The 55,907-nt window shown below is 51.5% G+C and carries 54 protein-coding genes, 1 tRNA gene and 2 pseudogenes; 26 read left to right on the top strand and 31 right to left on the bottom strand.

Features of this window, described 5'->3' with window-relative positions; genetic code table 11:
• Positions 1–6: 6 nt before the first annotated feature.
• Positions 7–333 carry a hypothetical protein gene (locus AC5JO6_RS10595; RefSeq protein ID WP_496081026.1) on the bottom strand — a complete coding sequence of 109 codons (327 nt, stop codon included), beginning with the start codon at positions 331–333 and terminating at the stop codon, positions 7–9.
• A gap of 383 nt (positions 334–716) precedes the next feature.
• Here AC5JO6_RS10595 and AC5JO6_RS10590 point away from each other — a divergent pair, with 383 nt between their 5' ends.
• From AC5JO6_RS10590 to AC5JO6_RS10575, 4 genes and pseudogenes are all read left to right on the top strand, one after another.
• Positions 717–1,232: an adenine phosphoribosyltransferase gene (locus tag AC5JO6_RS10590; protein WP_496081025.1), complete on the top strand. Its 516-nt coding sequence runs from the start codon at positions 717–719 to the stop codon at positions 1,230–1,232.
• Positions 1,233–1,406: 174 nt separating this feature from the next.
• Complete coding sequence (locus AC5JO6_RS10585; RefSeq protein WP_496081024.1) at positions 1,407–2,456, top strand: ABC transporter permease; 1,050 nt, start codon at positions 1,407–1,409, stop codon at positions 2,454–2,456.
• A gap of 136 nt (positions 2,457–2,592) precedes the next feature.
• A pseudogene (locus AC5JO6_RS10580) lies at positions 2,593–2,930 on the top strand (IS1 family transposase); the annotation flags it as partial.
• A 103-nt stretch (positions 2,931–3,033) separates the two neighbouring features.
• The gene (locus tag AC5JO6_RS10575; RefSeq protein WP_496081023.1) at positions 3,034–3,795 is read left to right on the top strand and encodes a hypothetical protein; all 762 of its coding nucleotides are present in this window, start codon (positions 3,034–3,036) and stop codon (positions 3,793–3,795) included.
• 282 nt (positions 3,796–4,077) lie between these two features.
• Here AC5JO6_RS10575 and AC5JO6_RS10570 read toward each other — a convergent pair whose 3' ends face one another.
• Entirely contained in the window at positions 4,078–5,151 is a 1,074-nt protein-coding gene (locus tag AC5JO6_RS10570; RefSeq protein WP_496081022.1) for a pentapeptide repeat-containing protein, read from the bottom strand.
• A 2-nt stretch (positions 5,152–5,153) separates the two neighbouring features.
• On the opposite strand from AC5JO6_RS10570, the gene AC5JO6_RS10565 reads away from it, so the two are divergent.
• The gene (locus tag AC5JO6_RS10565) at positions 5,154–5,447 is read left to right on the top strand and encodes a hypothetical protein (RefSeq protein WP_496081021.1); all 294 of its coding nucleotides are present in this window, start codon (positions 5,154–5,156) and stop codon (positions 5,445–5,447) included.
• Here the strand turns inward: AC5JO6_RS10565 and AC5JO6_RS10560 are convergent.
• From AC5JO6_RS10560 to AC5JO6_RS10530, 7 genes are all read right to left on the bottom strand, one after another.
• Entirely contained in the window at positions 5,421–5,999 is a 579-nt protein-coding gene (locus tag AC5JO6_RS10560; RefSeq protein ID WP_496081020.1) for a chemotaxis protein CheW, read from the bottom strand. The genes AC5JO6_RS10565 and AC5JO6_RS10560 overlap by 27 nt on opposite strands.
• A gap of 284 nt (positions 6,000–6,283) precedes the next feature.
• Positions 6,284–6,757: a hypothetical protein gene (locus tag AC5JO6_RS10555; RefSeq protein ID WP_496081019.1), complete on the bottom strand. Its 474-nt coding sequence runs from the start codon at positions 6,755–6,757 to the stop codon at positions 6,284–6,286.
• 47 nt (positions 6,758–6,804) lie between these two features.
• On the bottom strand, positions 6,805–9,873 hold the full coding sequence (locus AC5JO6_RS10550) for a hybrid sensor histidine kinase/response regulator (protein ID WP_496081046.1): 3,069 nt from the start codon (positions 9,871–9,873) through the stop codon (positions 6,805–6,807).
• A gap of 286 nt (positions 9,874–10,159) precedes the next feature.
• Entirely contained in the window at positions 10,160–14,698 is a 4,539-nt protein-coding gene (locus AC5JO6_RS10545) for a GAF domain-containing protein (protein WP_496081018.1), read from the bottom strand.
• Positions 14,699–14,766: 68 nt separating this feature from the next.
• A complete protein-coding gene (locus AC5JO6_RS10540; protein ID WP_496081017.1) occupies positions 14,767–15,270 on the bottom strand; it encodes a chemotaxis protein CheW in 504 nt (167 codons plus the stop codon).
• Between the two features lie 4 nt (positions 15,271–15,274).
• Positions 15,275–15,652 carry a response regulator transcription factor gene (locus tag AC5JO6_RS10535; RefSeq protein ID WP_496081016.1) on the bottom strand — a complete coding sequence of 126 codons (378 nt, stop codon included), beginning with the start codon at positions 15,650–15,652 and terminating at the stop codon, positions 15,275–15,277.
• A gap of 210 nt (positions 15,653–15,862) precedes the next feature.
• Entirely contained in the window at positions 15,863–16,930 is a 1,068-nt protein-coding gene (locus AC5JO6_RS10530; RefSeq protein ID WP_496081015.1) for a response regulator, read from the bottom strand.
• A 1,089-nt stretch (positions 16,931–18,019) separates the two neighbouring features.
• On the opposite strand from AC5JO6_RS10530, the gene AC5JO6_RS10525 reads away from it, so the two are divergent.
• Positions 18,020–18,190 carry an IS1/IS1595 family N-terminal zinc-binding domain-containing protein gene (locus AC5JO6_RS10525; protein WP_496081014.1) on the top strand — a complete coding sequence of 57 codons (171 nt, stop codon included), beginning with the start codon at positions 18,020–18,022 and terminating at the stop codon, positions 18,188–18,190.
• Between the two features lie 312 nt (positions 18,191–18,502).
• Here AC5JO6_RS10525 and AC5JO6_RS10520 read toward each other — a convergent pair whose 3' ends face one another.
• Positions 18,503–19,087: a hypothetical protein gene (locus tag AC5JO6_RS10520; protein ID WP_496081013.1), complete on the bottom strand. Its 585-nt coding sequence runs from the start codon at positions 19,085–19,087 to the stop codon at positions 18,503–18,505.
• Between the two features lie 239 nt (positions 19,088–19,326).
• A complete protein-coding gene (locus tag AC5JO6_RS10515) occupies positions 19,327–19,449 on the bottom strand; it encodes a hypothetical protein (protein WP_496081012.1) in 123 nt (40 codons plus the stop codon).
• 36 nt (positions 19,450–19,485) lie between these two features.
• Between AC5JO6_RS10515 and ypfJ the strand changes: the two genes are divergently transcribed.
• Positions 19,486–20,343 (top strand): KPN_02809 family neutral zinc metallopeptidase, encoded by an 858-nt coding sequence (gene ypfJ / locus AC5JO6_RS10510; RefSeq protein WP_496081011.1) that lies wholly within the window; start codon positions 19,486–19,488, stop codon positions 20,341–20,343.
• A gap of 56 nt (positions 20,344–20,399) precedes the next feature.
• Here the strand turns inward: ypfJ and AC5JO6_RS10505 are convergent, their stop codons facing one another.
• Complete coding sequence (locus AC5JO6_RS10505; RefSeq protein ID WP_496081010.1) at positions 20,400–22,214, bottom strand: response regulator; 1,815 nt, start codon at positions 22,212–22,214, stop codon at positions 20,400–20,402.
• On the opposite strand from AC5JO6_RS10505, the gene AC5JO6_RS10500 reads away from it, so the two are divergent.
• The gene (locus tag AC5JO6_RS10500; protein ID WP_496081009.1) at positions 22,213–22,359 is read left to right on the top strand and encodes a hypothetical protein; all 147 of its coding nucleotides are present in this window, start codon (positions 22,213–22,215) and stop codon (positions 22,357–22,359) included. The genes AC5JO6_RS10505 and AC5JO6_RS10500 overlap by 2 nt on opposite strands.
• 33 nt (positions 22,360–22,392) lie before the next feature.
• Positions 22,393–23,208 carry a serine O-acetyltransferase gene (gene cysE, locus AC5JO6_RS10495; RefSeq protein WP_496081008.1) on the top strand — a complete coding sequence of 272 codons (816 nt, stop codon included), beginning with the start codon at positions 22,393–22,395 and terminating at the stop codon, positions 23,206–23,208.
• 87 nt (positions 23,209–23,295) lie between these two features.
• On the opposite strand, the gene AC5JO6_RS10490 is transcribed toward cysE, so the two are convergent.
• Together AC5JO6_RS10490 and AC5JO6_RS10485 are read right to left on the bottom strand one after the other, a co-directional pair.
• Complete coding sequence (locus tag AC5JO6_RS10490; RefSeq protein ID WP_496081007.1) at positions 23,296–23,946, bottom strand: glutathione S-transferase family protein; 651 nt, start codon at positions 23,944–23,946, stop codon at positions 23,296–23,298.
• On the bottom strand, positions 23,943–24,236 hold the full coding sequence (locus tag AC5JO6_RS10485) for a hypothetical protein (protein ID WP_496081006.1): 294 nt from the start codon (positions 24,234–24,236) through the stop codon (positions 23,943–23,945). The genes AC5JO6_RS10490 and AC5JO6_RS10485 overlap by 4 nt, the downstream gene beginning before the upstream one ends.
• A 75-nt stretch (positions 24,237–24,311) precedes the next feature.
• Here AC5JO6_RS10485 and AC5JO6_RS10480 point away from each other — a divergent pair, with 75 nt between their 5' ends.
• Together AC5JO6_RS10480 and msrB are read left to right on the top strand one after the other, a co-directional pair.
• Positions 24,312–24,464 carry a hypothetical protein gene (locus AC5JO6_RS10480; protein WP_496081005.1) on the top strand — a complete coding sequence of 51 codons (153 nt, stop codon included), beginning with the start codon at positions 24,312–24,314 and terminating at the stop codon, positions 24,462–24,464.
• Between the two features lie 274 nt (positions 24,465–24,738).
• Complete coding sequence (msrB, locus tag AC5JO6_RS10475) at positions 24,739–25,146, top strand: peptide-methionine (R)-S-oxide reductase MsrB (RefSeq protein ID WP_496081004.1); 408 nt, start codon at positions 24,739–24,741, stop codon at positions 25,144–25,146.
• Between the two features lie 163 nt (positions 25,147–25,309).
• Here the strand turns inward: msrB and AC5JO6_RS10470 are convergent, their stop codons facing one another.
• Both AC5JO6_RS10470 and AC5JO6_RS10465 read right to left on the bottom strand, forming a co-directional pair.
• Positions 25,310–26,572, bottom strand: coding sequence for a DNA replication/repair protein RecF (locus AC5JO6_RS10470; protein WP_496081003.1), 1,263 nt, complete (start codon positions 26,570–26,572; stop codon positions 25,310–25,312).
• Between the two features lie 159 nt (positions 26,573–26,731).
• Positions 26,732–29,572 (bottom strand): cation-translocating P-type ATPase, encoded by a 2,841-nt coding sequence (locus AC5JO6_RS10465; RefSeq protein WP_496081002.1) that lies wholly within the window; start codon positions 29,570–29,572, stop codon positions 26,732–26,734.
• A gap of 132 nt (positions 29,573–29,704) precedes the next feature.
• Here AC5JO6_RS10465 and AC5JO6_RS10460 point away from each other — a divergent pair, with 132 nt between their 5' ends.
• The gene (locus AC5JO6_RS10460) at positions 29,705–30,889 is read left to right on the top strand and encodes an AAA family ATPase (protein ID WP_496081001.1); all 1,185 of its coding nucleotides are present in this window, start codon (positions 29,705–29,707) and stop codon (positions 30,887–30,889) included.
• Positions 30,890–31,507: 618 nt separating this feature from the next.
• Positions 31,508–32,050, top strand: coding sequence for an FHA domain-containing protein (locus tag AC5JO6_RS10455; RefSeq protein ID WP_496081000.1), 543 nt, complete (start codon positions 31,508–31,510; stop codon positions 32,048–32,050).
• Positions 32,051–32,148: 98 nt separating this feature from the next.
• On the opposite strand, the gene AC5JO6_RS10450 is transcribed toward AC5JO6_RS10455, so the two are convergent.
• From AC5JO6_RS10450 to AC5JO6_RS10425, 6 genes are all read right to left on the bottom strand, one after another.
• Complete coding sequence (locus tag AC5JO6_RS10450) at positions 32,149–34,161, bottom strand: ribonuclease catalytic domain-containing protein (RefSeq protein ID WP_496080999.1); 2,013 nt, start codon at positions 34,159–34,161, stop codon at positions 32,149–32,151.
• A 158-nt stretch (positions 34,162–34,319) separates the two neighbouring features.
• Entirely contained in the window at positions 34,320–34,535 is a 216-nt protein-coding gene (rpsR, locus tag AC5JO6_RS10445; RefSeq protein ID WP_496080998.1) for a 30S ribosomal protein S18, read from the bottom strand.
• A gap of 102 nt (positions 34,536–34,637) precedes the next feature.
• Entirely contained in the window at positions 34,638–34,832 is a 195-nt protein-coding gene (rpmG, locus tag AC5JO6_RS10440) for a 50S ribosomal protein L33 (protein WP_496080997.1), read from the bottom strand.
• A 47-nt stretch (positions 34,833–34,879) separates the two neighbouring features.
• Positions 34,880–35,407: an RDD family protein gene (locus AC5JO6_RS10435; RefSeq protein ID WP_496080996.1), complete on the bottom strand. Its 528-nt coding sequence runs from the start codon at positions 35,405–35,407 to the stop codon at positions 34,880–34,882.
• Between the two features lie 136 nt (positions 35,408–35,543).
• Positions 35,544–36,371: a low-complexity tail membrane protein gene (locus tag AC5JO6_RS10430; RefSeq protein ID WP_496080995.1), complete on the bottom strand. Its 828-nt coding sequence runs from the start codon at positions 36,369–36,371 to the stop codon at positions 35,544–35,546.
• Positions 36,372–36,548: 177 nt separating this feature from the next.
• Positions 36,549–36,812 (bottom strand): hypothetical protein, encoded by a 264-nt coding sequence (locus AC5JO6_RS10425; protein WP_496081050.1) that lies wholly within the window; start codon positions 36,810–36,812, stop codon positions 36,549–36,551.
• Positions 36,813–37,335: 523 nt separating this feature from the next.
• On the opposite strand from AC5JO6_RS10425, the gene thrC reads away from it, so the two are divergent.
• Positions 37,336–38,373 (top strand): threonine synthase, encoded by a 1,038-nt coding sequence (thrC, locus tag AC5JO6_RS10420; protein WP_496081045.1) that lies wholly within the window; start codon positions 37,336–37,338, stop codon positions 38,371–38,373.
• A 169-nt stretch (positions 38,374–38,542) separates the two neighbouring features.
• Here thrC and folB read toward each other — a convergent pair whose 3' ends face one another.
• A complete protein-coding gene (gene folB / locus AC5JO6_RS10415) occupies positions 38,543–38,917 on the bottom strand; it encodes a dihydroneopterin aldolase (protein ID WP_496080994.1) in 375 nt (124 codons plus the stop codon).
• Positions 38,918–39,125: 208 nt separating this feature from the next.
• On the opposite strand from folB, the gene AC5JO6_RS10410 reads away from it, so the two are divergent.
• A tRNA-Gly gene (locus AC5JO6_RS10410) sits at positions 39,126–39,197 on the top strand.
• Between the two features lie 289 nt (positions 39,198–39,486).
• Complete coding sequence (locus tag AC5JO6_RS10405) at positions 39,487–40,362, top strand: universal stress protein (RefSeq protein ID WP_496080993.1); 876 nt, start codon at positions 39,487–39,489, stop codon at positions 40,360–40,362.
• Between the two features lie 39 nt (positions 40,363–40,401).
• Here AC5JO6_RS10405 and AC5JO6_RS10400 read toward each other — a convergent pair whose 3' ends face one another.
• From AC5JO6_RS10400 to AC5JO6_RS10385, 4 genes are all read right to left on the bottom strand, one after another.
• Positions 40,402–41,988: a serine/threonine protein kinase gene (locus AC5JO6_RS10400; protein ID WP_496080992.1), complete on the bottom strand. Its 1,587-nt coding sequence runs from the start codon at positions 41,986–41,988 to the stop codon at positions 40,402–40,404.
• Positions 41,989–42,250: 262 nt separating this feature from the next.
• A complete protein-coding gene (locus AC5JO6_RS10395; RefSeq protein ID WP_496080991.1) occupies positions 42,251–42,697 on the bottom strand; it encodes a hypothetical protein in 447 nt (148 codons plus the stop codon).
• 60 nt (positions 42,698–42,757) lie between these two features.
• The gene (locus AC5JO6_RS10390) at positions 42,758–44,074 is read right to left on the bottom strand and encodes an anhydro-N-acetylmuramic acid kinase (protein WP_496080990.1); all 1,317 of its coding nucleotides are present in this window, start codon (positions 44,072–44,074) and stop codon (positions 42,758–42,760) included.
• 65 nt (positions 44,075–44,139) lie between these two features.
• Positions 44,140–45,276 (bottom strand): universal stress protein, encoded by a 1,137-nt coding sequence (locus tag AC5JO6_RS10385; protein ID WP_496080989.1) that lies wholly within the window; start codon positions 45,274–45,276, stop codon positions 44,140–44,142.
• Between the two features lie 317 nt (positions 45,277–45,593).
• Here AC5JO6_RS10385 and AC5JO6_RS10380 point away from each other — a divergent pair, with 317 nt between their 5' ends.
• From AC5JO6_RS10380 to AC5JO6_RS10370, 3 genes are all read left to right on the top strand, one after another.
• Positions 45,594–46,697: a sensor histidine kinase gene (locus tag AC5JO6_RS10380; RefSeq protein ID WP_496080988.1), complete on the top strand. Its 1,104-nt coding sequence runs from the start codon at positions 45,594–45,596 to the stop codon at positions 46,695–46,697.
• Positions 46,698–46,874: 177 nt separating this feature from the next.
• Positions 46,875–47,546 carry a response regulator transcription factor gene (locus tag AC5JO6_RS10375; RefSeq protein WP_496080987.1) on the top strand — a complete coding sequence of 224 codons (672 nt, stop codon included), beginning with the start codon at positions 46,875–46,877 and terminating at the stop codon, positions 47,544–47,546.
• A 124-nt stretch (positions 47,547–47,670) separates the two neighbouring features.
• Complete coding sequence (locus tag AC5JO6_RS10370) at positions 47,671–48,003, top strand: hypothetical protein (RefSeq protein WP_496080986.1); 333 nt, start codon at positions 47,671–47,673, stop codon at positions 48,001–48,003.
• Between the two features lie 261 nt (positions 48,004–48,264).
• On the opposite strand, the gene AC5JO6_RS10365 is transcribed toward AC5JO6_RS10370, so the two are convergent.
• Positions 48,265–49,701: a carotenoid oxygenase family protein gene (locus tag AC5JO6_RS10365; protein ID WP_496080985.1), complete on the bottom strand. Its 1,437-nt coding sequence runs from the start codon at positions 49,699–49,701 to the stop codon at positions 48,265–48,267.
• A 33-nt stretch (positions 49,702–49,734) separates the two neighbouring features.
• On the opposite strand from AC5JO6_RS10365, the gene AC5JO6_RS10360 reads away from it, so the two are divergent.
• Complete coding sequence (locus tag AC5JO6_RS10360) at positions 49,735–50,004, top strand: hypothetical protein (protein WP_496080984.1); 270 nt, start codon at positions 49,735–49,737, stop codon at positions 50,002–50,004.
• 23 nt (positions 50,005–50,027) lie between these two features.
• On the opposite strand, the gene AC5JO6_RS10355 is transcribed toward AC5JO6_RS10360, so the two are convergent.
• Positions 50,028–50,510, bottom strand: coding sequence for a DUF4188 domain-containing protein (locus AC5JO6_RS10355; RefSeq protein ID WP_496080983.1), 483 nt, complete (start codon positions 50,508–50,510; stop codon positions 50,028–50,030).
• Between the two features lie 163 nt (positions 50,511–50,673).
• Here AC5JO6_RS10355 and AC5JO6_RS10350 point away from each other — a divergent pair, with 163 nt between their 5' ends.
• Both AC5JO6_RS10350 and AC5JO6_RS10345 read left to right on the top strand, forming a co-directional pair.
• Positions 50,674–51,222 (top strand): PadR family transcriptional regulator, encoded by a 549-nt coding sequence (locus AC5JO6_RS10350; protein WP_496080982.1) that lies wholly within the window; start codon positions 50,674–50,676, stop codon positions 51,220–51,222.
• 183 nt (positions 51,223–51,405) lie between these two features.
• Positions 51,406–51,909 (top strand): DNA recombination-mediator protein A, encoded by a 504-nt coding sequence (locus AC5JO6_RS10345; protein ID WP_496080981.1) that lies wholly within the window; start codon positions 51,406–51,408, stop codon positions 51,907–51,909.
• A 78-nt stretch (positions 51,910–51,987) separates the two neighbouring features.
• On the opposite strand, the gene gloB is transcribed toward AC5JO6_RS10345, so the two are convergent.
• Complete coding sequence (gloB, locus tag AC5JO6_RS10340; RefSeq protein ID WP_496080980.1) at positions 51,988–52,761, bottom strand: hydroxyacylglutathione hydrolase; 774 nt, start codon at positions 52,759–52,761, stop codon at positions 51,988–51,990.
• 364 nt (positions 52,762–53,125) lie between these two features.
• Here gloB and AC5JO6_RS10335 point away from each other — a divergent pair, with 364 nt between their 5' ends.
• Complete coding sequence (locus tag AC5JO6_RS10335) at positions 53,126–53,329, top strand: hypothetical protein (protein WP_496080979.1); 204 nt, start codon at positions 53,126–53,128, stop codon at positions 53,327–53,329.
• Between the two features lie 41 nt (positions 53,330–53,370).
• On the opposite strand, the gene AC5JO6_RS10330 is transcribed toward AC5JO6_RS10335, so the two are convergent.
• Positions 53,371–54,162 carry an SAM hydrolase/SAM-dependent halogenase family protein gene (locus tag AC5JO6_RS10330; protein ID WP_496080978.1) on the bottom strand — a complete coding sequence of 264 codons (792 nt, stop codon included), beginning with the start codon at positions 54,160–54,162 and terminating at the stop codon, positions 53,371–53,373.
• A gap of 22 nt (positions 54,163–54,184) precedes the next feature.
• Here AC5JO6_RS10330 and AC5JO6_RS10325 point away from each other — a divergent pair, with 22 nt between their 5' ends.
• From AC5JO6_RS10325 to AC5JO6_RS10315, 3 genes and pseudogenes are all read left to right on the top strand, one after another.
• The gene (locus tag AC5JO6_RS10325; protein ID WP_496080977.1) at positions 54,185–54,322 is read left to right on the top strand and encodes a hypothetical protein; all 138 of its coding nucleotides are present in this window, start codon (positions 54,185–54,187) and stop codon (positions 54,320–54,322) included.
• Positions 54,323–55,016: 694 nt separating this feature from the next.
• The gene (locus AC5JO6_RS10320) at positions 55,017–55,772 is read left to right on the top strand and encodes a WecB/TagA/CpsF family glycosyltransferase (RefSeq protein WP_496081044.1); all 756 of its coding nucleotides are present in this window, start codon (positions 55,017–55,019) and stop codon (positions 55,770–55,772) included.
• Between the two features lie 56 nt (positions 55,773–55,828).
• Positions 55,829–55,907, top strand: a pseudogene (locus tag AC5JO6_RS10315) (GDP-mannose 4,6-dehydratase); the annotation flags it as partial.

Genomic DNA, 55,907 nt, shown 5'->3' with positions numbered 1-55,907 from the left:
TTTCTTTTAGCTAGCTGCTCGTGGCTCAGGTTGGTAAGTCTCTGCTGCACACATCCGTTCGATCGCCTGGTCAGCCGTGATCAGCCGTTTGAGGACAACCTGACCGATCGCTTGCGTTGCAGCACTCACTTGAGTAGACTCCGTAGGTTTCACCTCAACCATTAGCACGGCATCTTCAACACGATACAGCCACAATTTTTCACCCTGCTCCCAGACACAAAGCTCAATCTGGCTAATCTGTGGCTTGCGTCTCCAGGCGCTTTCGTTCCATAACCCGCCGAGTTCCCAGACTCTGCCAATTGTCCAGCCATCCGACAGAAAAAAGTACTTCACAACGGTATCCAGAATTGCTGCAACGTTTCACTGACCAAGCTATGAAACAAGGCTACTGAACAAACTAGCTATCTTAGCCGCTGCTAGACGTAACACACGTCACAATCAGCAAAACCAGCCATCAATTACATTACTGCAAGTACAGCGCTGCGATCGCGCTACCAGGAGTCACCCTTAATTGCCTGCTTTGCGATCATCCGCTTTGCGATCATCCAGTGCTGTAGATGGACGCGATCGCTTACACTCAGTCTCAGTCAAACTGATACGTTACTCTCGTTACCCTCCGACCAATTGGTTCTCCAGTGCAATCTACGCATCAAAATGGAAATAACCCGCATTAGTCGGCACAGCATCGCCTAAACATCACCACTTTATTACAGCACATGGATATTCAGGCTCTCATTCGCGAAATTCCAGACTTCCCCAAACCAGGGATTCTCTTCAAAGACATCACTACCCTTTTGCGCGATGCTGACGGTTTGCGTTTTACAGTGGATGCCTTGGCGGAAAAGTGTGAGGCATTTGCACCCGACTTCATCATCGGTATGGAGTCGCGCGGCTTCATCTTCGGGGCACCGCTGGCATATAAGTTAGGAGCGGGCTTTATTCCCGTCCGTAAACCTGGTAAGCTGCCTGCTGCCGTCCACTCCATTGAGTATGAGCTGGAGTACGGCATGGATCGACTGGAGGTGCATCAGGATGCGCTGCATCCACCTGATTGCCGGATCTTGATTGTGGATGATTTGATTGCGACGGGTGGTACGGCTGAGGCGACTGCTAAACTAGTGCAACAATCGGGCTGTCAGGTAGTGGGCTTTGCCTTCGTCATTGAGCTAAAAAACCTGCACGGACGCAAGCGCTTACCGGAAGCACCGATCGTCACGCTCGTTCAGTACTAGGATGATTCTCAGTTACTGTGGTCAGCAGTCAGCGGTCAGCCTTCTTTAGAACTGTATCGTGCTTCTGAGAGGCTTAGCTAGAGTACTCGAAGCTGAAAGCTGAAAGCTGAGCGCTGAAAGCTAACACAAACTAACTTCCGCAGATCAAATAGCATTGCTACATCAGCTTAAACCATGACTACATCCGATCGGGGCAGGCTCAATTCAGGTGTTGACACGCTGGCGACGTTCTTTACCAGCGACACGTTTATCTACATCGTTAAGCGAGTGCTGCAAGCGCTGTTGACTCTGCTCCTTGCGTCTGCCTTGAGCTTTATTGTGATCCAGCTTGCGCCTGGTGATTATCTCGACACACTGAAACAGAATCCTAAGATTTCGCCAGAACGGATCGAGCAGTTGCGGCAACAGTTTGGGCTGAATAAATCCTGGTTTGAGCAGTACTTTCTGTGGCTCTGGCAAATTGTGAGTAAGGGCAACTTTGGCACGAGCTTTGTTTATCAGCGATCGGTCGCATCCCTGCTGTGGGAAAGAGTGCCAGCCACACTCCTGTTAGCCATTTCGTCGTTAGTGGTGACGTGGGCGATCGCCATTCCGCTCGGCATTGTGGGTGCGGTGAATCAGAATCGCTGGAGCGATCGGCTGCTGCAAGTCATTAGCTACGCTGGGCAGGGCTTTCCTAGTTTCATCACGGCGCTGTTGCTGCTGATTTTGGCGCAGAATACGTCGCCGATTTTTCCAGTCGGCGATATGACCAGCATCGATCACGATGAGTTCACACCGCTCGGCAAGATCATTGATGTTGCGTGGCACATGATTCTGCCGACGATCGCGCTGAGCATTACCAGTTTTGCGGGACTCCAGCGCATTACTCGTGGCGAACTGCTGGATGTGCTGCGGCAGGACTATATCCAGACCGCCCGCGCCAAAGGTCTGCCCGAAAACAAAGTAATCTACGTTCACGCCCTGCGAAATGCGATCAACCCGTTGATTACGCTGCTGGGCTTTGAATTTGCCAGCTTGCTCAGCGGTGCCTTCATTGCCGAATTCTTCTTCAACTGGCCCGGTTTGGGTCGTCTGATCCTTCAGGCAGTGCAGGCGCAGGATCTCTATCTGGTAATGGCAAGCCTGATGATGGGTGCCGTGATGCTCATTGCGGGTAACCTGCTGGCAGATCTACTCCTCAAAACCGTCGATCCTCGCATCAAGCTGGAAGAAGCGAACTAGATTACAACTCTGCAAAAGCGGTTAAAGTCCGCCCCCTAGCCCTCTTTCTTGAATGCCCGATAGGGCTATAGTCTGGGGGAAGCGAAGGCTCAGTTCCCCCCTGTTGCAGTAAGACTGATACCGTTTCACTAAACTGTGGCTCCAGCAATACGTCAATGCCAACTACGAGCAGGTGCCCCGCCCAGTCATGGTGAGCGCCAAAACAAGGGGCGCTTGACCCTGGAATGCGCCGAAACCTGGTCGTTTGTCGGCAACAAAGGCAACAAACAGTGGCGCTGGTTGACGCTGAACCGTCGTACACGTGAGATTGTGGGCGTGCAGCTTGGTGACCGGAGCCAGGAGGGTGCTCAAGCCCTTTGGTCGTCTTTGCCAGCGGTCTGCCGTCAGTGTGCGCTTTGTTACACCGACTTTTGGCAGGCAGACCGGGCGGTCTTCCCACGCCAACGGCACCGCTCTGTCAGCCAAGAACGTGGGCATATGTGCTCATTTTGATAAGTTTTCGTTCTTTCACGACATTACGCCGGATCAGCTCTACCTTGCCTGAATACAGGAAAGGACAGATGCAACGCCGAGACTCATGTGGAACAGCGATCGCGTTTACTCAACTGCCGCTTGGTGCAAACGGTTGTTTAGTTTTGCTTTAGTACTTTCATTCAGTACGGGATGTTCGCGGTTGCTCCAATCGCAGCCTTTGCAGGACATCAAGCTAAACTTTACAGTAGAAAATCAGTTGCCTGGAGTCTATGCGATCGCAGGGAACACCAATCTGCCTGAGCGAAGCCAGGTTACAGTTGCCGCCATTCGGTATTTGTATCCAGCACAGCCAGCCTCTAAGAACTTCAACCCCAACCCAACCTACGCGGTGCTTGCGTATCAACCTACAGAGGTAAAAGATGGCAAGTGGCAGACCCATCTGAACCTGTGGGAGACTGCGCCAGATGGACGTTTCCAGGAAAACTGGCAGCTTGATCAGGTACAGCTAGGGCTTGCTCTCAAGCCAGCGGATACCGTTGTTTTTCTGGCAATGCTGACTCCTATAAATGGTAGCGATCAACTACAACAGCTCGAAAATCAGTTAGCGAAACGGCGCATTCAGTTGTCTCGAAGGCTGATTCATGGCACTGCCGATGGTCAACAATACGTGCAGGTGAGTCAAGCACTGTCGATCGCTCTGCCAACTGCCAGTACCGCACCTCTGTCAATGCGCCCGGAAGCGATGAATGGTGGTTGGGGAAACCGCTTCTTGATACCGTCTGAGCGACAAAATCCCATTCAATTGGAGCTGCCGAAAGAGCGACGCACCAATGCGCCTGCAACATCTGAGGAATTTCTTCGGTAGCCAACGCTGCGATCGTTGGTTCTGGTAGTTCAGACTGGCTCTCTGATGTGCTGAGTGCTTCTGCTTAATACCGATATTGAAAGGCTGATATAGCGATCCTATTTGAACAATGAGCATGACGCTGGTATGAACGATCAGCAAGCAGCCGCCAGAAAAAAGCTAATCGCTGACCGCTGACCGCTAACCGCTGACTGCTCAATGATTTAGTCTTGCTCACAAATGATTTAGCACTGCTGTACCTAACTTTGGAACAATCGTTGCGCTTCTAGAAAAGTTGTACAGTCAGGTGTCGATCAACCCGATTTCGTCGAGAACAGCATCGGTCAAATCAGCGGCTTGCAGGTTTGTGTCAGTCAAGGTTGCGCCACTCAGAGTTGTTTCGGTCAAGTTTGCGCCCCACAAATTTGTGCTGGTAAGGTTTGCGCCAGTGAGGTTTGCCTGCATCAGGTTTGCGCCCCAAAGGTCGGCTGACGTGAGATTCGCCTCTGTTAAGTCAGCTCCGGTGAGGTCTGCGCCAGAAAGCGTTACGCCACGCAAATCGGCGTGTTTTAGCGAAACATGAGGCGCGATGAGGTAAGCACCGTACTGTTCGGGATTGTAGTCGGCGGGGAACTGCGTGCGGCTGTCGTAAACGGCTCCTTGCAGGTTGGCAGCGGTCAGTGTAGCAGTGCGGAGGTCTGCACCAAACAGGTTGGCTTTCCACAAGTTTGCGCCTGTGAGGTCTGCATGGGCTAAAACGGTGCTGCTCAAATTGGCATATTGCAAGCTGGCATAGGTCAGCTTGGCATGAGTCAGGTTAGCGCCGCCGAGATTGGCTTTCAGCAGGTCGGCTTCGTGCAGGGCGGCGTTCTGCAAGGCGGCTGTGCTCAGGTTGGCATGGCTGAGGCTGACACCAAAAAGGGTGGCGTACTGCAAGTTGGCATGGCGCAAGTCTGCCTCGCTCAGATCGGCACCGCTGAGATCGGTTTGTGCCAGGATTGCTTTTTGTAGAAGGCTTTGAGGCGCGATAAGGTAGGCGCTGGCGATCGCCGGATCAAAGTTGACAGGAAAGCGGGTCGTCCGATCGTACAGAGCGCCTTGTAGATTAGCACCGTCTAGAGTTGCATCGCTCAAGTCGGTCGATCGCAGGTCTGCGGCGGTGAGGATTGTGGCGGTGAGGTTGGTGCGAGTCAAACTGGCAGCGTTAAAGCGTGTGCCTGCCAGGTTTGCCTGACTGAGATCTGCATCGCTCAAATCGGCTTCCCAAAAATCGGCGGCTGGCAAGTCTACCTGTTTGAGGTTTGCCCAGCTTAGATCGATGCCGCTAAAATTGCGTTCACCGATCGCATAGTTTGCTAACAGTTCTTGAGTATTCATAGGTGCTTAAGTTGTCTGTGCGGTTAGCAGAAGAGCGGTCAGCGGTTAGCGGTCAGCGGTCAGCGGTCAGCGGTCAGCGGTTAGCGGTTAGCAGAAGAGCGGTTAGCAGAAGAGCGGTCAGCGGTCAGCGGTCAGCGGTCAGCAGGAGAGCAAGAGAGCAAGAGAGCAAGAGAGCGGTCAGCGGTCAGCGGTCAGCGGTCAGCAGGGGAGCGGCGAAGCGGTACGAAGTGCGACTCAGAACTTTTTCCATTTCTAATCCCGCAGACTACTCAACCAGGAAGCGCTCTATGCCCTGATTCAGGCAACGCGGGTTGAGCTGGCAGCAATTGGTCGAGATGCAGCAGAAAAAAGGGCGGTTGGTCTGGCGCTGGAACGATTAAGCATTTGACGCAGCGCAGCCCTTCTGCCAAATAGGCATCAGAAAGCGGTACAAAAGCAGACGCTGGCACACGGCGCAGCATGGGTTGAGCGTCGAGCGGAAAGCCGATCGCTTCCCCAGTTGACGTTTCTACAAGCAAGAGAAAGCGCTGTGGCTGTGGCAGGCGTGATTCAGGCTGTAGCGCTGCACGATCGGGCGGCACAGAATCAGGTAGCAGTGGCTGACTGGCGGTACCAAAGATGCGCTGCTGAAGATTGAGTACGGGGATTTCGCGATCGTGATAAAGCGTCATGCCGATCGCTGCACCTGCCCCCGCACCATACACAGTGCCTAATGGAATTACTTTCTGAACCGCTTGAATGGGTAGTGCAAACCACTCTTGCTGCAAGCGAAACACGATGAGCTGATGAGAAAATTCTGCTTTGCGCGATCGAAGGCGTTGGGAGCGAGGGGAGAGTTGGAGGGACATGAGGTGGGAGGGGGAGTGGGGAGTGGGGAGTGGGGAGTGGGGAGTGGGGAGTAGGGAGTAGGGAGTGGGGAGTAGGGAGTGGGGAGTAGGGAATGGAGCTTAAAGTTTTAATTTTGGCGCTCTGAGAGGACGTTTTAAAAGTCCAGATGCTTGTAGCCTTGGCGACTGAAGTCGCGGCTACAGAGGCAAAACCTGCCGTTGCAGGTGATAAAACCCTTACTCTGCGGTCGTCCGCGCAGGCGGACTTTGTTGACGTAGTCGCGGTTTTAACCGCCAGACACTTTTCAAACAACCTCTGATGTGAGAGGTTCGTGATTCATGCTCGGAGGTTCAGCGGTCATGTTCGGAGGTTCGTCAGCCATGCTCGGAGGTTCAGCGGTGATGTTCGGAGGTTCGTCAGCCATGCTCGGAGGTTCGTCAGCCATGTTCGGAGGTTCGCGGTTGATGCTCGGAGGTTCGTCGTTGATGTTCGGAGAATCGTCAGCCATGTTCGGAGGTTCAGCGGTGATGTTCAGAGGTTCGCGGTTGATACTCAGAGCATCGTCAGCCATGCTCGGAGGTTCATCGTTGATGTTCAGAGATTCGTCAGCCATGCTCAGAGCATCGTCAGCCATGCTTGGAGATTCGTCAGCCATGCTTAGAAGAAGGCTAAAGTCACCTAAAGTCACCGATTGATCGTCTGAGCTTGCAACCACACACTTCCTTCTAACTCCTCTGAAGCCATCGGTCTCCTTCTCCCTGACTCCCCACCTCCCCACCTCCCCACCTCCTCACCCCTCACCCCTCACCCCTCACCCTTCACCCCTCACCCCCTCACCCCTGCCTCAATCACACGCCCCAGCGTTTGCAAGAGTTCGTGCTCGTTGTAGGGCTTGGAGAAGTAGGCAGTTGCGCCCAGGCTCATGGCAAGTTGACGATGTTTGTCACCGCTACGGGAGGTCAGCATGGTAATCGGCAGATGCTCCAGGGCAGGACTGGCTTTGACCTTGGTGAGAAAGCCGTAGCCGTCAAGACGAGGCATTTCGATGTCGCAAATGACTGCCTGGACGGACAGCCCTGCCTGAAGCTTTTCGATCGCGTCTTGACCGTCTTTTGCCTGTTCGACGCGGTAGCCTGCTTTTTCGAGCGTTAATGCCAGAAAGCGGCGCACGTTGATGGAATCATCGATGACCAGGATTTTGGTGATGGGGGCAGAGGGGAGAGATAGGGCAGGGGTACGATCGATCGCAGCGACTGGGGCAGGCACCTGACTGGGTGCTGTATGGAAACCGGAGCGTTCGCAGCTTGTAATCCAGTGCAGCAGTTCGGGTACGTTCACCAGGGGCACCACGCGACCATCGCCTGTAATCGTGCAGTTGGCAAAGCCAGAGGGCAATGACAGCGTGCCTTCAATGCGACGAATGGCAACTTCTTGTTCTCCCCAGCAGCGATCGACCTGCAACCCAAACAACTGTGTACCCTGACTGACGATTAAAACCGTCGCTTCGTTGATGCTGGGCGGCGCTTCCAGGGCGTAGGGTTGGCGCAGGCAGTTGAAGACGAGCCAGCGAGCCAGTCGAATGAGCTGTATGAGAGTGCCATCCCAGTTAAGGACTTCGCCGCCAGCAGTGGCAATTACCTGTTCTGATTGCAGGAGCACAAGTTCGCCAACGACATCAGCGGGGAGCGCCAGCAGCATCCCATTACTTTCGACGAGCAGGACGCGCACAACGGAGAGCGTGAAGGGCAGTGACAGGGTGAAGGTCGTGCCAACCCCTGCTTCGGTGGCGACGGTGATTTCACCCCGCACTTGCTTGAGGTTGTCGCGCACGACATCCATGCCAACGCCGCGACCAGAGAGGGCAGTCACCCGATCGCTCGTGCTAAAGCCGGGTTCAAAAATGAGGGACAGCAGCTCTTGATCACTGGCAGCGGCTAGAAGCGTCGGATCTAAGCCCATTTGCTCAGCTCTAGCGCGCACTTTATCAATGGGGATGCCTGCACCATCATCTCGGATGGTGATGAGTGTCCGATTGCCCCGATGGCTGGCTTGAATTTCGATCGTGCCGTCGGCTGGCTTATTGCGAGCAAGGCGCAATTCAGGGGCTTCAATGCCGTGGTCAAAGGCGTTCCGCAGCAGGTGCATCAGCGGGTCGTTCAGTGCTTCGAGGATGTTGCGATCGATGAGCGTGCTGCCACCGCTGAGTTGAAGTTTGACGTTCTTGCCGTACTGCAACGAGAGGTCACGAATGGCGCGGGGAAAGCGATCGACCACATCGGATAGGGGACGCATCCGCACCTGAGTCAGACCCGTTTGCAGTTGCTTCGCCGTTTTGTTGAGTTCACGGATGGTTTGCTCGGTGTCATCCAGGTTTAGCTCAATGTCAGTAGACACTTCCTGGATTTGGACAATGGATTCCGTCATTTCTTGAGACAGCAAGTGATGTTTCCCGTAGCGATCCATTTCCAGACTGTCAAAGCGGGTATCTGAGTGGGGAGTGGGGGGTGGGGAGTAGGGAGTAGAGGGTGAAAGATGCGCGCTCTGCGTTGCTTCTGGTAGGGCAGGACGCAAGGCGAGTAGCTTGAAGTCTCCGACGGTGCGCGGTGTTGCCTGATCGTAGAACGATCGCAGTCGAGCATTGGATTGCTCCAGGGTGCGAATACGCCGATTAAGAGTACGGGTGAGGCTACGCAGCCGATGGATGTAAATGTCCAGACCGTTGCGCTCGATCGCCAGTTCGCCTAACAAATCGTTGAGTTGATTGAGCTGCTTGATGGGTACTCGCACAGTGGCATTGGTATCTTCCTCTTCTGCCTCAGCGTCTGCATTAGCATCCAGCACTCGGAAGTCAGTCGCGCGCGAGGCATCGCCTGTGGGCTGGTGTCGTACTAGCGGTTGCAGCGGTTCGGGTGGCTGCTCTGAGGGTTGGCTAGACGGCTCTTCGTCAGGCGCTGCCTGGGTCGCCTGCAACTCGATCGGGAAAAAGTCAACGCTGTCGGGTGCTGTATGCCAGGTATCAAAAACTTCGATCGGCAAGTCGTCACTGTCTGGCTCATCGTGCCAGGTATCAGCGGCGGTCAGGTGGTCAGCATTGTCAGGCAGAATGGCAAGTGCGGCAAGGTCGAGTGCTTCAAGGTCGATCGTGGTGGGCAGGCGATCGCACTCATCCGCTAACACAACTGCCTGTGACTGCCGCCAAGCTTGCAGCGCCGCATGAGCGATTACTTCTGTGCGATCGGGCGCGGTGTCCAGGGCATACGTGACTGATTCGCACAGGCTAATGAGGGCAGTCAACTGAAGCATTTCGCCGAGTCCACCTAACTCTTGCGCCAGAATGGTCAGCTCTTCGCGCAGGCAAGGCTGATCAGGGTTTGACAACACGGCTTCCAGGCGCTGCAAACAGCCTTCGACTTCGGTTTCAAACAGCAGGGCAATCACTGCCTGTCCGTCGCTGTCGGGCGAGAGAACGGAAGCCGCATCTTCTGGCTGGGGTTCGCCAAGCTGCTCGTACAGTTGGTCAAAAATTGGGGCTGCCTGCGCGGTTAGCCAGTCAGCCTCGACGGGACGATGCTGGCGATCGCACGACACCACATGACGCAAGCAGTCGATCGCAGACAGCAGTAACCGCTCCAGATCTAAATCAATTTCGATTGATTTCTGAATTTTCAGGACTTTGAACGAATCTTCCAGACGGTGCGCTAGGTCGCTCAGCGCCATAAAGCCCATCATGCCTGCGCCACCCTTGATCGAGTGAGCCGCCCGCAGCGCTGCGTTGATTTGCTGAATATCAACACGGCTGCTTGACAAGCCCAGCACCGATGTTTCCAGGAGGTCGAGATAGTCCTGTGCCTCGTCTAGAAACTGCCGTCGGATTTCCAGTTCTTTATCCTGCATGGGGAAGGGGGAGGGGTGAGGAGTAAGGGGGGTGGGGTGTGGGGTGTGGGGTGTGGGGAGTAGGGTGTGGGGAGTGGGGAGTGGGGAGTAGGAAGTAATACCAAATCCCAAAGTCGGCACTACAGATCGACTCGACATCACCCTCAATCCCTCTCCCTGGGGAGAGGGACTTTCCTTAAACACCCTTCTCCCTAGGGAGAAGGGATGGGGATGAGGGTCAAGGATCTGTAGCCTTTGCAAACTGAATAACCTCACCTCTCACCTCTCACCTCTCACCTCACCTCCTTCACCCAACTTTGAAGGTGCCGACGGATGCCTGTAGCTCTTGAGCGACTTCAACGGTCTGACGAAGTGAGTCTGAAACCTGCCGAGATGAATCGGAGGTGCGTTCAGACACTTGCACCACGTCTCGCATGAGGGTGGCGATCGCCTCTGAGGTCTGCGTTTGCGAAACGGTGGCGTTGAAGATCGACTGCACCAACCGATCGATCTGACGGGAGACCTCCAGCAGTTGCACCAGACTTTGTTTCGCATCACCGACGAGCCGCGTTCCTTCGACCACCTGGGTTGTGCCCAGCGACATGGCTTCGACGACTTCGCTGGTTTCCCGCTGGATGGTGCTGACAATCTGCTCAATTTCTTGAGTGGCAACCGCCGATCGAGCCGCCAATTCACCGACTTCCTCAGCCACCACTGCAAAGCCTTGACCTTGTTCGCCAGCCCGTGCTGCCTCGATACCAGCGTTAATTGCCAGCAGGTTGGTTTGCAGTGCGATCTGGTTAATCAGCGACACCACTTTGGAGATCTGCTGCGACGATTCACCCAGGCGTTTGACCTTTTTGGCAGTTTCGCCGATCGTGTCTCGGAGCGCCAGAATGTTTTGCACGGTCAAATCCATTGCGTCTTCGCCTGCTTCGGCGGTGGTGGCAGCCGATCGGGTCACATCGGCTGCCTGTCGAGCACTGGTTGCCACTGTTTGAATCGAGCTTGCCATCTGCTCGACAGAATCTAGCGTACGCGTGGTTTCCGTCGCTTGTTTGGACGCGTCTGCGGCAAGCTGCTGCATGGCGTGTTCGTTTTGACCGAGCGAGGCGTTCACCTCCAGGGCAGAGACTTTGACCTGCGTCACAATCTGCCGCAGACTTTCTACGATCGAGTTAAAGAAGTCGGCAACCGTACCGATTTCGCCTGCCGTAACCTCAGCGCGTACCGTAAGATCGCCGCTGGCGGCTCCTTCGATGTCACCTAGCAGTTGTAGAAGCTGTAGCTGCAATGTTTCTGTCTGTTGCCGCCGCTCCTCAGACAGCGACTCGGTAATGGCTTGGGCGCGTTCTTTCTCTTCAAATAAACGTGCTTGCTCTAACGCAAAACCAAGCTGGGTAGAGGCTTGCTTGAAGAAGCTGGCTTCGATCGTCTTCCACTCACGCGGGGCGGAGCATTGATGCACACACAGTAAGCCCATAAGTCGGCTACCTTCCAAAATGGGTGCTGTGATGCTGGCTCTAATTTCAAAGTTCTTGAGAATCTCACGATGGCAGGCAGACAAGCCTTCCGCCTCGACATCGTTCATTGTCCGCACACGACCATCGCGGTATTGGTCAATCAGACCTTCACGGAAGGGGTCGTTGACCACAGCACCCAAGATGGACTCGTAGCCCTTCACGATCGACTCGGCGCACACTGTTCCGGTATGGTCGGGGTTAAATTCGTACACAACGACTCGATCAGCATTCAAAGCTACGCGCGTTTCGTGGGCAGCGGCAACGAGAATTTCGTCTCGTTTGATGCTTTGCCGAATCTTGAGCGTTACCTCAGTGAGCAAGCGATCGAATTTGGCTTCTTCTTCGCGTTGTTGCAACAGCGTCGCTTGCTCCAGTGCAAAGCTCAACTGGACAGCGACTTGCTGGAAGAAGCTGATTTCATCGTCTTGCCATTGACGCGGTGCCGAGCATTGATGGGCAATCAACAGCCCAAGGAGTGCGTCTTCGACCAGAATGGGCACCACCAGGTTTGCTTTGACCTGGAAGGGTTCAAGCTGTCCAAGGTAACAGTCAGTCAGCCCAGCCTCGTGGATATTAGCCGTTGCCTGAACGCGCCCTCGACGGTACTGCTCAACATAGGTTTGGGCAAAGCAAGGGTCAGCAATCTGGGCACCTAGCGCGATCGGAAACCCTGATGCCACGGATTCAGCCGTGACTGTACCCTTCCAGTGTTCATCAAAGAGGTAGACGATCGTGCGATCGACTCCCAGTGCGTCACGGGTGCCTTTAAGCGTTGCTTTGTAAATCTGCTGTGGATCGAGCGTCTCACGCATCCGTGAGGTAATTTCGTTGAGCAAGCGATCGAATTTGGCGGCGGTTTCACTCTTCTGCAACAGCGTCGCCTGCTCTAGCGCAAAGCTTAGCTGAATGGCAACTTGCTGCAGGAAATTGATTTCGCTTTCTTGCCACTGACGTGGTGCCGAGCATTGATGGGCAATCAGCAGACCAAGGAGCGTGTCTTCGACCAGAATGGGCACCACCAGGTTTGCCTTGACCTGGAAGGGTTCAAGCTGTCCGAGGTAACAGTCGGTTAGCCCAGCCTCGTGAATGTTGGCAGTTGCCTGCACACGCCCTTTGCGATACTTGTCGATATAGCTTTGAGCAAAGCAAGGATCGGCGATCTGAGCACCTAGCGCGATCGGAAACCCGGGTGCCACGGATTCAGCCGTGACTGTGCCCTTCCAGTGTTCATCAAAGAGGTAGACGATCGTGCGATCGACTCCCAGTGCGTCACGTGCGCCCTTGAGTGTGGCTTGATAAATCTGCTGTGGATCGAGCGTCTCGCGCATCCGCGAGGTAATTTCGTTGAGCTGGCGGGCTTGTTTCGCAGCAAGTTCTTGCCGCTTGAGCAAGTCTGCTTGATCCAGGGCGTAGCTAATCTGGGTCGAAAGCTGCACAAAAAAGTCTAGATCGGATAATTGCCATTCACGGGGATGAGAACATTGATGGGCACAAATTAACCCCATCAGTTCACCGTTCACTTTGATGGGGGCAACCACATTCGCTTTCACCTGAAGACGCTCTAAGACTTCGCAGTGACAGTGACTGAGATTACCTTTAGAAACGTCAGCGATAGACCAGACACGCCCATTCTTGTAGCGCTCGATCGCCCCTTCCACTAACGGATCGTGAATCGTCTGCCCCAATGCCCGAATCCAGCCAGCACCGACCGATTCGGCAGTAATCACACCGCTCTCATAGCCCTCGTTAAAGCGGTAGATCAAGACGCGATCGACTTTCAGAAACTCTCGAATTTCGTCTACACCCGTTTGCACAATGTCGTCAAAGTGAAGCGTCTGGCGGATTTTCACTACCACGTTACTGAGTAGCTCCGACTGTTGTGCCTGCAAGTCTCGCTGCCGTGCTTCGGTTGCCAGTGCCTTTTCCGAGCTGACAATGCTGTCTGCCATCGCGTTGAACGCAATCGTCAGTTGACCCACTTCGTCCAGTGAAGATACCTGAGCGCGCCGGGTGCGATCGCCATCGGCAAATGCCTGGGTTGTTTCCTCCAGCGTCTCTAAAGGCTTTAGGACTAACCGCCGGAAGGCAGCCGTCCAAAGGGAAACCACCAACAGCGTCAGAGCCAGTACCAGCGCTTCTTGCTGTAAGCTGCTGCCAAGCAACGCATTCAGCCTGTCTTCTGGTGTCCCTCTAACCAGAATCGCTGTGGGTTTGTCGCTATAGCTGGCTACAGCTCCATCCGGCGTTTCGACGATTTGATTGGGTATTGCCTTCGCCGCCACGGTGTAGCTGTGACCACCAATGTCGAGTCGCTGCGTTACGGCTTTTCCCTTTGCTGCTGCCGCTTCGTCTAGTAGCGCGGTGGTTGGTAGGGCAAGGTTATCTTTGGTATTAGCAGTGCCATCAGTTTTGGTTTTGTTTAAGGCAGTTGCCAGCACAAACTCACCGCTAGGCGGGCGCTCATATATGGCGCTGTAACCGCCGCCAAAGGCTTTGAGTGTTTCGTTAACGATCGGCAGCTTGGCGTTGACAACGTCCCCAAACACTAGCGCCCCAACCACTGCTTTAGTATCAGGATCTTTGATCGGTGTCACTACGTATCGGATCAGACTGTCTTGCTTGCTAAAGCCATTCGGTAACGGTGGCGCTTCTTTCGCCAGCTCAGACCACGACACAATGGCACTGGACTTGATTTGAGCAGGTGCTTTGAGTACCTTGCTGACCAAGCCGTTAGGATCAAAGGTTTCGCCCTGGCGATCGACATTTGCATTCACCACAATCCGCAAATCTCGATCAACCAGCGTCGCGTACTCCATCTTGCGGGCTTTCACCTCGTTTCGCAAAATCTGTCGTACCTGTGCATTCACGTCTGCATTAAGCCTGTTGCCCTGCGATTGGGCGCGTACAGCACTAATCAACGCTGTGTTGTCCGCTTGTCCCCGCGAACCATATCCCATCTGATCAAGCTTGGTGTTGTAGTTTGCCTCGGTAACGGCAACTTCTGATTTTGCTTGTTCCAGAAGTTGTGTCCGCAAACTGCCTGTCAGCGTAAGGGTAGACCAAACGCCTAAACCCAAAATGGGCACCAGTTCACAAACAATGAGGGCAAGCGCCTGCTTACGACCGATCGACAAATTGCAGAATAACTGAATCAAAAACGGACGACGTTTTACCAGTGGTGGTGTTGGTAGAAAATCATCGGTTGATTCTAATGAGCGTTCAGAGGGAGCTGGCAGTGTTTCCCAGCGATCGCCGAGTTGAGCCGCGTCACGCGAAGAGGTGCGATTGTTAAGAGCTTCGGCTGCATCAGTACGATTAACCATAACGGTATCTCAGGGTAATAGTGCAAGAAGGTTTAGCAAAACGGGTTGACCAAAACAGTTCAAAAAATTTACGGTACTGACGAATTGTGTAGAACAGGCGACTGTAAAAGGCTCAGCGCGTCCAACACAAACCAGATTTCTTGCTCTTGCAAAACGCACCCACGGAGATACGTCAGCAAACTTGATGCCACATGGCTAGGCGGTGGTTGAATTTGATCCGGTGTCATCCACACCATGCCCTCAACCTGTTGCACCACGACTCCCAGGGAAATCGTTCCTGGACGAACGATGACCAGGGTGTGCTGCTGTGTGTTTAAGTCCAGCGATGGTGTCCCTAGCAGTCGCGTCAGGTCAACCACCCATAGCACTCGGCTCCGGCGATTCATGAGTCCAATGATGCAAGCAGGCATATTTGGCATCGGTGTGAGACGATTTGCCGATAGCACTAACACTTCTTGTACCTGCTTCATTGGCAGTACAACAGGCGTTTGTGGATCAAGCAAAAACTTGAGATACGCCTCACCCAACGAATGTAGACGGCTAGTAGGTAGTGTTAGCGCTGATTGCGTCATTGGTTTAACCCACGATGGCTTTAACGGCGCGAACTAATTGCTCGCGGGTGAAGGGCTTCGTCAGGTAGGCATCGGCTCCCTGCTTCATCCCCCACAGACGATCGATTTCCTGATTCTTAGAAGTGCAAATAATAATGGGCACTTTTTCAGTAACTGGATGCTTTTTTAAGCTGCGACAGAGTTCAAACCCACTCATTCCTGGCATCACAACATCTGTAATGATGACATCTGGTTTTTGCTCGATCGCTTTGCTTAAAGCCTCTTGGGCACTCACGGCATTGATCACGGTATACCCACTTTCGCGCAGGTAATGACTCATTAATTCCCGCTCAGACGGCGTATCCTCAACCACCAAAATCGTGATCATCAGCGTTAAGCTCATACAGTTCCTCTTTATAGAATGCGGATGGGAAGTTATTGGTTTTTAGTTGTTGGTTGTTAGTTTTTAGTGGACGAGAATCAGGAGCCAAGAGTTGATAGGCTAAAGGCTAAAAAACATATGGCTGCCTAACTCAACACTTGAAGCTCCGAGCTTAGAACTCAACACTCAAAACTCTTTTCTTCTCCCTCGCTAACAACTAATAACCAACAACTAACAACTCAAGTGCTTGAACACAATCTTCAACAAATCTGATTGCGTAAACGGTTTAGTCAAGTAACCAGAAGCACCAACAAGTTTTGCTTTAGCGCGATCGATAAAGCCAGTGTTTCCTGTCACCATGATGATAGGCGTGTTTCTAAAGGTAGGATGTCGCCGCAGCAATGAGCACAACTCGTACCCATCGAGGTTTGGCATTTCCACATCCAACAAGACCAAATCAGGCTTGCTACGTACCACCTGCATTAAGGCTCGTACTGGGTCATTGACCATGACAATGGCAAAGCTTGTGTCGTCTAAAAAGCTATTAATCGCCTGCAAAACAGTCGGACTATCGTCAACACAAACGATCGTATAGGTTGCTTTAAGAGACACATTTTCTGGAGGTCTATCTTTCTTGTTAGCGGCTGCGACAGCAGCACTAGAATCTCCAGGTGACAAATTGATTACTGTAGACGCTTGAGTGCCTCTCTTTTGGGCTACAAAATCAGGACGATTGCTTGGTGATGGCACTAACGGTTTGGCAACTCGTTGCTGTCGCAAACGCTCTTGACAAAATTCGACTAGCGGACGTAAATCAAGTCGATAAAAGCTCGGAAATTCGTCGAATTTTTCTTTTTCAATCAACTCATAGCTACCCTCTTGCACTAAAAGGAAAGACTCTATCACTTCTTTTGCCAGCTCTTCAATTAACCCAGCCGCTTGAGCAGATGTAAGGTGTTGTTGCTCAACCAACCAGCAGAGTGCCCGATAATCAGAGCTAATTTTCGATCGCATCTCTGGCGCACTTTCAAAGAGCAGGCGCACTTGCACCCTTACTGGACTCACCAGGTTTATGACTTGACGACTAAGCTGGCGCAAATGACGATCCAGACGCTCAAAGCGATCGATGGAAGAAGACGCATAAATCAGTTCGCCCTGGTCAAGATAAATCGACCAAACACCCGCATTACTAGAGACATGCAAACATCCACTGATCTGACGGCTTTTTGCCTGTGCTAGTAGACTTAACGGGTGAAGTTTTTGAGAGGGCTTGTGGTCAACCATAGAGATGGTATTCATGATGGTCAGCTCTGATTCATTTAGGGAGAGTAGCTAAAAGAGTAAATCGTGCCAGAACGCGTTCGCTGTATCTCGCAGGTGATGGTAATTGTTAGCTGATACGGGAGAAATAGAGAGTTAATGTCATTTTTAGACAGAGTACTCTATGTATAAAACAACTACAGGTCTGAATGCTTTCTTCGACGCTGAAAATGCACTAAAGGCTTCAGTTAGCTTAGGCACTAAACGATTAACTGCAGGCAAGATTTTGACTTGTGAGCGTTTCACCAAGCAGCGATCGTGCAGCCTCTTTCGTTCAGACTGATATAGATTCGATAAATTTGAAATCTTTCTATTCACTAAATTGACTATATTTTTGAGCACCAATGGGTCGCTCAAAAATACACATCATCTAAAGTTGAAAGTAAGTAGGTAGCCACAATTAATTGTGAGGAAGAGGTTTGGGGGCGTTGCCCCAAGGCAGCTTTCGGCTTGAGCGCTCAAGCCGAAGGGGGTTCCACCCCCTCCATCCCCAAAATCATCTTTAGCTTTAATTACGCCCAGTAACTTATCGTTTTGCAAGCCGTGTTTCAAGAGGAATAGTCTGGGAGGTAAATGCAGTCGAAATGGATTGAAGTGGTAGAGCAGCAACCTCTTGTAACTGGTGATACTTGAAACTATTAATGCTTGCTTAAACTAGTTTTAAGATCGACAGTTTCCTAGTTAACACCGAGCATATACGAAAAAACAGGATAAGCATATAAAGTAGCGATGAAGAAGCATGTGAATCTATAAAGCTTAAATAATTTTAAGTAATACTTTAAAACTAAGAAGTAGGTATTCAAAAATATATCCTGTAAGCATAATTATTTTAGCTGTAGATTTTTTCAGTCAAGTAAATAAGCCCTTCTAAGAGGTTGTTGAACAGTCTGGCGCTAAAACCGCAGTCTTGTGAAGAAAGTTTGCTGCTACAGACTACGGAGCAACAGGGGTTTTGCAACCTGCGTTGGCAGGTGTTTTTCGTGTAGCCGCGACTTCAGTGTCTAAAGTAAGGAATATCTAAACTTGGTAGTCCTAAAGATGTAAGGATGAATCAGATCACGTTACCTCATGTGTTTGATGTCGATTGCTCTGACACCCTGTCCTACTGGTCAATCAACGCACACGGTCAAAAAGGGCAAAAGCTACAACGGCAAACCAAACTTTAAGTGCCGCGAGTGTGGCAGACAGTTGGTCCAAACCCCTAGCCCAAACGCCTTGAGGTGGCGACGAAAACCTTGAGCGACCAGCTTGGATTGGAGCCGATCCCTTGAGCTGGCATCGCAAGATGAGTGGGTGTTTCAGAGCCTTGGCTGCCAAGCGATGTGCATGACACGGCGGACGTGCCTCAACCGATCGCGGTGGCGGTTCAAAAAAAGGGCATTTGACGATTCAGTGTGACCAGAGGTGGTACTGGGTCGGCAACCAGGGGAACAAGCCGTGGATTGGGCTTGCTTTCGCTGTGCCAACACGAGCAATGGTTGGGGTGCCTGTTAGGACTACCGTTTTATACTTTATTTGTTCCGCCTACTTAGTGATCATCGCCATAGCCTGCTATGACGACGGCTGAAAAATGGTCTTCCAGGCTTTGACAGTATCTTTGCCGATTTCGGTATCTTTCGTTCTGCCGTCGTTCCACACCAGCCGAATCATAACTTTTCCGGGTGGTGCATTGGCAAGCGCTGCGGCTAAATCTGGTGCAACCGGACCGCTGGTGTAGGTGTAAAGTTTGCCCGCGATCGCAAGACTGATCGAGTCTGGCACACTTTCAGTAAGGTAGTAACGATAGACCGGGTCGATACCAGACGACAGCCCTAAGCCGAGACCAAAGCCTCTTCTGTAGTGTCCAAAGCCAAAGCCCCCAAAGCCAGAGTGCCCAAAGCCCGCATCGTAACCAATCAGCCTCGACCCGATGCGGTTGTAGGTGACACCAATGCCGCTCTTTGACCAACTGCTAACGAAAACAAAGCCAGAATTATAGTTGCGATCGTAGACGATTCTGCCGTCAAACGGATTTTCGACGACTTTTGACCAAGCCACATTGTCATGGGCTTCGACCGCCGCTGGTGCTACTGCCAAAGCTGGGTAAGCAGTGCTAACGGTGAAGCTTAGTCCCAATCCCAGTAATTGCCACTTCACGCGGATACCTCCGTGCCATCTCACTAATGTTGATTTGCTTTGGTAGATGTAGAGCCGTTCAGAGCCTTGCGAAGGCGTTGCGATCGCCTACCTCTACTTATTGTGAAAGATTTGTTCCACTCTCGGCAACACCAAAAGGGTTGAAACGTGGGGGATGAGGCTGTAAAGTTTCTACCTTCTGCCTCTTCGCGGAAGTGAGGGGTAAGGGGTGAGGGGTGAGAAGAGAGAGGTGAGGAGTATTAGCTTCTGCCTCCTGCCTTCTGCCTTCTGCCTTCTGCCTCCTGCCTTCTGCCTTCTACAAGCTCTAGAGTTGTTTTGTTCGTTGCGGTTCTGGTAGCATTTGAACCATGTAAGACAGCCATGTACCACCTTAAACATCACATCACGGGGAAGACGCTATGAAATGGAGCGACATGCGCCGCAGTAACAATGTGGAAGACAGTCGAGGCGGGTCTGGTGGCGTTCCTGGAGGTGTTGGCGGTGCCAGCATTGGTGGTGTGGTCATTGCGGTCATTGCAGGTCTGATTTTTGGGGTTAACCCTTTAGAAATCTTGAGTTTGATGCAAGGTGGTGATGTTGCCCCCGCACCTCAACGACAGGGACAGCCAATACAGGATCGAGACTCAGACTTTGTTAAAGCCGTGTTGGGCGACACTGAAGATACCTGGAACCGCATTTTCAAGCAACAGTTAAATGCAACGTACCAAGCGCCAAAGTTAGTGCTCTTTAGCAGTAGGGTTGATTCAGCCTGCGGGTTTGCGAAGGCAGCAGCGGGTCCATTTTACTGTCCGGCTGACGACAAAGTGTATCTGGATATGGCGTTCTTTAAGCAAGTTCAGGCGACGGCTGGAGCGGATGCTGATTTTGCGCGTGCGTATGCGATCGCCCATGAAGTCGGTCATCATGTGCAGAACCAGCTTGGCATCTCAACCAAAGTCAGACAACTGCAATCGCGCTCAGATAAGGCAACGGTCAACAATCTGTCCGTTCGCCTTGAGCTTCAGGCTGATTGTTTTGCTGGTATTTGGGGGCACTACACCGCTGAGCGCAACTTAATCAACGGGCAAGATGTGAAGGGTGCGATGAATACGGCTGCTCAGATTGGTGACGACTATTTGCAAAAACAGTCTAGCGGCTATGTTGTACCAGAAGCCTTTACGCATGGGTCGTCTGAACAGCGGGTCTCGTGGTTCGATCGTGGTCTAAAATCAGGTAGCCTCAAACAGTGTGATACGTTTAGCACTAGCAAATCATGACATTTGGCGGTTTGTAGAATCGTTGACGGTGGTTGATCGTTCAGCGCTTTCGCTGTTCAATTCACGATCGCTGAAGTTGGATCAGTGGTTTCTCGATCGCTACCACCCTGCAAAGCATTACTAGCAGAGGAAAACTGCACCTTAAAGGTTGTCGCCTCCTTGGCGCTTTCCAACTCAATGTTTGCCCCAAGACAGTCTACCAACTTCTTCACTAACGCCAGCCCTAACCCTGTACCGCCGCGTTTCCAGGGGTCGTGATGGGGAATACGATAAAACTTATCGAAGACGCGTGCTTGTTCGCGTTCAGGAATTTCAACGCCTGTATTCGTCACGCTAATTTGCAAACCGTTTACCGTCTTTTGAGTCGCTACGACGATCGACTCCCCAGCCGGAGTGTATTTGCAAGCATTATTGAGCAGTTCAGTCAGAATGCGCTCCAGATAGGATTGTTCTGTCGTTAACGCTGGCAAGTCAGGAGTGATATTGAGCTGCAACCGTTGCTGTTGGCTTGCGGCGCGATCACTGAACGGCTCTGCAATGACTGGAATCCACGTTGCTAGCGCAATGGTCGTCAGCGTCAGTGACTCCGCTTCAGCATCCAGACGGGTCAAGTCAAGCAAGTTAGTAATCAAATCAATTTCTCGCTGGCATTCGTCGTGCAAAATTTGCAGGTAGCGATCGACGGCTGCGGCTTTGGGTTGAGTCTGAGTTTGCCACTCTTGATGCTGAGTTTGAAGTGGCTCTGGCGCTTGATCATCCTGTTGGAGCATTGTGTTTAAGCCAGGCTCAGCCCTCTTGAGACTAATTTCTAGCATGTGAATCGCCATCTTGATGTTCGCCATCGGAGTACGAAGTTCGTGAGAAACCGTACTGAGAAAATCGTCCTTCAGTTGATTGAGCTGTTCTAGCTCGCTGACCTGAGCTTGCAGAGCTTGACAAAGACGTGACTGCCGGAGGGCGATCGCGCACTGATTTGCCACCTGCTGCACCAGGCGAATATCCTGTTCTGTAAACACGTACTCGCTAGGGCTAATGAGCCACAAATCACCGAGTACTCCCTGGTCGTCCACAATGGGACAGGCAAGCATGGCAACACGCCCCCGTTGAGGATTTGGCAGCAGAGAGCAGAACTGAAAGTATTGTCCCTGTAAGAGTTGGCTGTAACCCTCTTCAAAGTTATCCATCTGCAAAACGCGACCCTGGATCGGAGTGAGAGAGGCTGCATATTCGTACAGAACTTTGGCAGAATGCTGCTCCAGGTTGTAGAGCGCCGCGTTACAGCTTCTCACGCCAACCGCGATCGCAAGCTCCTGCACGGCTGCTTGCAAAATTTGGGTTTCGTCCAGGCTGTCACGGACGCGATCGGTAATGCGCTTCAAAGTCGCTTCAAAATCAAACGCCAGTTGCAGTTGAGCTGTGCGCGTCTGCACTTGCGCCTCTAAGTCAAGACTGTATTGCTGAAGCTGTTGTTGGAGCGTCCGAATGGTCAGTTGATGCTCAACCCGCGCCAACACCTCTTCTGCCTGAAACGGCTTTGTGATGTAGTCTACACCGCCCACTTGGAACGCTTTTACCTTATCAAAGACGCTATCGAGAGCACTCAGAAAGATGACTGGAATCTCACGCACTTGCGGTAGTGCTTTTAACTGCTGACAGAGTTCGTATCCATCCATTTCCGCCATGCGAATATCAAGCAAGATGAGGTCAGGTAGCGCTGCCTCGACTGCTTTGAGAGCCAGCTTGCCGTTCAGTACCTTTCGCACTGCATACCCTTGACGACTGAGCAGCGCTGACAAAACACGCAAGTTGTCCGGCATATCATCGACAACCAGGATGTTTTTTTTCGTAGCAATCTCGTGATGCTGATTCATGGAGGTCGATGACACGGCTGATCAGGGCAAGCTGAAACGTACCAACCAGCTTACTGAACTTAGTGTGCCCAAGATACCAGCATTTCTAGAAAATGCTGGACTTCTCCTCTATACGCCCATTGAAGGCGCGCAGACGCTAAAATGAGTAGGATTTGTTTTGCTGAAGGGCTTGTCTCTTGTGCTAACTACCCTCATTGCCGACTTTCGCATTATTTTTGAGCGTGATCCGGCTGCCCGCAACTGGCTGGAGGTTTTATTTTGCTATCCAGGGTTGCAGGCGCTCGCGTTTCACCGCTGTTCTCATGAGCTTTATCGGCTGGGTTTGCCATTCATTCCCCGCTTGATCTCTCAGTTAGCACGCTTTTTAACGGGCATTGAAATTCACCCTGGCGCGCAGATTGGGCAAGGTGTTTTTATTGACCACGGCATGGGTGTGGTCATTGGTGAAACCGCGATCGTGGGCAACTATGCGCTCATCTACCAGGGTGTAACGCTGGGCGGTACGGGCAAAGAGAGTGGGAAGCGGCACCCGACCCTGGGTGAAGATGTAGTGGTGGGCGCGGGTGCCAAAGTGCTAGGCAATATTGAGATTGGCGATCGCGTCCGCATTGGAGCCGGATCGGTTGTGCTGCGTGCGGTGCCATCAGACTGCACGGTCGTTGGGGTGCCTGGTCGCATTGTGCATCGATCGGGCGGACGCGCTGATCCCCTGGAGCATGGACGCTTACCTGACTCAGAGGCGCAGGTCATTCGGGCGTTGGTCGATCGAATCGAATCGTTAGAGCAGCAACTTCAACTACTGCAAACTAAGCAGTCGCTCAACGAATCCCTTTTGCTCGTTTCAACTACCTCAAGAGCGTCCAATGGCGATCGTGGAAGCGATCAAGGGGTTGCTACCGCTGAGCACACTGAACCGTCTGCTGACGCTATTTCTCGCAGTTGCCGCCTGCGTGACAAAGTAATCGAAGAGTTTTTGGACGGTGCCGGGATCTAGATTTAATTACTGGAGGCATTGACCGTCGGTTTGTTACCTGTAACGAGCCGACGGAAGGATGTAGCTGATCACATGACCCGACGATCGCTACCGTTCAAAAGCGGGTAGCGTTTCGACTTCAGTTTTAGCCGCTTGGAGCCACTCCTGCATCGCTGGAAGTGCCAGTATCGACTCGACATACTGCTGACAAACATCGTCTAGTGGCACCTCGTAGGTGACGAAACGTAGCGCGACAGGGGCAAACATGGCATCGGCGATTGTAAACTGACCAAACAGCAGCGATCCGTCTGCACCAAACGTTTGACGGCAATTGCGCCAGATGATGGTGATGCGATCAATGTCCATTTGCACGTCAGATGTCATCCCTTGACCAGGAAGCCTGGCGCGGCAGTTCATTGGCATATTGTGACGCAGAGCCTGGAAACCAGAGTGCATCTCGGCACTAATCGCACGGGCGATCGCACGGGCTGGTTTGTCTGTAGGCAACCAGTGAAGTGTCGGCAAACATTCAGCGAGATAGTCCAGAATGGCAAGAGAATCCCAGACGGTGATAGTGTCATCCAACAGCACAGGTACTTTGCCTGCCGGAGAATAGCGCCGAATGTGTTGGCTTGACTCCGGTTTGTAGAGGGCGATTTGCACCTCGTTGAAGCTCACATCCAATTGACGCATGGCTAACCACGGACGGAGCGACCAGGACGAATAGTTTTTGTTGCCTATAACCAGTGTAAATGTCATTTTTGGTAGCGACGCTCCTCAAGCCACGCCCGTATCTCGGCTTCAGAGCCAGCGGAAGTCGATCGTCCTGTTGCAGCGTCGTAAGCTTGCCAGTAGCGGTTGCCAAAGCGATCGAGGTGCTGCCAAACGTGCAACGTCTGGGCGTGAGTCAACAGATGAACCAAACGTTGCCAGAAGTCTATTTTGGGGCAAGAAACGACTGTAGAGGGTTCGATCGTGCTTGCAACAACACTCAACGGATCTAATTTCAAACACCGTTCTAATTTCAAACATTGTTCAGCATGGTTCATTAGAGATGCTCCTAGAATGAACGGGATGATGACTACGCTATCAATGCTTGGAATAACAATCAAACGACAGCATGTATGGTTTCTATAAATAAGATCTATAGCAGTCCTAAATCAGTTGTGAGCGGCACTGAAGCATTGAGCGGTCAGCGGTCAGCCGTCAGCGGTCAGCCATCAGCGGTCAGCCGTCAGCCGTCAGCCATCAGCGGTCAGCCGTCAGCTTTTCTCTAATCGCTGATCGCTCAATGCTGAGTGCGACAAGTACGCTCAAACTTAGCTATATCTGGGCTAAACACCTCTTCTCCAAGCGACCAAAGAGGGCCATCTTACTTTAAGGTTTGAGCGATCGCGGGTTGCTAAGCCAGTTTGTGCCTTTAAGCTGATTCACCTGGGCTGCTTCATCAGCAATGATCTACGTAGAATAGATAGACGAACTTTGATCGAGACCAGTGCTGTAGTCGTCAGCGCCGCCTTTCCATCACGCTACTTCTCCAGGAGATCGCACATGACAACCACAAACCACGAATTTGAAATCCAAAAAAATGAGGACGAGTGGCGCAATGCTCTAACGCCAGAACAGTTCCACGTTCTGCGCCAGCATGGTACAGAACGCGCTCGTACTAGTCCTTTGGATAAAGAGTACAGCAACGGCACCTATCTTTGCGCAGGTTGTGGCTTACCCTTGTTTACGTCTGATACTAAGTTTGACAGCGGTACAGGCTGGCCCAGCTTTTTCAAGCCGATCGATGGTGCAATTGAAACCACAGTCGATCGATCGTTGTTTATGACCCGCGTTGAAACTCATTGCAGTCGCTGTGGTGGGCACTTGGGGCATGTGTTTGAGGACGGTCCTAAACCGACAGGGCAGCGGTATTGTATGAATGGTGCTGCTCTGAAGTTTATGCCAGGTTAAGAACCCAATTCGAGAAGCCTTCGTTACTGATCCGTAGCGAACTAGTAGTCAGTAGTCAGAGAGCAGCTAACTGCTGATAGCTGAGCCAAGCATGTGTAGTTGTTCTCTAGAAAACTTAAGATCGCCGATCGACAGAACCCGCTACAACCAGCCTCTAGAGCCTCTAAGCGCCTGCTGTTAACTGCCCTTGTTTGACCGAGAAAATCTGTGAAGAATACAGCCACTGGGCATCAAACGAGCCTAGATGTGTTGTGGTGATCAGCGTTTGGTAGCGGTCTTGAATGGTTTCGAGTAGATGATTTTGGCGATCGAGATCAAGTTCTGCCAGCACATCATCCAGCAGCAGGAGCGGTGGTTCGCCAATGACTTCTTCAATCAGCTTGAGTTCGGCAAGCTTGAGCGCCAGTACCAACGTGCGCTGTTGCCCTTGAGAACCATACTGACGTGCCGATGTTTGGTTGATCGTAAATTCCACATCATCCCGATGGGGACCGACTAACGTCGTGCTTTGGTACTGCTCGGCGATCGCCCGTTCCTGAATTTTTGCCAAAAACGCTTGCTTCACTGATTCCGGCTCATCTTGTTCTAAAGCGACATTGGGCGCGTAATTAATTGCCAACTCTTCCGTGCTACCGCTGATTTCACGATGCCAGCGCTGCGCCAAGGGAGCCAGTCGCTGCAACACTCTGGCACGCCGCCGAATCACACGTGTTCCCGTCGCTGCAAGCTGAGCATCCCAAAGCGCAAGCTCAGTTTTATTAAAGGCTTCAAGGTTTCGATCGAGTCCGTCAGAAAAGAGATCGTTGTCACCGTCCTCAGCTCTCTCAAACTCTGCTTGCTGACTGCTGACTGCTGCTTGCTGACCGCTGACCGCTGACTGCTGACTGCTGACTGCTGACTGCTGACCGCTGACCGACCGCTGATTGCCTTTCAGCAACGCATTCCGCTGCCGCAACACCTGGTTGTATTGCTGCAAGATATGAGCATAGACAGGCTCCAATTGAATGAGCAGAGAATCCAGCCAGTTGCGTCGCTGATCTGGTCCACCACGCACCAGATCTAAATCCAGGCTGGAGAACTGCACCATATTGAGAATGCCCAGGAAGTCAAGCTGGCGACGGACGGTTTCGCTGTTGATGGCAACTGTGCGCCGACTGTTGACCCGCAGAGTAAAGGAAAGGTCGATCGAGCCAACATCTCGCTCTAGCTGTGCATCTACGCGTGCGCTTTCTTTGCCCGTGTAGATCAAGTCACGATCGCGCGACGTGCGATGCGATCGTAACGTTGACAGCAGTTCCACTGCCTCTAGCAAATTGGATTTACCCTGAGCGTTGTTGCCCAACAAGATTGTCTTGGGCGCACCAAACTCCACCGCTTGATCCACGTAATTGCGAAACTGTCGAAGGTGAAGCGTTTTGAGATACATAAGCCGTCAGCTATCAGCCGTCAGCCGTCAAAAGGCTAGAACATCGATCGTCGAGGGAGCGCACCAGCGCTGATTGCTAACCCTCGTCCCCAGCCCTTCTCTTTAGGGAGAAGGGCAAATTGGTGATTCGTCCTTTCATCCAACAACGCCGATAGTCACTTACCGCCTTGTCTTGGCAAACCACCGATACGCCAGTTTTTCCAACTCTACCCAGACGAACATGAGTGCGCTGACACCCAGGCAAATGCCAAGTTCAGAGCCGCTCAAATAATGGGTGTTGAAGAAGCTACGCATAAACGGCACATAGACCAATGCTAGCTGCAACAGCGAGGTGAGAAACACGGCTCCCAAAAGGAACGGATTGGAAAACGGGTTCAGTTCAATGGTCAAACGTGAATTAGAACGAATTGCCAGAGCGTGACCCATCTGAGCAATACATAAGGTTGTGAAGACCATTGTTTTCCAGCGATCGCCGTTCGGGTCTTCCGCAGTAGGGTTGGCATGGGCATACCCATACGACCAGGACATGAGAGCGATCGCCAAAATTGCCAGCACAATCCCAATCCGAATCATGTATGCACCTAGACCGCGCGCAAAAATACTTTCACCCGGATCGTGGGGCGGACGTTTCATCACGTCCGGTTCTGCGGGTTCTACTGCCAGTGCCAGTGCGGGTAGACCATCGGTGACAAGGTTCATCCAGAGGATTTGTAGCGGCGATAGCGGTACACCACCTAAACCCAAAAGCGGTGCAGCTCCAATGGTCAGCAGTTCGCCAATATTGCTACCCAGAATGTACTTGATGAAGCGCCGAATGTTGGTGTAAACGACCCGTCCCTCTTCAGTAGCAGCCACGATCGTAGCAAAGTTGTCATCCAGCAGCACCATGTCGCTGGCATCTTTACTTACGTCGGTGCCCGTAATTCCCATGGCAATGCCAATGTCTGCTTGCTTTAGGGCAGGGGCATCGTTGACCCCATCACCCGTCATCGCAACTATGTGACCTTTGCGCTGTAGCACCTGGACGATTCGTAGCTTATGTTCGGGCGCAACGCGGGCATAAACGCTGACATCCTCGACCTGATTCGCCAATTCTTCCAGGCTGAGCCGTTCCAACTCACGACCGCTGAGGGCACGATCGCCCGGTTTTGCAATCCCCAAATCTTCGGCAACTGCCTGGGCGGTCAATTGATGGTCGCCCGTAATCATGATGGGACGAATGCCTGCGGAGCGGCAGCGGGCAACGGCATCGCGGACTTCAGGGCGAGGTGCATCCAGCATTGCGACTAAGCCCAACCAGATTAGCTCACGCTCTGTCGTTTCATCGGAGCCTTCGGGGGGAATGTCAGTCAGTGGCTTACAGGCAAAGCCAAGGACGCGCAGCCCTCGACCTGCCATCTGGTCATTCTGGCTCAAAATCAGGCGACGCTGTTCATCTGTAATTGCCTGTGCTGCGTCACCAACTTGAATCTGCGTACAGCGCTCTAAAATCAGTTCGGGCGAGCCTTTAGTAAACATCATGTAGTGGGATGTGTTACCAGTCAGAGTGGGATCAGCGTCTAGGACTTCTGCGATCGCGCTCATGCGTTTGCGCTCAGACGAAAAGGGAAATTCAGCCACACGCGGCAGCTTGCTTGCCCATTGATCCTTCTCAAACCCTGCTTTGCCTGCTAGTGTAAGCAACGCTCCTTCTGTGGGGTCGCCTAGAATAATCCATGCGCCCTTATCCTCCTGCAAAACAGCGTCATTACAAACGGTGCAGGCAGTCAGCAAGTTTAATAGTTCTGGCTGTTCTTGCGGATCGAGCGTGGCTTCAGCTTGAGCATCAACCAATGCAAATTCTCCAGTGGGAGCGTAGCCGTCACCCGTGACACGCAGGGAGCTACTGCTGGTGTGCAATAGCTGTACGACCATTTTGTTTTGTGTGAGCGTCCCCGTTTTATCAGAACAAATGGTGGTAACAGAGCCAAGAGTCTCTACAGCAGGCAGTTTGCGAATGAGTGCTTGTCGTTTCACCATGCGCTGCGTACCCAAGGCGAGGGTAACAGTGATGACGGCTGGAAGACCTTCGGGGACGATCGCCACTGCCATACTCAGCGAGACTTCCAGTAGTTCCTTCCAGCTACCAACGCCCAGGTGAAGGATGCCACCCACTACCACTAGGGCGACCAACGCTAACGCGCCTGTTACTAGCACTTTGCTCAGTAACGCCATGCGCTTTTGCAGCGGTGTGGGTTCCGTTTGAACCGATTGAAGCATCGTGGCAATGCGCCCTAGCTCAGTCTGCATCCCCGTTCCAGTGACAACAACGGTTGCCCGTCCCTGGAGCACTTCTGTACCCTGGTAGACGAGGTTAACGCGATCGCCTAACGGGGTATCGGTTGGCAGTTCGGCATCAACGCGCTTGTTTACCGCCTGTGCTTCACCCGTCAGCGCTGATTCTCTGATTTGCAGATTTGCCGCATCCAGCAAGCGACCATCGGCTGCAACCTGCACCCCTGCTTCTAAAAGCATGACATCACCGGGCACCAGGTCTTTTGAGTCTACTTCAATCGTCTTCCCATCCCGAATAACTCGCACTCTGGACGTTGCCAGCTTTTTCAGCGCTGCCAGATCTTTTTCTGCCTTGCTCTCTTGAAAGTAGCCTAAGAGACCGTTCAGAATGACGATCGCAAAAATGGCGATCGTGTCTTTAAACGGAATCTCACCTGGATCGAGCTTGCCTGCTCTCCAATCGAAGAAATCGAGCGCACCAGAAATCAGCGCTACCGCAATCAGCAGCAGCAGCATAATGTTGGTGAACTGGTCTAATAGAATTTCCCAGGTGCTGCGTCCCCCCGTTTCCACTAACTCATTTGAACCGTACTGCTCAAGATGGGCGGCTACTTGCTGAGTCGTTAAACCAGCTTGGCGATCGCTCTGAAATTGCTCTAGAGTCTGATGCACACCCAGCGTATGCCAGATCGCTGCAGTGTCAGGTGAAGGCGAGTTTGCAATCATAGTCAACTAATGGTGAGGGACGGCGAGGAGTGTTATAACACCTATAGCACCTGATCATAGTGCCTAAAGCAACTAAGCGGCACTATTAAATAGTGTAAAGGCGATCGTACGAAAACCGAAAAAAATCTCACGATGGTTGTGAACCCGTTTAAGCCACAGAATCTCATTGGTAGACAAAGCGAGTTGCAACAGGTCAGCCAAATCCTTGCAGCGGACGGTGATTTATTACTTGCTGGAGTACCCGGTAGTGGTCGTCGTACACTGCTGCGTCATGCTGCGCGTGCTGTTGGCGCTAGGGTAATTGAAATTGACTGTTTGCGTGCGACTGATAGCAATCGCTTCCTCCAACTCCTGACTGAAGGTATCATTGCGGCTTTTCAGTCATCGACCGAGTTAGGGTTGATTCAACAGTGGAGTCAGGATCAGCCAATCATTTTAGAGATGACAGCGAACAGACAGGCGCGACTTGTCTGGCATCCCACGCCAAAAAACGAGTGGGTACTGTTTCAAAGTTTGCTGGCGCTGCCACAAGCGATGGCAGAATGGCTTGACTGTCGTGTCGTGCTGGTCTTTCTAAACTTTGCTCACATTCGCTCCTGGGATCGATCGGAAAAGTGGCAAAGCTATCTGCGCCAGGAAATTCAGCAGCAAACGCAGGTGAGCTATGCGCTAATTGCCACTGTGGCAGAAAGCTGGGTGCAAGACAGCAAGGTCGAAGTCATCTTCCTTGAACCACTGGAAGAGGCAGAGCTGCGTCCGTGGATTGTTTCGGTGCTGGCAGCAGAGGGACTTCGGTTTGAACCTGAAGGTCAAGCATTGGACTTATTTCTGGCGTATGTGCAAGGGCATGTTGGGGATGCGATTGCCCTTGCCAGGCGGGTCTGGCTGGATCGTCATGCGTTTGAGGCGTTGAACGTGCCAGCTAAAGCCTTCAACCCAAAGCACTCCTCTAGCCACCTGAAAGAGCATGAAATCGCATATTACGCCAAAAACCAAGCGCTCAATGCTTACGTTGTCTATCCTCACCACGTCTACCGCAGCACCCTGGCACTTGTAGAAGATCTATCGCTGACGTTTGAGTCCTTAATTCTGCTACTGCCGCCCAGTCAGGTACGTGTCCTTGAAAGCCTTGCGCTCGACCCAACTGACAGTCCCCATTCGCGAGATTATATCCAGAAGCACCAGCTTTCTAGAGGCGGCGGACTTCAGGGTGCTCTAGCAAGTCTAGAACAAAAAGGGCTGGTATATGGACCAGACTACGGCTACCGTATTACGATGCCGCTGTTAGCTTTTTGGCTTAAGTATCATCTTGCTTGAGAGCTTGCTAAGAAATAACGGCACATTTTGGATCAGCTATGAGCTATGAGCTATCAGCTATGAGCTATGAGCTATCAGCTATCAGCTTTTCACTGACGGCTGAAGGCTACAGACTATGCTGTTATTTCTGCACAACTCCTAAGAGCATCTTACTTAAGGGCAAGCTCAGTAAAGTTACTGAGTGCCGAAGCTGACTGCTCATCATCACAAGGATATGCAGCGTTAACGGGTTGCGTAACAGCGATCGCTGCCTTCTCTCGTTAATTGCATTACGCTCGACGCAACAGCGTTGGAATGCTGTGGTAGAGCGTTTTCATCAAAATTTTATAAGACACCCTGGTTTTTAGGCTTCTAGAAGGAAATTTTCATACCAGCTTAAAGAAGCGACATAACTTCAGTACCTGTATGAAGGCTGTAACAAGTTGCCTTACTTCACGGTTGTCATCCTCTTGCGGTGTGTTGTTTAGTCTACATAATTACATTGATCACCCGTAAGGGGGAGCCATCATCCTACCGTCAGCAGACCCAACTGCTTGCACTGAACTGATCAGGGTTTTAGGGTTTAACGACCCAGCTTTAACTCTTAATGCAAAGAAGTTGTCTTTCCAGATAGGAATCATGTTGAATCTGAAGCCCTCCAGTGACTCTAATCGACGCGCACTCAAATTTCTAGAGAAAAATCCTTCACTCTCTCAATGCCTGCTTGAAGACTGTGGTCCCAACCTCAGCCAAGTAGCAACTATTATTGAACCTGTTTTAAATGCTTCTAGTCGCTGTGAAGTTAGTTCTTTTTACATTCAGGCAGTGACCACTGGACGCACTGCTTTTTTGACGACTAACTTACCGGACGATCGCGCGACGCATGTCACTTCAGTGGGTGCCAGTTGGTTAATTGGTCGCAACAGTACTTGCTCAATTGCAATTAAAAGCACGTCCATTTCCCGTTGCCATGCCGTTATTGGGCATTGTCCCGATCGCGGCTTCTATATTATGGATGTGGGCAGCAGCAACGGTACCTTTGTCAACTGCCGTCGTTTGGCTCCTCTAGAGCAGCGCTTGTTGAACGATGGCGATTTGGTTGAGTTGAGCCATACCCGCGTTGAGTTTTTCATCTCTGGTCAAAGTGGTCGCAATCCTGCTCACCAAGACACACAGGTTTAAATCTCTAGACAGATAGGTGCTCTAGCCACAATGATAGGGCACCTTACAGACTATCCACTCTAAAACCGATCGCTCGATCTAACAGCAAACGTACTGTCCTAATTCTTTGCTTGAGCTTCCTGATACATCATTTCTTGAAATTGAATGATGTCTTGTTGGGGATCAGCATGGCTGACTTTGAGTTCCAGGCGATCGCCCGGTGTTACAGGTCGGGTAAAGCGCATCGGCAGCTCAATGCCCAAGTCTTCTAGAAGCACTAAGCCAAGGTTCTCGTGTTCTCTAAGCCAGCGAAGCATTAAAGCATCCCAGACTTCATCTGCATTGCGCCGCAGAAACTCTAGCCCCCAATAGCGATTGGTCTGACGCTCTACAAGAACAGCTTCGTAGGCAGCCGAACTAATGCTTAAGATCAATTCTTTCATCACTTCGGCAGAAAAGGGGAGTGCGGCACCCCGGAGATGTGCCTTGATCTGAAAGTGCGCTAACAAATCGCTGTAGCGACGAATCGGTGAGGTCACCTGGGTGTAATTATCCAGTCCCAAACTGGCGTGGCGAGCGGGAGTGATGCTCAACTCACTGCGAGGCATACAGCGCCGAATCGCACAAGAGCGCACTGGTCCTGAGGGGAGTTGCAGCAGTTCTTCTTCAGACGGCAATTCGGGCTGCGGCTGGTGACGAAACGGCAGCGGTAGATTGTATGCTCGACCATAGTGAGCCGCAACCTCACCCGTTAAAATCATCATCTCCGCCACAAGCTGACGCGCTAACGAATCGTTGAGCACTTGAATCGTAATTTCATCGTCATAGACTTTAATCGACGATTCTGGCATGTGAATACTGATTGCGCCCTGAGACTGTCGCCATACTTGACGACGCTTTGCCCACTTTGCGATCGCCTCTAGCTCTGACTCTGCCTGCACACCCAGCTCCAACATCTCATCCACATCATCGTAGGTCAGGCGATAGGTCGCCTTGATGAGGCTGGCATAAATGCTGTAGTCCTGAATTGCGCCTTCTGGACTCAAAATCACGCTGAAGCTGAGGGCACAGCAGGTGCGCCCTTGCACCAGGCTCATCGGTCCTGTAGCTAACTCGGTCGGGAACATGGAAACCATGCCCGTTGGCAAGTACAGCGTCGTGATGCGGCGACGTGCCTCTAAATCGAGTTCATCACCTGGATGCATCCAACGAGTCGGGTCGGCAATGTGAATCCACAGTCGTTGGACACCATCAGCAAGGTATTCCAGGCTCAGACCGTCATCGATTTCGAGCGTGCTTTCATCATCAATGGTATAAACCTTGAGATGGGTTAAATCCAGGCGATCGGCATTCAAGTCAGGCGGCGGAGAGGTCAGACAACGATGTGCCACATCCAGTACCCTGGGAGGAAAGTGAACTGGAATCTGACTGCGACGCAACGCTAAGTTCTCGTGAGGACTCCATAGCCCTATCTCGACCAACAGTTGAAGCGCAGCCTGGGATGTCTCAGGTCGTTTTAAGTGTAACAGGGTTTCTAGAGCAGAGACGCGCTGAGTCGCCTCTTCACCGAACGTGGCAAATCGTTCAAGAGCGTCCAAACGAGGGCGATCGCTGCTGAGCCATTCAATGGGTTGCCCTGCCAGAGCATGTTCAACTCGTGCCAAAAAGCCTTGCCATTCCTGCTCACGCTGCGCTTCCATGTCAAGCTGATGCTTCAGCTCCAGCACCTGAGCAGTGGGGCGAGGTTCGTAGCGATCGCCCTTCAGCTTAAAGTAAAGCTTGTCATCGCTTAAAAGCCAATGGGCAGCGTAATTAAGAGCTGCATTTTGGTCAGAAAAGAGTAGCAATGCCATTGCTGCCGGGTCAACGGTTTCACCCTCTTCTACCAAAATTTCCCAGGCAACTTCCAGGTTAGACGGATCGATATAGGGCTGAATTTCTTTTAGGAATTGCGGAATGGCAGACGGCTTGTAGTTGCCACCCACTTCATAGGTGATTTGTCGGGGGTGCAACGTATGCGCCTGACCGCGATCATCGGTTACAATCCAGTGCTTTTTGCCCTCTGGACGCTCGGCAACCGCAAGACGACGCTCACCACTCAGACGAAATTCAACAAGAGATCCCTTCTCCATTGAGGTGCGGGGGTAGGATGAAAGGTACAGTGCCAAGATGCTGATTGGGTGGCGATCGATCGCCAGTGCTCAGCTTAGAGCTTCGGATGACCGAAGATGCAGTCTAAAAGAATCCTGTATCCAGTACCCTACACCCTATTCCCTCAAAAACCACCGACTTAGCCTTCCTGGTTCACGAAGGGCAACAAAGCTAAAATACGCGCGCGCTTGATGGACTGCGTAAGGGCACGCTGTTGCTTAGCAGTAAGACCTGTAATGCGACGAGGCAAGATCTTACCGCGCTCGGTAATAAATTTGCGGAGCAGATCAACATCTTTGTAGTCAATGGGGTCTTCGGGCTTGACTGGCGAAACCCGGCGGCGAAAATACGTCATGGTCAGGAATGGTTGTTGGTTGCTAGTGGTTGGTTTTTAGTGAGCCAGCAGGAGAGCGATCACACCAGGAAAGCTGCACCTCAAGGATCGCTCCTGTTGACGTTACTTAATCTCTTTGTGCACTGCATGTTTATTGCAGTGTGGACAGAACTTGTTCAGCTCGATCCGTGCAGTGGTATTGCGACGATTTTTGGTGGACGTGTAGCGAGAGACTCCCGGCGATCGCTTGGCAGGGTTGGTGCGGCACTCGGTACATTCCAGCGTAATTACAATGCGGACACCTTTACTCTTAGCCATAATCCTACAAAATCAGTGAAGAAGAACGAATTACACACAGTCTTTCATTATTTCACACGATCGCCCAGTTGGGCAACCATCCTTTTTAGCTTGATGTCAAGTGAATAGCCTCGATGGGTTTGAATGATCACAGTACGGGCGATGCGATCGTGCCACGCTTGCCGAAATTCGTCGTCCAAAAACGCTAAGCCACAATCGATCACCAGCGGGATCGGTGCTACCAGAATGAAACCATTCGTCGGGCTAAGGTTCACCAAGCCAAGCAAAATGAGCAAACTCCCTACGCCAGTCAGGGTTTCGCGCTTAGTCAGCTCCAATAGACCTGGCATTGCGCGTCGCTTCGGGTCAAGCACTTTCATGTCCAAAGCCCACCGTCCTAAGCTCTGCCCCTGGTTTTTCACCACAAGAACGACTCTCAGCCCGTACCAGCTCAGAAGGTAGAGCGGAATGATGGCACTGGCTCCACCCAGAGCACTTAACAAGGACGCTGCACCAAAATCGATCGCAAATGCCGCCACGCGTCGATCGTTTGGCACCCTGGGAAAGCGCTGGGGCGAACCTAAATCACTACGCATCGGCAAGCCAAAGGAGACTCATCATATTCTAAGCGCGAAGGCGCTTGTTCAATAACAGCCTAAGCGCGAAGGCGCTTGTTCAATAACAGCCTAAACGCGAAGGCGTTTGCTCGGTCACAGCCGCACACCGCATGAATCAAGAAAAATCGGTTTCAGGCTCCGTCTCTAATTCAGTGCGAGGTGTATCTGTTTCGCTCACAACAAATGTCTCCGTTTTCAAAGCTGGATGGTCGATCGCGGTCCCTGTGTCTGACCACATATCATTGGTTAAGGAGTCAGCACTGTCTGTGCTCGTACTATCGCTTTGAAACGGCTCGATCGCAGCTTCAGCAGGCTTTGAGTGAGTTGCCGTTGCTAATGTTGGTTGCACGTCTGGAATCACAGAGGGCAGGATCTGCTTAAGCTGTAGCCCTATGATCGTAAAACTTAGACGCACGTCCTCAAGCGGATGGGGACGCGTTGTTGCAAACGCTGACTCGCTCGATAGCATGACACTAGCCACACTCATGGGCACTTGCACAAAGAGATTGCAGGCAAAGAAGGCAGCAGCGGCTAGCAGTAACCCCAAACCATGCGAAGCGGGCAAGAAGGAAACCGAAGTGACCGCGATCGGTGCAATGTCGTAGATTTTCTCTAGTACAACAAGCAGGGCGATCGCTACCAGTACCGCTAGAATCCTGTTACGAGGCAGTTTGAACAATGTCAGCAAGCGTCGCTGTTCGTCAGTTAGTGCGTCTGGTTTTACACTCGCTGCCATAAGGCTAAAGATGTAGAAGGGACGTTGCCACTGCATCCACAGAATAGGCACAACTCCTATAGCAGCCACTAGCAGAAGCTCTAGCCAAACTGGTAAAAAGGGATCACCTAGCGCAAATCCGATCAAGCACCCCTCTAAAAAAAGGGGAAAGGCTGCCAGTCCTGCAAGGTGAATCCAGAGATAGGGGTCAGACCAGAAAGAGCGCATAGCAAATTTCACTCAATAGAGTCATGTCGAGTATAGAGCTTGACAGGTCGTGCCTTCCTCTTGCTACCGAATGCTCTGCCTTTCACTGTTACCTTCAGCAGAATGACAGCCTCCAAGTATCTTGCCGATCAACCGAATCGCCGTTGAAAGAAGATCAAGAAGAACTCTGTCTATGACTCACCGCACCGACGATGGTGTTGCTAAAGCCTGACGTTGCTGTTTGATGGACTGTAACTGCTGCAAAAGTGAATCGGCTTCCGCTTGAAGATGAAGAAATTTGACTTGCTGATCCAGTTGATACTGGGACTTCATTGCTTCAATCAAACGAGAACGCTGCTGATCAACCACCGCTGCTTTGAGGTTTGGCGCTTGTGTTTGATCCTGCTGCGTTTGATCCTGCTGCGTTTGGGTATCGGACACGCGAATTGGGCTATCAATCATCAGGGCTTACCTAGTCATTTGTACTCACTCACACCGCAGGTATTATCTTAACCTGAACTTTACAGAAAATTGTAATTGGTTACATTGGCAAATTGTAAATTTAAGAGCCAGTTTTCTAACTGGGCAAAACTACGGAATTTAGAAAGCTTGTGTCGATCGCCCTCCTGCAAGACCAGCTTTGACTATCGACGGTTAACTGTGACGCGAGTTGCATAGAGCAATCCTTGAGAGAACTGCACGCGATCAGACCGACGAAGGGAAGGGATGTCAGGCGATCGAGGTAAAATGAGCGTTCAAGGCTAAACTACCACTAACGCCTTTGCCAGCCATCATCTGTTGCTAGACCACCAACATATTGGTTTAACGGCAAAGAGCAGTGGTCAGTGAAATTGCCTTTTACAAACCTGCTTAGTTCGATCGCGTAACTCCTGTGACCATAGCTTTATCGACTGATTCCCAAAGCCAATCTGGACAATCGACTCACCATGCTGGCTCAACGGCGCAAGCTGGCTGGCGTGGACTCATTGAAGCCTATAGACCATATCTACCCGTTACACCTGAGACACCCGTTGTAACGCTGCATGAAGGCAATACACCCCTGATCCCCGCACCTGCGATCGCAGCTCAAATTGGTCGGCAAGTCACAGTTTTAGTGAAGTATGACGGCTTAAATCCAACCGGAAGCTTCAAAGACCGGGGTATGACGATGGCAATTTCTAAGGCAAAGGAAGCGGGAGCAAAAGCCGTGATTTGCGCCAGTACAGGCAACACCTCTGCGGCGGCGGCTGCCTATGCCCGTCGCGGTGGCATGAGAGCGTTCGTGCTGATTCCAGAAGGCTACGTCGCCTTGGGCAAGTTAGCGCAGGCGTTGCTCTATGGCGCAGAAGTAATGGCAATTAAAGGGAATTTTGACCAGGCACTGAGCATTGTACGAGAAATGTCCGAACATTATCCTGTAACATTGGTCAATTCGGTGAACCCCTATCGCTTAGAAGGGCAGAAAACCGCCGCGTTTGAAATTGTCGATGCACTGGGCGATGCGCCTGACTGGCTCTGCATCCCAGTTGGCAATGCAGGCAATATTACCGCTTACTGGATGGGCTTTTGCCAGTATCACCAGGAGCAACGCTGCACGAAACTGCCACAGATGATGGGTTTTCAAGCAGCGGGAGCCGCCCCATTCATTACTGGACAACCTGTGGCGCATCCAGAAACACTCGCAACGGCGATTCGGATTGGCAATCCAGCAAACTGGGAACGCGCGATCGCCGTCCAGCACGCCAGCCAGGGCAAATTCACCGCTGTCACTGATGCCGAAATCCTCGACGCTTACCGTCTGTTGGCGGCTGAAGAAGGCATTTTCTGTGAACCTGCCAGCGCTGCATCTGTCGCTGGATTACTGAAAGTCAAAGAACTGGTTCCTTCTGGTGCCACTGTCGTATGCGTCTTGACTGGCAACGGGCTTAAAGATCCAGATACTGCCATTACACACAGCAATAACCAGCTTCACCAAGGCATTGAGCCAGAGTTGAACGCAGTAGCACGAGCCATGGGATTTTAAGAGAAAGGCTGAACGCTAAAGGTGTAGAGTTTAAGAACTTATTAAAAGACGGGGTCGATCGCATTTCTCTGTGTATTTTTAGGGAGCAAGATACCTCCTAACTGCGTCTCTAGCCCTATGGGTAGTCAGCACTGTTTGACTCCGTAGGGCTTCTATCTGGCTTAGAGTTCTAGCGCGATCGCGTCACCTCAACAACGATGGCACCGCCAAAGTCTGGAATCGGTGCGGCTGGTTTGCACAGCCGTACCTGTACTTGCTGCACAGGTATAGAAGTAGTTAGATCGGCTGAATGTAGCACTGCCTCTGCGATCGCAACTGCCAAGCGCTCCAGTAGCGTAAACTTTGAGGTTTTCACCAGCGTTTGCACCGTGGCAATCACGATCCGGTAGTCCAGGGTATCGCTCAGACAATCAGTTTGCCCAGCTAAAGCCAGGTCTAACCACAGCGTCAGTGCTACCTCAAACCATTGCCCCAAGACCTGCTCTTCAGGCAGAGCGCCTGTATAGCCATAACAACGAATGCCGTTTAAGTGAATGCAATCCATAATTTGAGCCTTAGACCAGAAACGGTGGATGTCAGCAATAACGACTCAGGTTATTAAGCCAACGCTTGCCTTGAACAACATTAAAAATCAGTCTAAGCCAGGAGGTCAGCACGGTTTAAGGTTTTATCATCCAAAGCCTAACGCCTCTTTTGAGAAAGAGGGTTGACAGAATCGTTCTCTTTTGAGAAGCTAAAGATCGTCTGAATTCGCGGGTGTGGCTCAGTGGTAGAGCGTCACCTTGCCAAGGTGAATGTCGCGCGTTCGAATCGCGTCACCCGCTTACTCCCGAAAAAGGCAGCTTCTTTAAAGGTAGTGATTTGTCCTCAAGTCTCTTGCCATGCAGCGTTGTTCTACAACGTTAGCTGTCACCCATTGGAGTGGAAAATTCGTTCTGTTTTTTGCCTGGAGCAACATATCATTCAGCTCCACAACAAGAAGGAAGATTCACCTTTTCCAGTGTAGGGTTGCTCTTTTTGCCTAGAGTCATTTGCTAAACTGACTATGATTCCGCCCCGCGATGATAGTTTAAAGACGGGTTAGCTGAAGTGTGCTTGCCCACCTTAAATGCTATGTTTCAGCGTTTACTCATTTGCACAGATTTTGAGGATGGCTTGCATCGCCTCGTCAATTTTGTGCCGAGCTTTGCGGCAGGTGGTGTGGAGCGACTGGTGTTTCTGCACGTCATTCCGTTTGAGGACTGTGACGGTGTACCACGAGTCAATGCGAAGAAGGTTGAGCGGGTACGCGATCGCCTGAGCGTTGCCCTTAGCCACACAACCGCAAGCATAGATGTGCAGGTGGAGGTGGAGTCTGGTCGTTCGGTTGACCTGATCTTGAGGGCTGCCAAAAAGCACTCTGTGGACTTAATTCTGGTTGGCACGCCAACTCGTAGCTTATTAGCAGAAAAGCTTTTTGGCAGTACAACAGCCGAGCTTTTGCAACACCTCGCCGTGCCGCTGATGATTTTGCGACCGCAGTTAATAGCAACTTATACGTCAGAAGAGCTAGATTTACGCTGTCGTCATCTCTTCCGCTACTTACTGGTGCCCTATCACGGCAGTGACGCATCAAAGTACTTGATTCAACGGCTCAAGGAAAGCCTTCGACAGCCGACGATCGGGCAGCGGTTACATTTGTGCTGGGTTGTAGAAGGGTTGCGGCGGCGAGATGTGCCAGTCGATTACCAGCTTGAGCAGGCACAGAAGGAACTGGAGACGATCGCCGCTGATCTGGCAGCGTTGAATGTGTCGATCGATGCCGTTGAAGTGCGGGAGGGCGACCCGATCGTTGAAGTGCTGACAGCGGCACAAATGGCAGATGTCAGCGCGATCGTCACGGCATCCAATAGCCCAAACAAGCTGTTGAAATGGTCTGTACCCCAATTCACCGATGAGTTATTGCGACGAAGCTGGCACCCCATTCTCTACTTCCCACCCCAACGCTAGACCTGAAACTCAAAGGTTGTGTTTCAAACTGCTGGACTGCTACCGTCCGAAAGACGAGCCACCGGGATCTTTTTCCATTTCGATCGTAATGCGTGGTTTCAGCTTCTCAAACTCTGCTTTCAAGAGATTTTTGCTGAGGGTGGGCTGTCCTACCGAGCGATACGATTGACTGGTGATGATCCATTCCTGAAGCTGTAATTGCTGCGATCGGTTGATCGTAATTGTCATAGCGTGCAGGCACACGTCCGGTTGCTCCAGAGCAAACAGCAAGACCTGATACTCACCTTTTTCACTCAACAATCGGATTAGCTCTTGACCGTGTGGTGTTTTGAGATCCAGGTAGCAAGGCAACCAGCGTGGACCCTGCTCTTGATTGTTCCTGCCATTGTTCTGACTGCGCTTGCGGTTGTAAATGCCTGTAATCCACAGCAGCGTCGGATGGGGCGACATGGCATAGAGGAAATTTTTGTAGATGACATTGTAGAGTTTATACACCTGCAAGTTTTGAATTTCCAACTGGGGTAGCATGACCCATACGGCTGGGATGGTGCTCCTACCCGTTGTTAGGCTTTGAGCGAAGACAATTTGCGCCGTCGGCTTATCTTGGGGCCAAGTGGCAACTTGATAAACCTCCTCAACCTGTGGGGGACGATTGGACAGCGGCTCTAGTAAGCTCTCCAGGGGTTTTCGCTTCAAGATTTTGTCGAGGTCTTTCGCTGCACGCACACTTTCGCTGTAGCGCTGTTCTAACGGCTCTAACGCTTTGAGCACATCCACGATCGACTGTGGGCGATCGCGGGGCGTTTTTGCCAGACAGCTCATGACCAAATTTTCTAGCGCTTTCGGTAGCTTCAGACTTGGATCAACCGCTTCAAACGATCGCGGCGGCTGAGAGTGATGCGCTTTGTACCAAGCACCAAAGGCGTGCGTTTCGACATGCAACGGCATTTTACCCGTGAGCATCTCGTACATCATCACGCCGAGACTGTAAATATCGGAGCGTGAATCGAGTTCCCGACCTTCCATCTGCTCTGGCGAGGAGTATGCCAGTGTGCCCATGTAGGAGCTTGTTTGTTCACTATCAGCCTGAAGGAGTTTAGAGATGCCGAAGTCAAGAATTTTTACCAGCTCACCCAGGCTGGCATCCCGGCTCACCAGAATGTTGCTGGGTTTAATATCACGATGAATGATGGGGTACACGCTACCGTCAATGACAATACCCTGATGAGCACACTGTAAACCGAGCGAAATTTGTCGAGAAAGGGTCAGGAAGCGCGGAAGCGGAAGCGGCTGATTGTTGATAACTTCGGTCAGGCTTTGCCCCTGCAAATACTCCATGACGTAAAAGGGCACATCTTCTTCCTTGTAGTCTGTCACGCCGTAATCGATGACGTTGACGATGTGAATGCTTTTACGACCAAGCTGGGCGCATGTGCGGGCTTCGCTCTTGAAACGATCGCGCATTTTGGGGTTAAGGAGCGTTTGAGACAGAAACTTCACCGCAATAACACCACCCAGCAGCGTATCTTCTGCTCGGTAAACTCGCCCCATTGCGCCTTTGCCAATCAGCTCAGCCAGTCGATAACGGTTAGCAAGCAAGCGTCCAAGGTTGGAATCTGTCGTCATAGTTCACGCTAAGAGAGGCATTGTTGCACCTGCTCGTTCAGGTGTAACAACGTTCAAGGTCAACAACATAATCGCCAGTGATGCAAGAGTCTCTATCGTTGGATCTAATCTCTATGATTAGTAATCCCGTAAAATTCATTTTAGCGATCTCGGTTGCGATCGTTGACGTGTCTTCTTGTCAACGATCCCGCTTTATGTAAGCAAACGCAGCTTGAGTCAGTACAGCATTCTGCTTGACTGTTAAGTATCAATCAACTAAATATCAATCAACGTGCCGCTCCAGGGTTGCTTCCATTGTGCTGGTGAGGTAGTGCCCTGCCATAATGCCGCTGGACAGATAGTATTTGTTGTCATCCATGCGGTACAACGTTTCAAAGCCGCTGCGACGCTGGCGATCGCCCAGTACCCAATACCGCTGCACGATCGATTCTTGAGCAACCCAGCCTTCGCCCTCAACACGACCCAGTAAGCTGTGCTGGAGCACAAATGTATACTGGCGCTCTCCAGCATCCAGTCGCCCCCGGTACTGAAAGGAAATTTCTTCGCGATCGGCACCTGGAAACGAGAGCTTTGTCACCATCGTAAACCAGTCATCCCGGCTCCAGCCGACCAACATTTTGCCGATGACAGTAAGGGGCATGCCGTTGCGTTCGAGCCAGTTGCCCTGAAGCGACCAGCGTCCTGCCTCCATTAAAAAGGTGTGAGCCACAGCGCCATCCCTTACTTTGCTTGCTTCTTGCGATGCTGGTCTTTGTGGTAATTCATGCTATCACGCGCCCAAGTCGCTCACCTGGTTAATTTCCCCTAAAAGCACAGCATTTGCAGCGCCAGTCACAGCGGGAAGATTGCCAGGAATACCCAGTTGTCGCCAGTAGGCGAGTACGGCAAAGGCAATAGCTTCCTTAAAATCGGCGTTTAGACCGACATCATCCGTTGTTAAAACAGGGATGGTTCTTAGCCGTTGCTGCAAGCGCTGTTTCAAATATAAGTTCTTACTGCCCCCACCGCACAGCAGCACTTGATCAGGCAGTTGCGGTAGAAAGCTGCGGTAGCTGTGGTCGATCGATGCGACCGTCAATTCTGTCAACGTCGCTAACACATCGGCATGGCTGAGCGCGCGATCGTCCGCATCCACTAAGCACTGCTGCAAATAGGCGGCACCAAACCATTCTCGCCCCGTTGATTTAGGCGGGGGCTGCTGAAAAAACGGTTGCTGTAGCCAGTGATCCACCAGTTCAGTGCAGGGTGTACCACTCGCTGCCCAGGCTCCATCGCGATCGTAGGTTTTCGTGCCATTGGAGAACTGCTGCACTGCCAGATCGAGAAGGACGTTACCAGGTCCAGTGTCCCAGCCGAGAGGAGAAAGGGGGAGTGGGGAGTGGGGAGTGGGGAGTAGGGAAGAGTTTTGAGTTGACGCTGACCGCTGACCGCTGACCGCTGACCGCTGACCGCTGACCGCTGGCAAATACGCCACATTCCCAATGCCGCCAAGATTCTGTACACAGCGATTATAGGTAGGATGACTGAGAAGCACGACATCCACAGCAGGCACAAGTGGCGCTCCATGCCCGCCAACAGCGATATCAGCGGCACGAAAGTTGCTGATGGTAGTAATGCCTGTTGCTTGAGCGATCGCGGCTCCGCGTCCCAATTGCAGGCTGTAGCCGAGGGAGTGAGGAGTAAGGGGTAAGGAGTGAGGAGTAAAAACATTCCCGTCCTGCTCCCCCTGCTCCCTATGCTTCCCCCTCTCCCCTCTCTCCTCTCCTCTCACTTCCTTCGGTGGTCGATGATAGACCGTCTGCCCGTGCGAACCAATGAGATCGGCGGTAGGATACCCGGTTTGAATGGCGATCGCGGCTTGGGCAAATTGCTGGGCGATCGCGTCGTCCAGTTCTGCCAAATCTGCCATTGCTAGCGGCGCGCCACCACAGACCGCTAGGATTTGTTTGCGTAATGCAGCCGGATAGGGGTAGGTTGTACCAGCCAGCAGTTCGATTGTCAAGTCCGCAGTGGAGCCAGAAATGTTCACCAGAGCAGCATCGATGCCATCGACCGATGTACCACTGATTAAGCCAATTGCAAGCATTAAACTATGAAGGATCGGTTGCCCTTCAATCATCGTCTAACAACCAACTACTATCAACTAAAAACTTAAGTCGATGGTTTCTCAGTGGCGATGATATGAATATCAATATTCTTGAGCGATCGCAGTAGTTTTTGCGTTAAAGAGGTGCGCAGCATGGTTCTCCAGCGTGATCGCTGACTCTCGCCAATAATAATTTGACTGATGTGGTAGCTCTGGGCAGCCGTAGCGATCGCCGTCGCTACATCGTGATCCTTCACCCGAACAAACTGCCCACCAAACTCTTTACAGAGACTTTCGCAAGTTTCAATGTGCAGGCTTTCTTCTTTCGTCAGGAAGCGATCGGGATTATCGACAAACAGGCAGTACAGCGGACCGTGCATATAGCCTGCCAGCCTCGCCCCACGGCGGATGAGCTGAACGGCATTGGGATAAGTAGAAATACACACCAGCACTCGTTCATGAATGTTGCAGTGGGGTGCTTTCGCTGTCGGGGTGTTACTTTCCTCAAACGAATCTTCTTCAACGTTGTCAGCGACCTCTCGCAGTGCCAGTTCGCGCAAGGCAACCAGGTGGCGACGCTTGAAGAAATTTTGCAGCGACTGATCAATCTTTTCGGGCGCATAGATCTTGCCGTCTCTAAGACGTTCTTCCAGCGTTTCGGGCGTGATGTCAATGACAACGACTTCGTCGGCTTCGTCTAGGAGGCGATCGGGAATGCGTTCTCGCACCACCACACCTGTCAACCGAGCAACGGTGTCATTGAGACTTTCGATGTGCTGAATGTTGAGCGTCGAATACACATCAATCCCTGCTGCCAGAATCACCTCCACATCTTGATAGCGTTTCTCGCGTTCAGCACCGGGAACGTTGGTATGCGCCAGCTCATCTACCAGGACAAGCTGCGATTGGCGATCGAGTACAGCATTGGTATCCATCTCGGTCAGCGTCACGCCAGAACAGGTAATTTCTTGACGGGGCAACAGCTCTAGCCCGATCGCCTTCTGGATCGTTTCGGCACGGTTGTGCGTTTCCAACAGCCCAATGACGACATCAATACCTTCTTGCCGTAGACAATGTGCTTCTTCCAGCATCCGATAGGTTTTGCCCACGCCGGGAGACATCCCAATGAAAATTTTGTGTTTACCCCGACGCGCTGGGCGGATTAACGTGCTTTCCGTTGCAGGTGTGAAGGATTCGTACATTAAAAATGTGTTTATGCTGATAGCATTTCGGTACTTATTATAGCAGTCCCAAAGCAGTTGTGAGCGGAACTGAAGCCTTGAGCCATCAGCGGTCAGCTACCAGCTTTTCTCCGACCGCTGACCGCTAAGCGCTGCTAGTCATATTGCTTCTCACGATTCATTCAAGACCGCTACATAGTAGACGATGCGTCTAAAAGGCTAGTCTATATCTGCTGATATAAATTGCACCTAAACAACGGTCTCTATCTCATTTTAACTATCAGCAGCTAAAGAATTAATTAGCATTAGAGTGAGTGGTACTAGAGGCTCTGTTCCAGTTGAAAAGTATTCAAAAAACGCTCTTTGGTCAAGAAACGTCCGCACGCATTCGTTGGCTGATCGTTGGATCGTTTGCAGTTGTTTTACTGCTGGAATATACCACTCCGCCAGATTATGTCTTTGGATACCTATACATTTGTCCCATCCTATTAGCAAATGCACGGCTGAATCGAGCGAGAACGGTTCAGGTGACGCTGTTAGCGGCGTTTCTAACCATAGCAAACCTGTGGATTCCAGCCAATAAAGCAGTGGTTGCATCCACCGTTGCCGATCGGTTGATTGCAGTCATGGCGCTTATTGTCACTGGTGTTTTAAGCGATCGCATTCGTCGAAGTGAAGAGGCGATCGCGCAGCAGAAAGCACAGCTACAAGCACAAGAACAGCTTGCCGGAATGCGCGAAGACTTTGTTTCGACTCTGACACATGATTTGAAAACGCCGTTGCTGGGAGCGATCGAAACCATCAAAGCCTTTCAGCGTGGTGAATTTGGCTCAATTACAACCGCGCAGACCGTTGTGCTGAACACGATGGTACGCAGTCACCACACTACGCTGCAAATGGTCGAGACGATGCTCGATGTGTATCGTAATGATTCTGAAGGGTTGACGCTCAATCTTCAGCCGACTGACCTGGCGAGTCTGGCAGAAAACGTCCTGACGACTCTCCGTGAACTTGCCTTCACGCGTCGGATTCATTTGAGCCTGAGCTATGGCGAATCAGACTTTCGTCGTACCTTGTGGGTGGAGGGCGACGCGCTGCAACTACAACGGGTGTTTGCTAACCTGCTGACCAACAGCATTAACCATTCGCCCCGTGGCGGCAGAGTCGAAATTGTACTGGAATCACAGCCAAGTTACCAGCTCGTCAAGGTGTTGGATGAAGGGCAGGGCATTACACCGGATGAGCTACCGTTGTTATTCGAGCGGTTTTACCAGGGACACGGCGATCGTCAGGCAAAAGGCTCTGGACTAGGACTATACTTGACCCGGCAAATCATCGAAGCGCATCACGGAACACTTTGGGCAGAAAATCGATCGCCGCAGGGTGCTCTTTTTGGCTTTCGCTTACCGACAGCGGCAATGCCTGCTTCAATGGAGCTATAGCAGTCCTCAATCATGTATGAATTTAAGCGGTGAGCAGTCAGCCATCAGCTATCAGCGGTCAGCACGGGGACTCTAAAGCTGAAAGGTATAAACGTGTTGAATTGAGAGTTTTGCATAGCACGGTCTGCACGCATTTGCTCTCGTTCACAACTCGTCACTCAACGTTCAACACTTTCCATGAAACCTTCGCCTGTAAAAATTCTAATCGCTGAAGATGACGAGCTATTCCGGTTGGGACTGCGGATGCGGTTGCAGCAAGAAACCGATCTGGAGATCGTTGCTGAAGCGGAGGATGGCGAGACGGCGGTTGACCAAACAAAATGTCACCCGCTGGATCTGGTGTTGCTGGATGTGGGCTTACCAGGCATCGGTGGCATTGAAGCGTGTCGTCAAATTAAGCAGCAGCAGCCAGGTTTACCTGTTTTAGTGCTCACCTCACGTTCTGAAAAAAATCTGATTTCTCGTTTGATTGCGGCTGGGGCGCAGGGCTACTGCCTGAAAGGGATTGCCGCCGAGTCGCTGATTCTGGCGCTACGATCGGTCGCAGCAGGCGCATCCTGGTGGGATTCAACCGCTACGGCTGAAATTCAGGCAGCGTTTCAGGGGACGGCACTACCCGTGACACCCAAAATGGGTATACCGTCGATCAACGAGAATCCTTTGACACCACGAGAGCAAGAGATTCTCGCCCTGGTTGCGTCTGGCAAATCGAATCAAGAGATTGCCGAACTGCTTTACATCACCTCTGGCACAGTGCGAGTCCATGTGCATGCAATCTTAAACAAGCTGGATGTCCGCGATCGCACACAGGCGGCGATCGTTGCCTTACAAAAACATCTGATCAACTGAACAGAAACATTGACGAAGGCTATGTGGTAAATAAGGATGACTTTATCCGGAACCGCCCTATTGAGTCGTGATTTTTGATCTAGATAGGGAACGATAAACATCATCTAGGACATTTTTTGAGCCAATGAGTCAACTGTTTGGTCTGTTGCTGCTTCTGGCAGGCATCTATTTTTTGGGTCAGAACATCATCTTTTCGACCTACTACTCCCCCTACTTCTGGCGCAATCTACCAGCAGTAGGTTCGGTTTTAGCCATTATGGGTGGCGTGACCTCACTGCTGTTTTTTCGCCGTCAAACGGGTAGCTTTGGCTGGGCTTTATTGATTCTTGGCATTGTGTTTGTTTTTCTCAGCGGCGGCGTTGTGCTAAAGCCGACCAGCCTTTGGAGCTTTATGATTGCTTTTGCCGCGCTGATTTCGGGCTTCAAACTGTTAACTGAAGGCAGACTTCGCTTTTAACGGCAGCTTTCTAACCATTTGTATATTGGTTTTATACTCAACTGACCGACAATCTCATTGAAGAGAGGCAACCTCCTGTCTACCTGGCAGGAGGTTGTCCTATGTTTGACAAAATGAGTGGAACGTTGGCAAGTGATACCAATTCTATAAAATCGCCCTACAGATTCGTTTTTGCGACTGATCGCTGACCACTGACCGCCAGCCGAAGCTTGCCTGTATAGCCACAGTTTCGTGAAATGGTATGACGATCGCAGGCATTGTTCACTGTGTGTTGGGCTTCCAGGTGCCGTGAAAACCAAGCGGCACAACGGCGGGTAAAGCTAATGTGCAAACGGGTTCATCCTCCAGGCGATCGCTGTTGAAAATCCAGGCTTCGCTACGGTCAGTCTGACCGTCATACACCACGGTCAGAAGCCAGCCCTGACTAGCATTCCCAGCATCGGGCGCATAGATGGGTTCGCTGGTATAGCGATTGGCACCCAGATCGGCTTCGGTAAGCGTGGCGGTTTGATAGTCGTAACGGGCGATCGCGCCAAAGAGATCATGCCGCAAATCGGCATCAGGGCGGCGGACTGAGAGATACGTATAGCGTGACGGCTGCCCTACAAACTGCGGCTGCACGGTGGGAAATTCACAGCTACGACTCACGACTTCATCCAGTTCCAGAACCACGCCCGTCTTTGGTTCGAGTCGCAGTCGCCACAGCGTTCCCTTAGCAGCCGTTTGGGTCTGCCCGGTTGCCACTTCTTTAAGAAATTGGTTGGTCTGGAAGTCTTCGTAGCGCACAAAGTCGAAGGCGATCGAGCCATCGTTAAGTACCCCACCGTTGCCAAAGTGCCACTGATACCAGGGTGCGACTTCAGTGCGACTAACAACTTCGAGCGTGGTGCGATCGACCACAATGATTTCTGTGCCCTTTTCTGGTTGCCAGGTCAGCGCGTCACTGTAGCTTTTCAGTTTCGCCAGCAGCGGCAGCGCATTCAACCGCACAGGCGGCACACAGAACACCAGATACTGACCTGCCAGCACACAGTCGTGAATGAGAGGCAGTCCTTGAAGCGGTATCTTGCCAGTCTGTTTGACATTGCCGCTGGCATCGCTACGGTAGATATTCAGTGTGCCGTTTTGCCCAAAGCTTATCCCAAAGTTGAAAATGTCACCCGTCTGCGGATCGCGTTTGGGATGTGCTGAATAAGCACCGCCCTCCAACCCATTGAGATCGTCGAGTCCCAGCGTTTCGAGCGTATCTAGCGTTAAGGCGTGGGGTAGTCCACCTTCCCATAGGGCAAGCAGTTTGTCGGGCAGCGCCAGCACGGAGGTATTCGCCGCATTTTTCAGACCTTTGTTGAACCGCTCCCACCAGTGACCGGGCGGCAACATGCCATAACCACTGTGCAGAAACGTGCCAGCCTGCGTTTCTGCCTGATACGCGGCAGTTTGCACATAGCGATACACGCCTGTTGCCTCTGCACCCGTAAAATGTAGTCCCAGAATGCCGCCATCACCATCAAACCAGTGCCCCACCCGTTGCCCATTCCTTTCCAATGTGGTGGGTCCATTGCGATAAAGCGAGCCGCGCAAACCCGGAGGCAACGCTCCAGACAAAACGGTAAGGGGAACGAGACCAAACTCGGTAGCAGGTCGAAGCACGGCGTTTGCCCAGGCTGCGGTTTTGGTGGGTTGAACTGTACTTACCATGACTAGATTCCTTTGTGTAAATGGTGGTTACGCTTGCACTTGCTTGCTGTCTTCGGTTGGTCGATCGCCTGCTATTGGCTCGATCGACTCAATATCGCTTCTGCCTCACACTGCACTCCTTCCGTATCGCAAAACAATCCTTTTGTTTTGCCCGACAATCCTTCTGTATTGAGCAACATTGCTTCTGCATCGCCCTACAATCCTTCTGCATCGCCTTATATTGCTTCTGTATTGAGCAACATTGCTTCTGCGATCGACGACATTCCTTTCAGATGCACCCAATTTTGTGATGCTGAGCGCTAGTTAAAACTAAACAACAGCGCGGTTCAGCTAGCGTTCGGTTGCAATCGTCCCCGTGCCGTATCACGTCGTCCGGTGACAGGGACATGATGAGTGGCAGCCGCTAACCCAAACACAGGCATATTGGCGTAGATTGATTCATGCTGCCCCGGTTGAATGAGATAGGTTTCGTGCCAGATGCCCACGCTGCCATCGGCACCGATCGCCTGATTAAACCGTTGCCACGCGGCTGCATGAGGGTCAGAAGGATTGCGGGCAAACTGTTCTAGATCCGCCATCGATCGCCAGTACTGAATAAAGCCGATGCCGCGCCAATAGAGAAACATTTCTGCACTCAAGAAGCCCTTTTCGGGATGTTCTTTGAGCGATCGCAGCATCGGTGTCATCGCCCTTGCCGACGGCATCCATTTAGAAAACGCAAAGAGCCGATTAAGCCGCAAACCAATGAGAAAGACAACGAACGGTTCATCTGTTTGAGCGGTAAAGCGTCCGGGTCGAACGTGAGCCATTGCGATCTCCTAGATAAGTGACAGGATGGCGTTAATCGTCGGGCAGGTGTCTCATCTGCCGAGTTAATATGCACTTAATTGCATTTGATGCTACTATAAGCGCAACAAATTGCATATGTCAATACGCGAATATGCAATTTGTTGAATATATCGAAAAACAACGATGGCACTTCCTCAAGCAATCCTGGCGCTGCTGGTCGATCGTCCCCAAAGCGGGTACGACCTCACCAAAAACTTTGAAAAATCGGTGGGCTGCTTCTGGAAAGCTACTCACCAGCAGATCTATCGAGACCTTGCCAAACTTGAGGCGCAAGGCTGGGTGCAAGCCGAAGCAGTACCCCAAGAGGGTCGCCCCGACAAAAAGCTTTACACCATCACAGCACTGGGCAAACAGCACCTGACTGATTGGATTGCTGAACCCTGTGACACAACAGCCGTCAAAGAAGCCTTGCTGATCAAAGTCTTCGTCGGTGCAATGGTGCCCTCACACGTCATTCAGCGGCAGCTTGAGCAACACCGCCAACTGCATCAAGCCAAACTCGCTGGCTATCACCAAACGGAAGCAACGTTTTTCCAAAACCCTGAAACACTGCCTGCCAAGGCAAGGCTGCAATACCTTGTCCTCCGCAACGGCATTCGCTATGAGACCTATTGGATCGACTGGTGCGAGGAGGCGATCGCTTATTTGCAAACAGTCAGCGGTCAGAATTAACTCAAAACCCTAGCGGTCAGCCGTCAGCCGTCAGCGGTCAGCACTCGAAATCAATCCAAAACTCAGAACTCTTAGCCTTCTGCCTCCTGCCTTCGACCTCCTGCCTTCGTTCAGAATTTCCTGACTCATTCACACCATCTTCTGTCTGCTAATATATTTAGGTTGTTCAGGTTGATAGCATCGTTGAGTCAGTCCATAGACCTGCCTAAGGTAGACGATTTTTTACAAGAACTGGCGACCATTCAGCAAACTGGCTCGAAGCGGATTGCGCTGCTAGGCTCTCGTCACGTTCCCATCACACATCAGAATTTGATCGAAATGATGAGCTATGCCTTAGTGCTAGAGGGCAATCGCTTAATCACATCCGGTGCAACAGGAACGAATCAAGCGGCAATCCGGGGTGCCATGCGAGCCGATCCAACGCTGCTGACAGTCATCCTGCCTCAGAGTATGGAACGTCAGCCACGCGAATCGCGTGAGCAGCTAGAGCAGGTAATGCATCTGGTAGAGAACCCCAGCAACGATACGCTGTCTTTAGCAGAAGCCAGTGCCCTCTGCAACGCAGAGATTGTTTCTCGCTGCCAGCAACTTATTTGCTTTGCGTTCCACGATAGCCAAACGCTGCTCACAACCTGTCATGATGCGGAAGATCAGCGCAAGATTGTCACGTTGTTCTATTTTGATTAGGTTTATTTCGATTCAGCGATCGACGCAGCTTTTTAGATCCCCGACTTCTTGAAGAAGTCGGGGATCTTGTTTTTACTCTTAGAACTGGTCTTTCATGCCGCGTAGACGGGCAAAGGTTTGGATGTCGTTTTCGGCTTTGACGGTCGATCGCAGCCCCCGATCATCCCACCGCAAAAACGGATTGGTGCGTTTTTCTACGCCTAAGTTTGACGGGATAGTGGCTTCATAGCGACTGCGGGCAGTTTTTACGTCTGCCAACCGCTGTGCAAGCGCTACGTTAGCGCGATCGACTGTGAAAGCAAACTCCAGGTTTTTCAGCGTATACTCATGGGCGCACCAAACGCGAGTCTCATCTGGCAAAGCACGGAGCTTGCCAAGGGAATTGACCATCTGCGTAGGTGTGCCTTCAAACAGCCTGCCGCATCCGCCTGCGAAGAGGGTGTCGCCACAAAACAAATCACCTGCTTCATTGCCGATCGTTGGCGCAAAGTAGTAGGCGATATGAGCGCGAGTATGACCGGGCACGAACAGCACGTCGGCTACGCGATCGCTAAATGAGACATGATCACCGTCCTGCAAAAACACGGTTTGCCCCGGAATTCTACCTCGATCGTCTGCGCCACCATAGACAACAGCGCCAGGAAACTGCTGTAACAACTTAGAATTGCCGCCTACATGATCCGCATGGTGGTGAGTATTGAAGATTGCCACCAGCGTTGCACCCAGATCGTCTAACTGACGCAAAACAGGGCTTGCCTCAGCCGGATCAACGACTGCTGCAATGTTCTGCTCTCGATCGTGCAGCAAAAAGATGTAATTGTCAGATAGCGCTGATAGCCGATAAACCTGCATCACGCGGTCTTCCCAAAACGTAATGGCACCCGTTTACCTTAACAGGGAAGAGAGGGGTGAGGAGTGAGGAGTGAGGAGTGAGGGGAGAAAGTTTCGAGTTTTGAGTTAATCCTGACCACTGACCAAACTTTTAGCCTTTAGCCTACTGCTTCGCAGAAGCAAGCTACATCCTTTAGCCTTTTGCCCTCTGCCTTCTGCCCTCTCCCCTCTGCTTTCTGTCTTCAAGCAAACACTTTACTGATTCTTCATGATGCCCGTGGACAGCACTACACAGTCATCATCAAATTATTGCTAGAAGAGAAGCAGTGGGGGGAACAATTGATCTGTAGGGGCAAATAGATCAGCATAGACAGGGCAGGGCATCATGCGGGGCATTCAAAGCAAACCGAATTCGGCAATTCATCAACTGGTCGATCGCATTCTTGCGATTGGCGAACTGTCTCGACAAGAGCATCTCAAGCTGACATCAATCTTGCTTGCCGAACAAAAACTGACCGATAGCGATCGCAACAAAATCAATCGCATTTTTGACTCCGTTCAAACAGGTCGCCTGAAGCTGATTGATTAAGCAACCTATTTTGATGCTGTGTTTGACCGCTCTGTTTCTAATCAGGCGAGGCGGGTGACTGGTTGATTGATACGTGGTCTGCCAAAACGCTCCCACGCATTACCACCCCGCAGAAAAAGCTCAATCCAACGTAAAGGCTCTCCACCATCAGGGGCTGCCCAGCCAGAACTACCTGGCGCAAACGCAAGCGTACCTTCTGCGACCTTAAAGCTACCATCAGAGTAGATTGCGTCACTGACGACATCACCAATGCGAACCACGATTTTGGCTTCAGGCTCCAGGTGTAGCGTCTCTGCCAGAATGGTTGTTTTAATGTTGCCGTAACCGTCAATCCAGGCAATACGGTCAAGCGGTACATCTGGGATTTGTGCAGGCTTGAGGTGCTCTCCTAAGAGGCTGAAGTCTCCTTGAGCGATCGCAGCGACGGCAGCAGGAAACACATCACGCGAACGAAACTGGGAACCACCACGTGAGACGTTGACGGTTTGTAAAACCTTAGCGTGTTGCTTGATGAAAGAAAGCGTGTAGCCAGCATTCACACCCACAATTTTGACGTGATTGGGTAGCAGAGCGTAGGTCAAACCTTCACCTTCATTGTTCTGTCGAGCTTCTAGATCATCCTGACGAGGCGCGCAGTTGTGATAGAGAAGGCGATCGCTAGGACCAGGATTAAGACCCAGTTGCGCTAACCAAAACCCTGTTGCCAGAGTGCTGAAGGGCGGTACTGAAAGGGTGTGAACTCGTGCATTCGGCAGATCCATCAGAAGACGCTGCGTCACTTCAGCAAAGGCTGGATCGCCAGTCCCATAATCGGCAATGACGTGAATAAACATGCAGCGCTTCCAGGTAAAGGGGGTGGACAGTCGGTTCGTCGTCAATCACTCAAACGGCAACCGTGAGCCTTTGACGCTCAGACAGAGCGCTCACCAGCAGTCTATGCGCGATCGCCTTTACGTGCAAGCTGCCTACACGACAGTAATGCTTCAAATGTAAGGCAGCAAGCTTTAGCCTGGACGGAAGCATCTAACCGGATTGTTGGGCAAGCGATCGTGACGTTCGTTAGAAAAACGCTGTTTCGGCATCAGCTACAGGTAACTTTCATTTAGCAGCCGCTTTTGTAAGATCCAAATGAGGCTCAGGCATTCTGTCCGGTTGCTAGCCTTTAACTCTGTCTACCAGTAGAAGGCTCCATGCTAGTTCAACCGCCTTTTCTGAAGAATTGACCGGATTCTCCACCATACCCTTCGTAAAGGTGTGAAAGCAATACCGAGTAAGGCTGATTCGGAAAGGGCAGATATGGGTGTTTCTTTCAGTTTTAACAGTGGATCGTTGAGTACGTAGCTAAAGACAGCTACTTTTCCAAGCTATTTAGCTTCTGAAGAATTGACCGGATCTCAACCCTTAACCTTTGTAAAGGTGTGAAAGCAATGGTGAATAAGGTTGAGTCGCGGAGACGAACATGGGTGTTTCTTTCAGTCTTGACAGTAATTTATCGAGTATGTAGCTAGTGGGTGACTACCTTATCCAAATGATCTCGTGAACAGGGCTGAACACCGAGTCAGACACCTCATTGTGAAACAGGTAGGTAGCGATAGTGAAGTACGTGACGAAATTAATAGGAGCCAGCAACGCGGTGCAGCCTGAGCGTCATGGCAATCCTTCTATAAAACATCGTCATATCCTGGGGATGCGAGTAGATGCTACTAGCTACCAGGATGCGACTCAACGTGTGATTGGTTGGGCAAAGTCTGCCGAAAGTCGTTACGTCTGTGCCGCTAATGTGCATATGGTGATGGAAGCTTATGACCAGGGCGAGTTTGCCTACACAGTAAATAATGCTGATTTAGTCACGCCAGATGGTAAACCTCTAGTGCAGGCATTGCGGGCTTTAGGTCTTAAAGGGGTTTCTCAGGTACGTGGACCGAATCTAACGCTGCATATCTGTGAAGCAGCGGCAAAGGAAGGTGTGGCGATCGGTCTTTATGGTGGTACTCCTGAAAGTCTGGCATTGTTCACGACCTTTCTCCAAAAGTGCTATCCAGGTATTAAGATTGTGTGCCAAATTTCCCCACCGTTCCGTTCCCTGACCGCAGCAGAAGATGCTGAATATACTCAACAACTGATTGAATCAGAGGCACGCATTGTGTTTGTTGGTATTGGTTGCCCCAAGCAAGAGCTGTGGATGGCAGCGCATCAGGGCAAGCTTGCAGCCGTGATGCTAGGCGTTGGAGCAGCGTTTGATTTTCACTCTGGTCGCGTGAAGCAAGCGCCAACTTGGATGCAGCAAGCGGGTCTAGAGTGGGTCTTTCGCTTGAAGTCAGAACCGCGACGGCTATGGAGGCGCTACGCTAAGCACAATCCGCGTTTCTTACTTTTCTTCTTTACCCAATGGCTGACCAGTCTCTCTGAGCGGCATTGGTTTGAGGCAACAGGGCATGATTAGGTATAGCCTGATTGGATGAGTTTTCTTTAATTTACCTGAGGAGGGATAATTCAACGATGACGCAAGTAAAACGAGCGCTGATTACGGGTATCACTGGTCAAGATGGGTCTTATTTAAGTGAGCTACTGCTCGATC

The organism is Tildeniella sp., assembly GCF_059505325.1.
The sequence above is the reverse complement of the archived record's forward strand: the minus strand, read 5'-3'. Positions and strand labels throughout refer to the sequence as shown.

Bases quoted from the DNA above. Each gene is read 5' to 3' on its own strand.
- rpsR (WP_496080998.1), bottom strand. From the start codon at position 34,535: ATGACGTATTTTCGCCGCCGGGTTTCGCCAGTCAAGCCCGAAGACCCC.
- AC5JO6_RS10450 (WP_496080999.1), bottom strand. From the start codon at position 34,161: ATGGAGAAGGGATCTCTTGTTGAATTTCGTCTGAGTGGTGAGCGTCGT.
- AC5JO6_RS10470 (WP_496081003.1), bottom strand. From the start codon at position 26,572: ATGTATCTCAAAACGCTTCACCTTCGACAGTTTCGCAATTACGTGGAT.
- AC5JO6_RS10425 (WP_496081050.1), bottom strand. From the start codon at position 36,812: ATGATTGATAGCCCAATTCGCGTGTCCGATACCCAAACGCAGCAGGAT.
- AC5JO6_RS10385 (WP_496080989.1), bottom strand. From the start codon at position 45,276: ATGTACGAATCCTTCACACCTGCAACGGAAAGCACGTTAATCCGCCCA.
- ypfJ (WP_496081011.1), top strand. From the start codon at position 19,486: ATGAAATGGAGCGACATGCGCCGCAGTAACAATGTGGAAGACAGTCGA.
- AC5JO6_RS10400 (WP_496080992.1), bottom strand. From the start codon at position 41,988: ATGACGACAGATTCCAACCTTGGACGCTTGCTTGCTAACCGTTATCGA.
- AC5JO6_RS10405 (WP_496080993.1), top strand. From the start codon at position 39,487: ATGTTTCAGCGTTTACTCATTTGCACAGATTTTGAGGATGGCTTGCAT.
- AC5JO6_RS10465 (WP_496081002.1), bottom strand. From the start codon at position 29,572: ATGATTGCAAACTCGCCTTCACCTGACACTGCAGCGATCTGGCATACG.
- AC5JO6_RS10550 (WP_496081046.1), bottom strand. From the start codon at position 9,873: ATGCAGGATAAAGAACTGGAAATCCGACGGCAGTTTCTAGACGAGGCA.
- AC5JO6_RS10490 (WP_496081007.1), bottom strand. From the start codon at position 23,946: ATGACATTTACACTGGTTATAGGCAACAAAAACTATTCGTCCTGGTCG.
- AC5JO6_RS10530 (WP_496081015.1), bottom strand. From the start codon at position 16,930: ATGAATACCATCTCTATGGTTGACCACAAGCCCTCTCAAAAACTTCAC.
- AC5JO6_RS10540 (WP_496081017.1), bottom strand. From the start codon at position 15,270: ATGACGCAATCAGCGCTAACACTACCTACTAGCCGTCTACATTCGTTG.
- AC5JO6_RS10480 (WP_496081005.1), top strand. From the start codon at position 24,312: ATGGTTTCTATAAATAAGATCTATAGCAGTCCTAAATCAGTTGTGAGC.
- AC5JO6_RS10525 (WP_496081014.1), top strand. From the start codon at position 18,020: ATGTGTTTGATGTCGATTGCTCTGACACCCTGTCCTACTGGTCAATCA.
- AC5JO6_RS10330 (WP_496080978.1), bottom strand. From the start codon at position 54,162: ATGTTTATTCACGTCATTGCCGATTATGGGACTGGCGATCCAGCCTTT.
- AC5JO6_RS10500 (WP_496081009.1), top strand. From the start codon at position 22,213: ATGGAGGTCGATGACACGGCTGATCAGGGCAAGCTGAAACGTACCAAC.
- AC5JO6_RS10505 (WP_496081010.1), bottom strand. From the start codon at position 22,214: ATGAATCAGCATCACGAGATTGCTACGAAAAAAAACATCCTGGTTGTC.
- AC5JO6_RS10375 (WP_496080987.1), top strand. From the start codon at position 46,875: ATGAAACCTTCGCCTGTAAAAATTCTAATCGCTGAAGATGACGAGCTA.
- AC5JO6_RS10335 (WP_496080979.1), top strand. From the start codon at position 53,126: ATGCGGGGCATTCAAAGCAAACCGAATTCGGCAATTCATCAACTGGTC.
- gloB (WP_496080980.1), bottom strand. From the start codon at position 52,761: ATGCAGGTTTATCGGCTATCAGCGCTATCTGACAATTACATCTTTTTG.
- AC5JO6_RS10365 (WP_496080985.1), bottom strand. From the start codon at position 49,701: ATGGTAAGTACAGTTCAACCCACCAAAACCGCAGCCTGGGCAAACGCC.
- AC5JO6_RS10320 (WP_496081044.1), top strand. From the start codon at position 55,017: ATGCGAGTAGATGCTACTAGCTACCAGGATGCGACTCAACGTGTGATT.
- AC5JO6_RS10390 (WP_496080990.1), bottom strand. From the start codon at position 44,074: ATGCTTGCAATTGGCTTAATCAGTGGTACATCGGTCGATGGCATCGAT.
- AC5JO6_RS10435 (WP_496080996.1), bottom strand. From the start codon at position 35,407: ATGCGTAGTGATTTAGGTTCGCCCCAGCGCTTTCCCAGGGTGCCAAAC.
- AC5JO6_RS10535 (WP_496081016.1), bottom strand. From the start codon at position 15,652: ATGAGCTTAACGCTGATGATCACGATTTTGGTGGTTGAGGATACGCCG.
- AC5JO6_RS10560 (WP_496081020.1), bottom strand. From the start codon at position 5,999: ATGTCCCTCCAACTCTCCCCTCGCTCCCAACGCCTTCGATCGCGCAAA.
- AC5JO6_RS10575 (WP_496081023.1), top strand. From the start codon at position 3,034: ATGTGGAACAGCGATCGCGTTTACTCAACTGCCGCTTGGTGCAAACGG.
- msrB (WP_496081004.1), top strand. From the start codon at position 24,739: ATGACAACCACAAACCACGAATTTGAAATCCAAAAAAATGAGGACGAG.
- AC5JO6_RS10590 (WP_496081025.1), top strand. From the start codon at position 717: ATGGATATTCAGGCTCTCATTCGCGAAATTCCAGACTTCCCCAAACCA.
- AC5JO6_RS10350 (WP_496080982.1), top strand. From the start codon at position 50,674: ATGGCACTTCCTCAAGCAATCCTGGCGCTGCTGGTCGATCGTCCCCAA.
- rpmG (WP_496080997.1), bottom strand. From the start codon at position 34,832: ATGGCTAAGAGTAAAGGTGTCCGCATTGTAATTACGCTGGAATGTACC.
- AC5JO6_RS10460 (WP_496081001.1), top strand. From the start codon at position 29,705: ATGGTTGTGAACCCGTTTAAGCCACAGAATCTCATTGGTAGACAAAGC.
- AC5JO6_RS10455 (WP_496081000.1), top strand. From the start codon at position 31,508: ATGTTGAATCTGAAGCCCTCCAGTGACTCTAATCGACGCGCACTCAAA.
- AC5JO6_RS10370 (WP_496080986.1), top strand. From the start codon at position 47,671: ATGAGTCAACTGTTTGGTCTGTTGCTGCTTCTGGCAGGCATCTATTTT.
- AC5JO6_RS10545 (WP_496081018.1), bottom strand. From the start codon at position 14,698: ATGGTTAATCGTACTGATGCAGCCGAAGCTCTTAACAATCGCACCTCT.
- AC5JO6_RS10355 (WP_496080983.1), bottom strand. From the start codon at position 50,510: ATGGCTCACGTTCGACCCGGACGCTTTACCGCTCAAACAGATGAACCG.
- AC5JO6_RS10485 (WP_496081006.1), bottom strand. From the start codon at position 24,236: ATGAACCATGCTGAACAATGTTTGAAATTAGAACGGTGTTTGAAATTA.
- folB (WP_496080994.1), bottom strand. From the start codon at position 38,917: ATGGATTGCATTCACTTAAACGGCATTCGTTGTTATGGCTATACAGGC.
- AC5JO6_RS10585 (WP_496081024.1), top strand. From the start codon at position 1,407: ATGACTACATCCGATCGGGGCAGGCTCAATTCAGGTGTTGACACGCTG.
- AC5JO6_RS10570 (WP_496081022.1), bottom strand. From the start codon at position 5,151: ATGAATACTCAAGAACTGTTAGCAAACTATGCGATCGGTGAACGCAAT.
- AC5JO6_RS10430 (WP_496080995.1), bottom strand. From the start codon at position 36,371: ATGCGCTCTTTCTGGTCTGACCCCTATCTCTGGATTCACCTTGCAGGA.
- AC5JO6_RS10515 (WP_496081012.1), bottom strand. From the start codon at position 19,449: ATGGCTGTCTTACATGGTTCAAATGCTACCAGAACCGCAACGAACAAA.